68 protein-coding genes, 2 pseudogenes and 1 riboswitch (2 of these 71 cut by a window edge) are annotated in these 56,702 nt (G+C 38.0%); of the genes and pseudogenes, 11 read left to right on the plus strand and 59 right to left on the minus strand.

The window, feature by feature from the left end; translation table 11 throughout:
- Positions 1–66, plus strand: partial view of a DUF2627 domain-containing protein gene (locus tag QNH24_RS16025; RefSeq protein WP_283868557.1) — the final stretch only. It extends 171 nt beyond the left edge of the window; 66 of the gene's 237 nt are visible here — the last part of the coding sequence; the start codon falls outside the window, past its left edge; it ends in the stop codon at positions 64–66.
- Positions 67–111: 45 nt separating this feature from the next.
- Here the strand turns inward: QNH24_RS16025 and QNH24_RS16030 are convergent, their stop codons facing one another.
- From QNH24_RS16030 to QNH24_RS16125, 20 genes and pseudogenes are all read right to left on the minus strand, one after another.
- Positions 112–840 (minus strand): glycerophosphodiester phosphodiesterase, encoded by a 729-nt coding sequence (locus tag QNH24_RS16030; RefSeq protein WP_283868558.1) that lies wholly within the window; start codon positions 838–840, stop codon positions 112–114.
- Complete coding sequence (locus QNH24_RS16035; RefSeq protein WP_283868559.1) at positions 833–2,404, minus strand: flagellar assembly protein A; 1,572 nt, start codon at positions 2,402–2,404, stop codon at positions 833–835. Before QNH24_RS16035 ends, QNH24_RS16030 begins: the two co-directional genes overlap by 8 nt.
- Before the next feature lie 436 nt (positions 2,405–2,840).
- A pseudogene (locus tag QNH24_RS16040) lies at positions 2,841–2,996 on the minus strand (sporulation initiation factor Spo0A C-terminal domain-containing protein); the annotation flags it as partial.
- A gap of 118 nt (positions 2,997–3,114) precedes the next feature.
- Complete coding sequence (locus QNH24_RS16045) at positions 3,115–3,363, minus strand: hypothetical protein (RefSeq protein ID WP_283868560.1); 249 nt, start codon at positions 3,361–3,363, stop codon at positions 3,115–3,117.
- A 351-nt stretch (positions 3,364–3,714) separates the two neighbouring features.
- Complete coding sequence (locus QNH24_RS16050; RefSeq protein WP_283868561.1) at positions 3,715–4,299, minus strand: tyrosine-type recombinase/integrase; 585 nt, start codon at positions 4,297–4,299, stop codon at positions 3,715–3,717.
- 378 nt (positions 4,300–4,677) lie between these two features.
- Entirely contained in the window at positions 4,678–5,115 is a 438-nt protein-coding gene (locus QNH24_RS16055; protein WP_283868562.1) for a phBC6A51 family helix-turn-helix protein, read from the minus strand.
- A complete protein-coding gene (locus QNH24_RS16060; RefSeq protein ID WP_283868563.1) occupies positions 5,097–5,612 on the minus strand; it encodes a hypothetical protein in 516 nt (171 codons plus the stop codon). The genes QNH24_RS16055 and QNH24_RS16060 overlap by 19 nt, the downstream gene beginning before the upstream one ends.
- Positions 5,613–5,683: 71 nt before the next feature.
- A complete protein-coding gene (locus tag QNH24_RS16065; RefSeq protein WP_283934542.1) occupies positions 5,684–7,882 on the minus strand; it encodes a phage tail protein in 2,199 nt (732 codons plus the stop codon).
- Between the two features lie 22 nt (positions 7,883–7,904).
- Positions 7,905–8,225, minus strand: coding sequence for a hypothetical protein (locus QNH24_RS16070; protein WP_283868565.1), 321 nt, complete (start codon positions 8,223–8,225; stop codon positions 7,905–7,907).
- Positions 8,226–8,312: 87 nt separating this feature from the next.
- Positions 8,313–8,501: a hypothetical protein gene (locus tag QNH24_RS16075; protein ID WP_283868566.1), complete on the minus strand. Its 189-nt coding sequence runs from the start codon at positions 8,499–8,501 to the stop codon at positions 8,313–8,315.
- 2 nt (positions 8,502–8,503) lie between these two features.
- Positions 8,504–8,752: a hypothetical protein gene (locus QNH24_RS16080; protein WP_283868567.1), complete on the minus strand. Its 249-nt coding sequence runs from the start codon at positions 8,750–8,752 to the stop codon at positions 8,504–8,506.
- A 2-nt stretch (positions 8,753–8,754) separates the two neighbouring features.
- Positions 8,755–9,435: a hypothetical protein gene (locus QNH24_RS16085; RefSeq protein ID WP_283868568.1), complete on the minus strand. Its 681-nt coding sequence runs from the start codon at positions 9,433–9,435 to the stop codon at positions 8,755–8,757.
- A 112-nt stretch (positions 9,436–9,547) separates the two neighbouring features.
- Complete coding sequence (locus tag QNH24_RS16090; protein WP_283868569.1) at positions 9,548–9,850, minus strand: hypothetical protein; 303 nt, start codon at positions 9,848–9,850, stop codon at positions 9,548–9,550.
- Positions 9,851–10,024 (minus strand): hypothetical protein, encoded by a 174-nt coding sequence (locus QNH24_RS16095; RefSeq protein ID WP_283868570.1) that lies wholly within the window; start codon positions 10,022–10,024, stop codon positions 9,851–9,853. It lies immediately after the preceding gene.
- The gene (locus tag QNH24_RS16100) at positions 10,024–10,176 is read right to left on the minus strand and encodes a hypothetical protein (RefSeq protein ID WP_283868571.1); all 153 of its coding nucleotides are present in this window, start codon (positions 10,174–10,176) and stop codon (positions 10,024–10,026) included. The genes QNH24_RS16095 and QNH24_RS16100 overlap by 1 nt, the downstream gene beginning before the upstream one ends.
- Entirely contained in the window at positions 10,166–10,705 is a 540-nt protein-coding gene (locus QNH24_RS16105) for a hypothetical protein (protein WP_283868572.1), read from the minus strand. Before QNH24_RS16105 ends, QNH24_RS16100 begins: the two co-directional genes overlap by 11 nt.
- 4 nt (positions 10,706–10,709) lie before the next feature.
- Positions 10,710–10,928 (minus strand): helix-turn-helix domain-containing protein, encoded by a 219-nt coding sequence (locus QNH24_RS16110; protein WP_216485988.1) that lies wholly within the window; start codon positions 10,926–10,928, stop codon positions 10,710–10,712.
- 105 nt (positions 10,929–11,033) lie between these two features.
- The gene (locus QNH24_RS16115) at positions 11,034–11,774 is read right to left on the minus strand and encodes a hypothetical protein (RefSeq protein WP_283868573.1); all 741 of its coding nucleotides are present in this window, start codon (positions 11,772–11,774) and stop codon (positions 11,034–11,036) included.
- A gap of 46 nt (positions 11,775–11,820) precedes the next feature.
- Entirely contained in the window at positions 11,821–13,023 is a 1,203-nt protein-coding gene (locus QNH24_RS16120) for a DEAD/DEAH box helicase family protein (RefSeq protein ID WP_283868574.1), read from the minus strand.
- 700 nt (positions 13,024–13,723) lie between these two features.
- Positions 13,724–14,560, minus strand: a complete 837-nt coding sequence (locus QNH24_RS16125; protein ID WP_283868576.1) for a ParB/RepB/Spo0J family partition protein — start codon at positions 14,558–14,560, stop codon at positions 13,724–13,726.
- 232 nt (positions 14,561–14,792) lie between these two features.
- Here QNH24_RS16125 and QNH24_RS16130 point away from each other — a divergent pair, with 232 nt between their 5' ends.
- Entirely contained in the window at positions 14,793–15,266 is a 474-nt protein-coding gene (locus QNH24_RS16130; RefSeq protein ID WP_283868577.1) for a hypothetical protein, read from the plus strand.
- 6 nt (positions 15,267–15,272) lie between these two features.
- A complete protein-coding gene (locus tag QNH24_RS16135; RefSeq protein WP_283868578.1) occupies positions 15,273–15,404 on the plus strand; it encodes a hypothetical protein in 132 nt (43 codons plus the stop codon).
- A 7-nt stretch (positions 15,405–15,411) separates the two neighbouring features.
- On the opposite strand, the gene QNH24_RS16140 is transcribed toward QNH24_RS16135, so the two are convergent.
- Entirely contained in the window at positions 15,412–15,663 is a 252-nt protein-coding gene (locus tag QNH24_RS16140) for a hypothetical protein (RefSeq protein ID WP_283868579.1), read from the minus strand.
- Between the two features lie 133 nt (positions 15,664–15,796).
- On the opposite strand from QNH24_RS16140, the gene QNH24_RS16145 reads away from it, so the two are divergent.
- The gene (locus QNH24_RS16145; protein ID WP_283868580.1) at positions 15,797–16,027 is read left to right on the plus strand and encodes an LLM class flavin-dependent oxidoreductase; all 231 of its coding nucleotides are present in this window, start codon (positions 15,797–15,799) and stop codon (positions 16,025–16,027) included.
- A gap of 303 nt (positions 16,028–16,330) precedes the next feature.
- Positions 16,331–16,510, minus strand: a riboswitch (cobalamin riboswitch).
- A 170-nt stretch (positions 16,511–16,680) separates the two neighbouring features.
- On the opposite strand, the gene QNH24_RS16150 is transcribed toward QNH24_RS16145, so the two are convergent.
- From QNH24_RS16150 to nusB, 14 genes are all read right to left on the minus strand, one after another.
- Positions 16,681–17,112: a DUF4259 domain-containing protein gene (locus QNH24_RS16150; RefSeq protein ID WP_283868581.1), complete on the minus strand. Its 432-nt coding sequence runs from the start codon at positions 17,110–17,112 to the stop codon at positions 16,681–16,683.
- 681 nt (positions 17,113–17,793) lie between these two features.
- Positions 17,794–18,765: a tyrosine-type recombinase/integrase gene (locus QNH24_RS16155; protein ID WP_283868582.1), complete on the minus strand. Its 972-nt coding sequence runs from the start codon at positions 18,763–18,765 to the stop codon at positions 17,794–17,796.
- 138 nt (positions 18,766–18,903) lie between these two features.
- Entirely contained in the window at positions 18,904–19,695 is a 792-nt protein-coding gene (gene spo0A / locus QNH24_RS16160) for a sporulation transcription factor Spo0A (protein ID WP_079561794.1), read from the minus strand.
- Positions 19,696–20,044: 349 nt separating this feature from the next.
- Positions 20,045–20,992, minus strand: a complete 948-nt coding sequence (locus QNH24_RS16165; protein ID WP_283868583.1) for a SpoIVB peptidase S55 domain-containing protein — start codon at positions 20,990–20,992, stop codon at positions 20,045–20,047.
- Between the two features lie 121 nt (positions 20,993–21,113).
- Positions 21,114–22,805, minus strand: a complete 1,692-nt coding sequence (gene recN, locus QNH24_RS16170) for a DNA repair protein RecN (protein ID WP_283868584.1) — start codon at positions 22,803–22,805, stop codon at positions 21,114–21,116.
- A 36-nt stretch (positions 22,806–22,841) separates the two neighbouring features.
- Positions 22,842–23,291, minus strand: a complete 450-nt coding sequence (gene ahrC / locus QNH24_RS16175; protein ID WP_283868585.1) for a transcriptional regulator AhrC/ArgR — start codon at positions 23,289–23,291, stop codon at positions 22,842–22,844.
- A gap of 100 nt (positions 23,292–23,391) precedes the next feature.
- Positions 23,392–24,210: a TlyA family RNA methyltransferase gene (locus QNH24_RS16180; protein ID WP_283868586.1), complete on the minus strand. Its 819-nt coding sequence runs from the start codon at positions 24,208–24,210 to the stop codon at positions 23,392–23,394.
- On the minus strand, positions 24,210–26,111 hold the full coding sequence (gene dxs / locus QNH24_RS16185; RefSeq protein WP_283868587.1) for a 1-deoxy-D-xylulose-5-phosphate synthase: 1,902 nt from the start codon (positions 26,109–26,111) through the stop codon (positions 24,210–24,212). Before dxs ends, QNH24_RS16180 begins: the two co-directional genes overlap by 1 nt.
- A gap of 282 nt (positions 26,112–26,393) precedes the next feature.
- Positions 26,394–27,275, minus strand: a complete 882-nt coding sequence (locus QNH24_RS16190; protein WP_283868588.1) for a polyprenyl synthetase family protein — start codon at positions 27,273–27,275, stop codon at positions 26,394–26,396.
- A 3-nt stretch (positions 27,276–27,278) separates the two neighbouring features.
- Positions 27,279–27,512 carry an exodeoxyribonuclease VII small subunit gene (xseB, locus tag QNH24_RS16195; protein ID WP_053597070.1) on the minus strand — a complete coding sequence of 78 codons (234 nt, stop codon included), beginning with the start codon at positions 27,510–27,512 and terminating at the stop codon, positions 27,279–27,281.
- Positions 27,513–27,514: 2 nt separating this feature from the next.
- Positions 27,515–28,867 (minus strand): exodeoxyribonuclease VII large subunit, encoded by a 1,353-nt coding sequence (gene xseA, locus QNH24_RS16200; protein WP_283868589.1) that lies wholly within the window; start codon positions 28,865–28,867, stop codon positions 27,515–27,517.
- Positions 28,868–30,005: 1,138 nt separating this feature from the next.
- On the minus strand, positions 30,006–30,821 hold the full coding sequence (locus tag QNH24_RS16205; RefSeq protein ID WP_283868590.1) for an undecaprenyl-diphosphate phosphatase: 816 nt from the start codon (positions 30,819–30,821) through the stop codon (positions 30,006–30,008).
- Positions 30,822–30,982: 161 nt separating this feature from the next.
- On the minus strand, positions 30,983–31,849 hold the full coding sequence (folD, locus tag QNH24_RS16210) for a bifunctional methylenetetrahydrofolate dehydrogenase/methenyltetrahydrofolate cyclohydrolase FolD (protein ID WP_054771648.1): 867 nt from the start codon (positions 31,847–31,849) through the stop codon (positions 30,983–30,985).
- Between the two features lie 33 nt (positions 31,850–31,882).
- Complete coding sequence (gene nusB / locus QNH24_RS16215) at positions 31,883–32,263, minus strand: transcription antitermination factor NusB (protein ID WP_054771647.1); 381 nt, start codon at positions 32,261–32,263, stop codon at positions 31,883–31,885.
- A 239-nt stretch (positions 32,264–32,502) separates the two neighbouring features.
- On the opposite strand from nusB, the gene QNH24_RS16220 reads away from it, so the two are divergent.
- The 3 genes from QNH24_RS16220 to QNH24_RS16230 all read left to right on the plus strand — a co-directional run bounded on the left by QNH24_RS16220 (position 32,503) and on the right by QNH24_RS16230 (position 34,884).
- The gene (locus QNH24_RS16220; protein WP_283868591.1) at positions 32,503–32,670 is read left to right on the plus strand and encodes a DUF2197 domain-containing protein; all 168 of its coding nucleotides are present in this window, start codon (positions 32,503–32,505) and stop codon (positions 32,668–32,670) included.
- A gap of 16 nt (positions 32,671–32,686) precedes the next feature.
- The gene (locus tag QNH24_RS16225; RefSeq protein WP_283868592.1) at positions 32,687–33,544 is read left to right on the plus strand and encodes a MerR family transcriptional regulator; all 858 of its coding nucleotides are present in this window, start codon (positions 32,687–32,689) and stop codon (positions 33,542–33,544) included.
- Positions 33,545–33,714: 170 nt separating this feature from the next.
- Positions 33,715–34,884 carry an MFS transporter gene (locus QNH24_RS16230; RefSeq protein WP_283868593.1) on the plus strand — a complete coding sequence of 390 codons (1,170 nt, stop codon included), beginning with the start codon at positions 33,715–33,717 and terminating at the stop codon, positions 34,882–34,884.
- A 63-nt stretch (positions 34,885–34,947) separates the two neighbouring features.
- On the opposite strand, the gene QNH24_RS16235 is transcribed toward QNH24_RS16230, so the two are convergent.
- Positions 34,948–35,358 carry an Asp23/Gls24 family envelope stress response protein gene (locus QNH24_RS16235; protein ID WP_283868594.1) on the minus strand — a complete coding sequence of 137 codons (411 nt, stop codon included), beginning with the start codon at positions 35,356–35,358 and terminating at the stop codon, positions 34,948–34,950.
- 402 nt (positions 35,359–35,760) lie between these two features.
- Here QNH24_RS16235 and QNH24_RS16240 point away from each other — a divergent pair, with 402 nt between their 5' ends.
- Both QNH24_RS16240 and QNH24_RS16245 read left to right on the plus strand, forming a co-directional pair.
- Positions 35,761–37,965: a hypothetical protein gene (locus QNH24_RS16240; RefSeq protein ID WP_283868595.1), complete on the plus strand. Its 2,205-nt coding sequence runs from the start codon at positions 35,761–35,763 to the stop codon at positions 37,963–37,965.
- Positions 37,966–37,976: 11 nt separating this feature from the next.
- Positions 37,977–38,594: a hypothetical protein gene (locus tag QNH24_RS16245; RefSeq protein WP_283868596.1), complete on the plus strand. Its 618-nt coding sequence runs from the start codon at positions 37,977–37,979 to the stop codon at positions 38,592–38,594.
- 351 nt (positions 38,595–38,945) lie between these two features.
- Here QNH24_RS16245 and QNH24_RS16250 read toward each other — a convergent pair whose 3' ends face one another.
- Positions 38,946–39,200, minus strand: coding sequence for a hypothetical protein (locus QNH24_RS16250; protein ID WP_283868597.1), 255 nt, complete (start codon positions 39,198–39,200; stop codon positions 38,946–38,948).
- Positions 39,201–39,966: 766 nt separating this feature from the next.
- Between QNH24_RS16250 and QNH24_RS16255 the strand changes: the two genes are divergently transcribed.
- Entirely contained in the window at positions 39,967–40,182 is a 216-nt protein-coding gene (locus QNH24_RS16255) for a lipoprotein (RefSeq protein ID WP_283868598.1), read from the plus strand.
- Between the two features lie 384 nt (positions 40,183–40,566).
- Here QNH24_RS16255 and QNH24_RS16260 read toward each other — a convergent pair whose 3' ends face one another.
- The 17 genes and pseudogenes from QNH24_RS16260 to QNH24_RS16335 form a co-directional block, all read right to left on the minus strand.
- Positions 40,567–40,767 carry a hypothetical protein gene (locus tag QNH24_RS16260; protein WP_283868599.1) on the minus strand — a complete coding sequence of 67 codons (201 nt, stop codon included), beginning with the start codon at positions 40,765–40,767 and terminating at the stop codon, positions 40,567–40,569.
- A gap of 92 nt (positions 40,768–40,859) precedes the next feature.
- On the minus strand, positions 40,860–41,156 hold the full coding sequence (locus QNH24_RS26320; RefSeq protein ID WP_353051157.1) for an ABC transporter permease: 297 nt from the start codon (positions 41,154–41,156) through the stop codon (positions 40,860–40,862).
- 144 nt (positions 41,157–41,300) lie between these two features.
- Positions 41,301–41,435, minus strand: a pseudogene (locus QNH24_RS16265) (helix-turn-helix domain-containing protein); the annotation flags it as partial.
- 165 nt (positions 41,436–41,600) lie between these two features.
- Positions 41,601–43,109: a transglycosylase SLT domain-containing protein gene (locus tag QNH24_RS16270; RefSeq protein ID WP_283868601.1), complete on the minus strand. Its 1,509-nt coding sequence runs from the start codon at positions 43,107–43,109 to the stop codon at positions 41,601–41,603.
- 347 nt (positions 43,110–43,456) lie between these two features.
- The gene (locus tag QNH24_RS16275; protein WP_283868602.1) at positions 43,457–43,594 is read right to left on the minus strand and encodes a hypothetical protein; all 138 of its coding nucleotides are present in this window, start codon (positions 43,592–43,594) and stop codon (positions 43,457–43,459) included.
- 91 nt (positions 43,595–43,685) lie between these two features.
- On the minus strand, positions 43,686–45,053 hold the full coding sequence (accC, locus tag QNH24_RS16280) for an acetyl-CoA carboxylase biotin carboxylase subunit (RefSeq protein ID WP_283868603.1): 1,368 nt from the start codon (positions 45,051–45,053) through the stop codon (positions 43,686–43,688).
- A gap of 12 nt (positions 45,054–45,065) precedes the next feature.
- Positions 45,066–45,566, minus strand: coding sequence for an acetyl-CoA carboxylase biotin carboxyl carrier protein (gene accB / locus QNH24_RS16285; RefSeq protein ID WP_283868604.1), 501 nt, complete (start codon positions 45,564–45,566; stop codon positions 45,066–45,068).
- A 200-nt stretch (positions 45,567–45,766) separates the two neighbouring features.
- Complete coding sequence (locus QNH24_RS16290; RefSeq protein ID WP_283868605.1) at positions 45,767–46,324, minus strand: SpoIIIAH-like family protein; 558 nt, start codon at positions 46,322–46,324, stop codon at positions 45,767–45,769.
- A complete protein-coding gene (locus QNH24_RS16295) occupies positions 46,325–46,744 on the minus strand; it encodes a hypothetical protein (RefSeq protein WP_054771636.1) in 420 nt (139 codons plus the stop codon). It lies immediately after the preceding gene.
- A gap of 207 nt (positions 46,745–46,951) precedes the next feature.
- Positions 46,952–47,863, minus strand: coding sequence for a stage III sporulation protein AE (locus tag QNH24_RS16300; RefSeq protein ID WP_283868606.1), 912 nt, complete (start codon positions 47,861–47,863; stop codon positions 46,952–46,954).
- A gap of 12 nt (positions 47,864–47,875) precedes the next feature.
- The gene (locus QNH24_RS16305) at positions 47,876–48,253 is read right to left on the minus strand and encodes a hypothetical protein (protein ID WP_283868607.1); all 378 of its coding nucleotides are present in this window, start codon (positions 48,251–48,253) and stop codon (positions 47,876–47,878) included.
- 6 nt (positions 48,254–48,259) lie between these two features.
- Positions 48,260–48,469, minus strand: coding sequence for a hypothetical protein (locus QNH24_RS16310; protein WP_012295089.1), 210 nt, complete (start codon positions 48,467–48,469; stop codon positions 48,260–48,262).
- Between the two features lie 115 nt (positions 48,470–48,584).
- Entirely contained in the window at positions 48,585–49,592 is a 1,008-nt protein-coding gene (locus tag QNH24_RS16315) for an NAD(P)H-dependent flavin oxidoreductase (RefSeq protein WP_283868608.1), read from the minus strand.
- 202 nt (positions 49,593–49,794) lie between these two features.
- Entirely contained in the window at positions 49,795–50,352 is a 558-nt protein-coding gene (gene efp / locus QNH24_RS16320) for an elongation factor P (protein ID WP_283868609.1), read from the minus strand.
- A 17-nt stretch (positions 50,353–50,369) separates the two neighbouring features.
- Positions 50,370–51,431 carry a M24 family metallopeptidase gene (locus QNH24_RS16325; protein WP_283868610.1) on the minus strand — a complete coding sequence of 354 codons (1,062 nt, stop codon included), beginning with the start codon at positions 51,429–51,431 and terminating at the stop codon, positions 50,370–50,372.
- 2 nt (positions 51,432–51,433) lie between these two features.
- On the minus strand, positions 51,434–51,868 hold the full coding sequence (gene aroQ, locus QNH24_RS16330) for a type II 3-dehydroquinate dehydratase (RefSeq protein WP_054771001.1): 435 nt from the start codon (positions 51,866–51,868) through the stop codon (positions 51,434–51,436).
- Between the two features lie 66 nt (positions 51,869–51,934).
- Positions 51,935–52,354 (minus strand): hypothetical protein, encoded by a 420-nt coding sequence (locus QNH24_RS16335; RefSeq protein ID WP_054771000.1) that lies wholly within the window; start codon positions 52,352–52,354, stop codon positions 51,935–51,937.
- A gap of 171 nt (positions 52,355–52,525) precedes the next feature.
- On the opposite strand from QNH24_RS16335, the gene QNH24_RS16340 reads away from it, so the two are divergent.
- A complete protein-coding gene (locus QNH24_RS16340; protein WP_283868611.1) occupies positions 52,526–53,458 on the plus strand; it encodes a DUF1385 domain-containing protein in 933 nt (310 codons plus the stop codon).
- Positions 53,459–53,514: 56 nt separating this feature from the next.
- On the opposite strand, the gene QNH24_RS16345 is transcribed toward QNH24_RS16340, so the two are convergent.
- The 5 genes from QNH24_RS16345 to QNH24_RS16365 form a co-directional block, all read right to left on the minus strand.
- Complete coding sequence (locus QNH24_RS16345; RefSeq protein ID WP_283868612.1) at positions 53,515–54,240, minus strand: ABC transporter permease; 726 nt, start codon at positions 54,238–54,240, stop codon at positions 53,515–53,517.
- Positions 54,237–54,962 carry an ABC transporter ATP-binding protein gene (locus tag QNH24_RS16350; RefSeq protein WP_283868613.1) on the minus strand — a complete coding sequence of 242 codons (726 nt, stop codon included), beginning with the start codon at positions 54,960–54,962 and terminating at the stop codon, positions 54,237–54,239. The genes QNH24_RS16345 and QNH24_RS16350 overlap by 4 nt, the downstream gene beginning before the upstream one ends.
- A complete protein-coding gene (locus QNH24_RS16355; protein ID WP_283868614.1) occupies positions 54,952–55,419 on the minus strand; it encodes a DUF3021 domain-containing protein in 468 nt (155 codons plus the stop codon). The genes QNH24_RS16350 and QNH24_RS16355 overlap by 11 nt, the downstream gene beginning before the upstream one ends.
- A gap of 9 nt (positions 55,420–55,428) precedes the next feature.
- Positions 55,429–55,875, minus strand: coding sequence for a LytTR family DNA-binding domain-containing protein (locus tag QNH24_RS16360; RefSeq protein WP_283872870.1), 447 nt, complete (start codon positions 55,873–55,875; stop codon positions 55,429–55,431).
- A 253-nt stretch (positions 55,876–56,128) separates the two neighbouring features.
- Positions 56,129–56,702: the 3' portion of an alpha/beta hydrolase fold domain-containing protein gene (locus tag QNH24_RS16365; protein WP_283868615.1), read on the minus strand. 353 nt of this gene lie beyond the right edge of the window; the window shows 574 of its 927 coding nt (coding positions 354–927); its start codon lies off the right edge, out of view — the gene reads right to left on this strand; the stop codon is at positions 56,129–56,131.

Below are 56,702 nucleotides of genomic sequence, written 5' to 3' on the forward strand. Positions count from 1 at the left end.
GCAGGCTTTTTACTCCACCGCGATCGAAAAAATGGAAAAGTTGCTCCGCGCTTTCAAAAAAAATAAAAATAGCTATCCATCTAAGTCATTTGACTTACTGGATAGCTATTTTTATTGACGGTGCTGCTTCGCAATTACTTTATCAGGATAATCAGTAATCCAACCAATTACTGATGGATGTGGGTTTGTCAAAAAAGCCTCATTACCATCAATCGCATAAAAACGACATGCTTTATCACTTGCTACACATGCCTCTAAAAATCTTGGTTTATAATACCTTTTATGCATATGCACGCTGTCAATCGCTTTATAATCACTGAGCAAATCCCATTTTAATTTTTTAGTTGCAATAAGGGCTGTTTCAACATCAGATCTATATTGCTTCACGATTTCTAACAGCTCATAGTGAAACGATGAAAAATGACTGCCAACAGGCAAAATAAGTTTATGAAGCATTTGAATAAGTGCATTTTTATTATCAAGGATGGTTGATTTTAATTCAATATTAAGGGGTAGCTGATGGGAATTTGCCCATGCTAAAACGGCATCTAATGTTGGAATTTTGTACGAAGAAAAAAAACGTCTCCAGGGCTTTCCAAGCTTAAAGCTAAGAAGCTCCTCTACTGTACACTCATTCACAAGCTTATTGATGCCAACTAATCTTGATAGTTGTGGATCATGATAGACAACTGGAATTCCTTCCTTTGACAATTGGATATCCAATTCAATGCCATCTGCACCTAGCTCCAATGCCTTCTCAAAAGCCCTGAAGCTATTTTCAAGTGCATAAGCTGACGCTCCTCGATGTGCAAACACAGGAATGGACGATTGGCTAGACATTTAACTCACCAAATTCAAGGAGAAATTTACCATTGGTCATTTTACTTAATAGGGATGATTTTTTGCCAATCTGAATATATGTGCCTGGATGCGCTTCTTTTGTCACAGTAATTTCCTCTTTACCTGCATGGCGCATTTCATCCATCATTAGTTTCACCTCACGGTCAATTGTCACTGCTTCGGCCTTCAATTTCGTTAAGACCTGCTTCGTTTCCTCAAATGTAGCCACTTGCTCCTTCGTCATTTGATTAAGGATTGGTAATAAGCTTTTAATTTTTCCCTCTTGTATTGAAATATCTGATTGTAGTTGCTTTAAGTGCGTTGCCTTCTCTTGCATAAGCGAATAGCTTTCTCTTTTATTGACACTTTCAATGATTAAATCCGTTCGACGCTCTAAACGGTTTCCAGATATAGCCGTGACAATTGTATTTTTCGCTACTGCGCGACCCCCAATAATTTTACCTTTTCGTTCGTCCACAAAGATAGAATGTGCAGTGAGCTGTGATCCTAATGCATAAAAGCCTATATGAATACTATCAGCTGCGACTAAATTTGCTTCATTAACATGCTTGACGAAAATATTGCCGCCTGCCTCCACCAATGTTGAACCAAGCCCAAAAATGCCACCGCGAATATAGACATCACCCTCAATAGATTTTATAAGCTTGGCGCCACTTACACCTTCGGCACCCTCAATTGAAATGTCTCCAGTAGCAATAACCGTATAGCCAGAAGTGACCGTTCCTTTTATACTTAATGAGCCATTAAATTCAAGGTTTCCTGTTTCAACACCAACATCACCATGAATAGGCAAATGTCGATTTACACCAATCATGCCCTTGACATCATCTAATACGCCTGCAATTTTGGAGCGGATAACAATTTTCCCATTCTCCTCCACTTCATAGGCAGATTTTTTATCGTATTTAATGGGAAAATCACGACCTGGTGCAGCAGCAATCGTATCACCTAGCACATTTTTCCCTGCTTTCCCTAAAGTTGCAGGTATTTTTTCGCCAAGCCATGACCCTTCAGAAATTTCAGAGATAAAGTTCATATCATAATAATCAGCTTTTCCATCTTCGCGAATCACTGGCTTTCTCTCTGGTTTAGGTAAGTATGTAATTTGTGCATCTGTTCCTGCTACAGGTGGCGTTCCTTGAGCAATTAAAAATGCTTTTCCTGGTTCAATTTTCGAAATATCAAAATCCAAAATTCCATTTACAATTCCTTCATCTTCAAGCGTTTCTAAAATTTGTTGCGACAATTTTTCTTTATTTTTTTGAATATAATCATGTGTTTCATAGATAAATATAGAGGCAGACATTTTATCTCGTGCAATTTCCGCTTCCACATTCGGAAGCCAACGTCCGATTTCAACAGGATTTATACTTTCAGTCGCTAATACATTTTTTAATATTGAAAAATTAGACAACTTTAGGCGGGGATGACTGCGTAAAATACTATCAAATTCTTTTAATGGAAAACCAGCGCTGAAAGTTACCATATATACTTTGCCATTTTCTTCTGATATTTCGAAGTTATCATTCCGAACTAGAATCAAGCTACCTCCTCCTTCCCTCTATCTGTAAGTATATACAATCTATTTACATTTGTTTAGAGACAATTGTCACTACTCAGAAAGAAAATACCCATACTTTATCAGTAAGACATTCTACCATATTTTATATTTTTCCTATCATTTTTAGCTGTTATTTACTACTAAAAGGAAATATTTAACTTAATGTATGCTATTCAGTTATCATAATTGTATAAAATAACTGCAAGTAATCATGTTATTTACTAAATCATTCATTAATTTATCATATAGATACTGTTTTTGTCACAAATTATACAAAAATGCATTAGGCCTTCCTAACTAAATTAAAAAAATACGCCTCATAAACAGCTTGAAGACTGCTTACATAGGCGCTTTGAATTTATATATAGGTTATAAATAATGGCTACTGGTCATTCTCCTTTAACATATGATTGTTTTTTTAGCTCGCCATCATATCAATGCGAATCTTATCCGCAATCATGGCGATAAATTCACTATTTGTCGGCTTCGATTTTAAGTGATGAACGGTATAGCCAAACATTGACGAAATCGATTCATAATTTCCTCGATTCCACGCTACCTCAATGGCATGGCGTTTTAGATAACTTTTATATAGCGAAAGTTTACCGGTCATTCTACCGGAAGCCTTCTCAGTTTTACACGACTCATATTTACCGATTATTTTACGCTAACACTCTACGGTTGTAAACCAATTACTTACGATTTAAATACTCATATTTACCTAACGCCTTGAATAATGCAACTATACCCTTTTTTACTCTTCCTGTTGCCTCAATAGTTCGTAACATTATCATATAAGCTGCGGATTCATCGAAAGAAAATATAGTGACACCATCGTTCCCAAACGCAAACCCTTCATCAATAAGTCTAATTTCCTGTAAATGTTCGTAAATCCTAGAAATAGAATAACCCGAAAATGAGGACATTTCTTTTACATCCATCTTCAATTTAACTCCTTTGATCTATTACCGGTAAATATTATTTTTTGCGCTGAAAAAAACTATACATTTCCCGTGGATAAATTGCAACCCCTAATTTCCACTCAAACCCTTGATATGACTGCGTTAGAAGTGCGTCACTCATGTTTTGAATATAACCATAAATCCTATTGCGTCAGTTTTTCGTTAAAACTTATTTATATAGGAAGAAACACGATTTAAATTTTTACCCTGAGGAATAAAAAATATTACGGAGAAGTCGCAAGGAGCAGATGAGCAGATTCCAGCGAACGGGCTTTGGGGACAAAAAAAGAACGACCAACAAACGAATTGAATCGCTGTTGATCGCGTTTATTAAAAGAATGAAACGTTTTTAATGCTTTGTTTAATTCGTTCGTCAGTCATTCCGATGTAACGAAGCGTTGTCTTTTGCGAACTATGATTAAAGATTTCCATTAGCGTTGCTATGTCGTTAGTGGCGTTGTAATAAGTGTACCCGAATGTTTTGCGCATAGTGTGAGAACCAACCGAATGATTGCCGATTTGATCGCCAGCATCAGTTATAATGCGGTAAGCTTGCGTCGTGCTGATATGTCCGTCGCCCTTGCGTGATGGGAATATGTACGTTGTTCCTGGCTGCAATGTATCGATATAGTCTGCGATAGCTACCATTAGCTGATCGAGGTGGACAGTGCGTTCCTTCTTCGTCTTACCTTCCCGTATCTTAAACGATGACTTACCCTTTACTTGTTCGACTCTAAGCGCAACTAAGTCTCCGCAGCGTAAGCCGGTAGATATGCCGAGCTTGAATAGTAGCTGATTGCGAAGTCCGTATTCCTTCGACATGCCTAAAGCTTCTAACATCTCGCTTATTTCTTCTTTCGATTTTAACGGCTGCACATCGATTAACATGCCTTTTTTCTCGTTATGATTAGCCATAATTCCGCCCCTTTTGAATGTATCCTTTTATTCGTTATATCTAAAATAGCATACATTCGTTAGATACGCAATTATTAAACGGCTATTTAACAACGTTTTATATGTATCCTTTTCATTAAAAGCATACATTCGTAAGGTTGCCGACTGCCTACCTTTTGCATTAATGATATAGTGCGTCGAAACCGCGTCATATCGAACCGTGGAGATTTCAGACACCCATGCACGTCAGCCCTGTGTGCCCGATGATTTCGGTATAAAACGGCATTATTACGATTTAAGAACCGCGTCAACTTTACGTCATCTATCCGATAATAGACATAAAAAAAGACGGACACACCCGAAGGCATACCCGATATTTGTTGCGTTAGTTTTGCGTCATTACATTGATTGGCGTAGTCGTTCAATATCCGCCTTGACCTTGTCGACATCCAATGTATCAGCAAGCGACTGTTCATGCGTTACTACTTCTCGCTTATCAACTAATTTACCGTTGATCTTATAGAATAGTTCTAGCGCTTTAATCGCTGCCATTCCGTTGTTACTCGTTCCTTGAATCAGGCGGACTAACTGTGCGTCAGCCAGTGAACGGTAGCTATCCAATTTTGTATCGCTAATAGCAGCCATATACTGAACAAACGCCGGCTCTTTACGCCACTCATACAAAGTACGAATCCCGATTCCTAGTTCGCCAGCGATTGATTCATACGTTGCCTTCTCGCCTTTTGGCGCATATTCTCGTTCTAATAATAATTCCGCCGCTGTCATTTTAGCAGGCGTTAGCTTCGCCTTTAATCCGTCTAGTGTAAGTTTTGCCATTGTTTAATCTCCTCCATTTTCTGCGTTAAATATGCGTCATAATCTCCGGTGTAGTCTAAGCGCTCCATCTCATTCCAATAAGGTTCATACTTATCGGCTACGACACTTGTAATATGGTTTGCGGCAAATAGCGGTGATCCTTTTTGTCCTGTAGCTTGACCTGTTATTTGACGTAAATAGTATTCCATCATCAAGCAATCGACACTAAGACTAATATCGACACAATGTTTAGCCACATCTAACGCCTCAATCCATCCGTTTAACTTTTCAGTTGCCTCTAACACAAGCCATTCGTTTGTCTGTAATAAAATTTCCGCATACGACAACAAGAACGCTTTCACATCTTTTTCATATCGCTGATACACCTCGTATGCGAAGTAATCACTAACCTTTTTCAAATCTAATACACAATATCCACGCTCAATATCTGCAGCATTCTTTTCTTCTTCAAAGCGTTTCAAGTCTGCGCGGATACGCTCAATATCAATCGTTGTCATTTCATCACTCCTTGTTCGTTTTATTAGAAAAGGCAAGCACCGCTATAAAATCCGATACCTGCCTCGTTGTTTTATGACGTCACCCCTCGTTTCTCTAGTATTTTCGCTACAAGTGCGTCAGCAATACGATTTATATCGGCATCTTCACGCACTGTGATTTGATCCGCAAGTTTTGCTATTGAAATGCTGCCCGAACCGTTTCCTTCCGAATATTCTCGATTCTCTCGCGCAGTTAAAACGCGTTCACCTTTGTGGAGACGCGCTGAATATCCGTCATAGGGTACGGAATCTAGTCCACTATAATGAGATTTCTTACCGCCTTTTTTATCGTCGCCAGCACCGATTATATTTCCGACGAAGTTTACGCCCGCGCTGATTCCGTTACTAATCCAGCTCGGCAGCTTAGCGCTAGAGATAAATCCGATAAAGTCTTTTACATGTCCGTATGCAGTCGAAACCCATCCGCTTAATGATTCGAACCACCCTTGTACGACTGATAGAGCGTCTGAGAAAGCATCGAACGCATTCTTAACGCCAGTTAGGATGAAGTCTACTAACGGAGATAAAACGTTATCCCAAGCCCATTTAATTATCGTAGATAAAGCCTCCCAAGCAATTCCTAAAGCCGTAAGAATTGGTTTTGCGATTGCCCATAACGTCGAGAATAACTGTACTAGGAACGAGATTGCCGGAGCGATTACGTTGTTGAAAACAATCATCGCAATATCTCCGATGACCTGTAGGATATTCCAGAATCCACTTAGGTATGGCTCGATAATCGTCCATACATTCGAAATGATGTCGGCGATAGTGGAAAACGCTTGGGAGAACGTTTCTTTCAGTCGCCCAAAAACGCCTTTGAGTTGACTAAATTTTTCGGTAGCATACGTTCTAAATTCTTCGAACTTCGTTTTAATTGTTTCGAACGAACCTTCTCCGAAAATTTTATCAAAAACTCCGCCAACGCCACCTGTCTTAAAGGCCTCTGTCAGTTCCGCCATTTTCGACTTGATTCCGTCTACTACAGAATTAACTTGTTTGGCAATATCCGGTGGGAATAGCGCATTTATCAACCCACTTGTACCTCCGCCCTTAAATGCGGACCATAGCTCTTTTACTTTGCTGACGATACCGTCGATAGCTCCACGGAAGGTTTCGCTATTGTCATAAAGCGCTTTGAATCCGATTGCTGCTGCGGCTATTCCTGCAGCAATTAACGAGACTGGATTTGCCAACGCAGAAATTGTTCCTACTACAGCTAACGCAGCTACAAACGTACCAATCGCTCCTGCTACGTAAGCTATTTGTGTTCGCCATTTCACGAAAATATCGTATAAAGCAATCGCTTTGTCTGTAGCTTTAGCAAGCATCCCTCCCAATTTATTACTGATAGATGTCGTATCAAGACCGTCAAACATTTTATTTAGTCGCCTTAAAAATTCTCCTAGCTTTGTATTACTTTCCATTCCCATGTTTCTGAAGAACGTTTGTGACTTCTCTTCGAGTTGAGACCACAATCCTTTTGTCGTATTTCCCATCTTATTAACCATTTCATCTGTAACGCCCATTTTGGTTAATAATTTATCCAAACCGGCCATCTTAGCAGACATGCCGTCCATTTTAGTGATTTTTTGCAATTCCTTTTTATCTAGTCCGACTGCCTCGTACATTGAAACGTAGTCACCTTGCATAAGCTCTTTTGTTGAGAAAGCCGCCTGTTGAGTGTCTACGCCTGAAAGCGCCTGTATACGTTCAACTAGTCCCCAAACTTGTTTTAATTCATCAAGGTTCTTACTGATTCCTATGAATGCTTTTGAGTTTGTCATCATATCCGTACTGTTCAATACCGGACTATCAATTGCAGCCTTCTCAACCATTTGAAGGTACTTTTTTGCTTGCTTATCATCGCCAAACATACCGCTAATGGCCATCGCATTTTGCTCGTAGTTTGCTGCAGCCCCAATTGTCAAATTTAGCAATTTAGCAGCACCGTTCGCTCCTACGTATGCGCCAGCTAGCCCTATTAATGCGGATTGCATCCCACGTAACGACGCACTAAGTCCGTTTGCACCTACGCGCAATGAAGTAACTCGAGTTGCAAATCCACCCATACGATTTGATGCCGAAGAAACTGCACCACCAAAACGGTTGGTTGCCGATTGCGCTCTCGACATACTATCGCCAGTTGTTCTGCTTGCACGGTTCATTTGCTCCATCATCTGAGTGATTCGTCTAAGACGCGATGTGCCTTGATCACGTACACGAAACACGGCTGTCAAATTTACGGCCATATCAGAAGCCCCCAATACGCTCGGAGACTTTTATGATCTCCGCAAAAACATCGTCACTTTGTCTAAGAGCCTGTTTTCTAAATTTCTCTTTATTTGTCCTTAAAAATTTAACTACTAATTCAATTGATTCTTTAACATCGCTCGATAGCTTAGTTAGTTCAGGATCAACAACTCCATTAAGTTGGAATTTTAATGATTCAAGTTCTCTCATCCTATCTTTGTGACCACCGTTTGCTCTGAAAAAGTTAGGTGGCAACGAGTTAATTGCGAGTAAGCCCGCATCTTTTATGATTGCTAGTTGTTGTTCGGCAGTTAATTCCATCCCTTATATCCCCCTAGTGGTTTTATGAATAGAAAAAGACACAACGTCGATTAAAACGTCATGCCTTTTGCGTTAATATTGCGGTATTCAGTTTGTCGTTGATTCTTTTTCTTCATTTGCTTCAACTTGTCGTTTAATTTGTGCATATAGAACTCGATCACTATCTAAACCTGATACGCGAGCCATTTGCATTGCTGCAGAAATGTCTTCACGAGTAACTGTTTCAGCCTCTAAAAGTTTTGTTAGTTCTGTACGCACGATATTGTAATTTGTCATAATTATCTACCTACCTTTTCCGTTTGTTCCACTGACTGTTGTGCGGCTCGTTTAACGTTTGCGTATAAAACACGCGAACTCAACGAACCAATTGCACTTGCGACTTGTAATGCTATTGCTACGTCCTGTTGCTGAATTGCGCCGTCTTGCAATTTCTGCTTTAAGCCATATTCTAAAGCGCGGAAATTAGTGCCTTCATCCTTCGTTTGTTGTACCATCAATGCTTCTACTTGTTCGTTATATTTGCTCATAATTATTTACCCACCTTCTCCGTAGTTGTCGGTACTACGTCAATATACTTGTAATCTCTTGGCTTATTGCCAAATGTGTATTGTGACACTTGCTCTAGTAGTTTACGAACTCCGCTTATAGTTCCAGTTGCACCAAAAACTTGAGCGCTGTCTGTCGGATGAATTTGCGTCATGATATAGCGTGTTTTTCCTGCTTGATGATTAGCAGTTACTAAGTCAGTTATTTCACGATAAATATCGTTATATGCGCTACTGTACTCCTTATGATCATCGATACATGAAAGAATAAGGTCCCGAGCAAGTTGTAATTTCGGGTTAACTTTGTCCTCGAACTCCGCTCGAATTCCGTCAGCATATTCGGGCTTGTATTTTTCAACGACTTCAACAGACGAAATTATAGTTTCAGGCATCGCTTGATGCACTAACGTTAAATCACGCTCACGTCGTGTAACAACCTCTTTTTGTAGCGCAATATCATCGTCAATCTTAACAAGTTGAGCAGTTGCATCCGTCCCATGCTTAACGCTTTCCGTAAACGTTTGCTCATACTGTGTCTGTAATTCTCTTAAACGTGAGCGTGCACTTTCTGCATCTTTTTGGTACTGTAAGAGTTTAGCTGCTCGTTCAGCACCTTCTCTTTTGAATTCTCGTAATAGTTGATATTCCTGTACTTTAATTGGCATGTGTTTTGATCCCCTTTGTTTTTAGTATTTGAATAACTTTTTCTAACTTGTCTATGAACCATAATCGCCATTTTGGAATAATTGGCGCTGGCTGTTCGTCTTGCTTGTCCAACTAGAATAATTCGACTAACATTTCCTCGTTACGAGTAATCTGCTCGCGCGTTCCTTCGACTTCTCTGCGATAAATCACAGGGCAATTAGCGCTTATTAAGTCTCGATACAACTCTTGGCTATCCGTCTGCAGTTCGCTAATTTCAAACGCATATAAATCGTCTAGCAAGTCGACTACATCATCATAAGGCTTTGAGATTTCACCAATTAAATTGGATATGCCTCGTTCATCCGTTTGGTAAATTAACAGTGAAATGAACGGAACATCTCGCAAATTGACGATTGAAAGTAAGGCGAAACGCATTTAATCACCGCCTTTTAACAGTTGCTCAATTACATACGTTGCTGCCTCAGATTGCGCAAAATATCGAGCATCCAGCGTAGCCACATCTTTGGGCAAGAATATCCGATGCTGGCGTTCTCCCTCGTCGATGTAAACGCAATGTTCTCCGTTGTCATTACTGTAATAAATCTGCATTAGTAAAACACCACCCCGTTGATAATTTTTGGTCTTGGCTCGCGCTGACCGATGATTTCAATTCCGTTTTTGTTAAACTGTTTCTTCCGTCGTTTCGGCTTTGCTCGCTTACCTTCGCCATGATAATTAGATGAATACTTTTTATGCTCCATATCGTTTCATTTCCTCGCTTTCTTCTTTAAAACCTCGTTTCCAGGCTTCGATTTCATGTCCGTTTGGCTCCCGCCTCAATAATCGACTTGCGAATTGTTTAACGAATTCGTTCCACAACTCATCTGTGAAACTAGCTGACCGTTGGTAATAGTCATAGATGTGTAATTGTCCTTTTGAAGTATTACAGCTACGACAGCAAACAACCACGTTATCATCGATATTGTGGCCGAGATATACGTGGTCAAGCGTCGCTTGTTTCGCATGTTCCTTTTCCCGCGTTAGTTCGTCACCACAGTAACAGCATTTATCTGCAGTTAATACAGCGTTAATAGTCACATCTGTATAAAACACAGTGCTACTATGACGATACTGATGTTTACGAAATCGCTCCCGTAAGTAGGCTCCATTTTCATAGCGAGCTTTACTACGACATGCCTTGCATTGGTACTCTCGTCCTTGTGGCGCTTTTGGACGTCTGGTAAATTCGGTTAGATTCTTAACTTCTTTGCAAGTGCGACATTTGCGCATCATTTCACACCATCTCCATTTTCAATTCAATTAAAAAACGCTCAAACTCGATTGTTCGTGGGAACTCGCGAGTGAGCGCTACTTTTAGCCGTGTCGACGGATGTTTTCTTTTATTTTCTACTTCCGAAATTAATGCTTGTGTATAGCCAAGCCGAGCTGCAATTTCCTTTTGTGTCAGCCCGTGAAAAAGCCTAGTAAATCGTAGGTACTCTGAAAAGTCCATGATTATCAATCCTTTCATTTTTTATACGTTTTTATAACTAATGGGTAAATAAAATAGCCGACTTTTCCGTATCGGCTTCCTCATATATAGCCGAGTTGGTCGTACCTAAATTTTATACCTACCTAACGCTGCCATTTGAGCGCGGACACGTTCTTGTTGTAGCTTTTTAGCGCCATAACGTGCTAGCAATTCCGCCTCAATTTTCTCACGACTTTGTTTTATTACAGTTACTTTTCCACATCCTACATGACCGCCTAACTTGACGTGAATATTACGAGGTGCATTATATCCATCATAATCAATACGCTCCGGCGTTTTACGCTTACCTCCGATTTCCGCCTTACGTTTTTGTTGCGCTACATATTGCTCGAAGTCGTCTCCGAACGAATATACTTTTCGTTTGCGGTCGTATTCAAACATGTGCCAATCAGAGCTCCAAAACGGGTACTCAAATGATTCTCCCTTATATGACGATGCGTAGTGTAAATCTAACCACGTCAGACGGCGCACCTTACCGACCTTACGTACTTCTCGTCTCCATGCTTTTAACACAATATCCTTTCCACTGGCGCACTGTTTACAGCATGTTATCGAACTATTGTTTTTAGTTATATCTCGGTAGTAATATCCGCAGTGCGCGCAACGACGTACTTTTGGGTCGTCTACGCCTTCAAAATGGCCATCGATTAATGCTGATGCAATCTCTAAAGCGTCATGGTACTCGACGTTTGGCGGAAAGTATTTACGAGCTAACTCAATTGCTCCTGTTCCCGGTAGAACCTTTAAGAATGTATGTTTTAGTACATCGCCTTTTTTCAATGTGATACTCGTATTTACAGTTGTCATATTTTCATTTCCCCTTTGCAGAATAGTTTTTTGAAGAGTTTTATCATTAGATTTCGTATCGTGCCCATTTTTCGAGTAGTTCTCGCATACGCCTAGCAGGCATATATAGATTGATAGATTCGCCGTTGCGGATGCGTGAGCGCCAAACCCATTGAAGCAAGTCTGATACTGCTAGCTTATCCTCACTAACAGTTATGTCGTGATCTTGAAAGAATGATTTCTCGATAGGATGCATGTAACGGTTGTAGCAGTACATTAATGTTGAACGGTCTGCATATTCGTTAGACGCGCGGGCATTACACGCTAGAAAACCCTTTGTATAACCCTTACCTTTTAAATCCGTTTGGTAACTTTTAATAGTCGTCCATAAAACTTCGTCAGTCTTTGCTTTGATGATATTTCGGACATATGACTGCATACTAGAACGGATTGCAGCCATTTCTCCGTCGCTCCGACGGCTCAACCAACCTTTAGAAAACGCGGTCGGAACACTGCCATGATCGTTGTGCGGTCCGTCATAAAGACTAATTAATGAACGAAGATGCTCGCGTCCTTCCTGGCGCTTGTCATACTCGATTAATTGACCGTCTTTGACTGCTTTTAAATCGTAAGGAATCGAATACAATTCGAAATAATATTTCATTAATTGCGCCTCAAATAGATATGTCAAAACGTATACACTAGTAAAAGTTTCGAAGATTGAAGGCGGAAACGCATAAATTAAGTATTTGTCACGGTGATAAAAAAGCGTTCCTGCTTGTGCTAGTAGCTTGATACGGTCGAATACTCCGTACTCATATTCAACCTCGCTCGCAGTCCAAACGACTTTGTTGTTCTCCATTTTTACCAAGCCTTTTTCGAGTAGGAGTCGCATATCGGACGGTGAAACGCCTGCCTTATCTATCACGCTTATAACCTCGTCCAAAATCAACGTGTAGTTATTCTCACGCAACAAGTAACGCAATTCATCGTCTGCCATTTCAAAAAGGCTATGCGTTGCTACGATGTCTCTACCGTCCTCAATCAATCGCTTTAGGCTCGTTAATTTACTACCACCTTCTACGTTATTCGTTGGTTGAACAAATTCGCGACCTGTTACCGAACTAATCACACGATCGACCTCTGCTAAGAACGGCGTGACATAAATGAAACGCTCCAACGGACTTGCACCGTTAATGTAGTCAATAGCATAAGTCGTCTTTCCTGCTCCCATCACCGAATCAATTACCGTTACGTTTTTCATCTCCATTTGAAAACCTCCGATTTGTAGAATTATTGTTGTAGACGACGACCCCACCGCCTCAATGCTTAAGCACTTTTACACATCACTCCTTTAAGGGCAAAAATGAAATACATGAATAATTAACGATAAAACCGAAATTACAAGAATATAAAATACATAGAATTAGCGTTAAGCACTTTTATATTGATATAAGTGGTTATCAACAGATATCATTTTTGCGGTTAGCAAAAATAGAAGTATGAGCGTTAGCGAATGCTTCTTAAAGAACTAACCTCTACGGCTCATTTCATTCGCCTATCGTTGCCAGTAAACTGTCATCGATGATAAGCACTTTTTATATACCTCTCTTTAAGGACGACACCTCACAAACGTTGATATGACACGGTTTCTAACGGTCAATAAGCACTTCTTATTTCGGATAAGTGTTTCGGGTGAGGTCGTCGAGAACTTTTAGCGAGAATTTCATCGATAAGATGTGATCGCTCAAATATAAAGACAAGTTTTCCCCGTCTATGTCGACTCGGCTCCATTTTGATTAAGGCCTGTCCTGCATCGATGATTTCCTGTGCTACTTGGCGAGAATGGATTACGATAAATTTTTCGATTTTCACTTGCATTGCTGTTCATCCTCCTGTATAATGACATTATAAATAGATATCTGATAAAATAGGTTAAGTCTGCATATAAACAGACATACCAACTTTTATTATATCGTCAGCACTTGCGTAATGTAAAGTGCTTTTTTGCATTTTTTTAAAATTATTTCCTCGACTTCTTTTAGCTTGCCTGTGTTATTAAGAACGGTTGCTGTTGCGCTTAGTGCGGCTTTGCGTAAACTGACTGCCGTATTATGTGGCGATGTCATCGGCAAGGATTCGTCAAACTGTGCTTGTCCTAACTCGCCTTTAGATATATTTTTAACGATTTGGGACGAACGCTCGTCTAATTCCTCTTGTCGTTCTTCTTCTGTTGTTGGTGGAGCTTCGTCTAGTTTCATTTGCGCATGTGCTTTTCCGATTGAATATGAGCCGTCGAATACTTTGTCATATAAGTCGGGACGGTTGCGCTTTACTGAAATTAAATTCCCCATAGAACCTTTGCTAATTGAAGCTTGTTCGGCTAACATTTTATGTGTATCTAACTTTTCACATTTTTGGGAAAGGTCTGTTCGTTTACCTTGCCCACTACGAAACTCGTATTCATGCAAATTTAACACCAAGCAAGCGCGTTGCCCCTTCGTCAATGCATCTCGCAATAGTTTAGTGGCCGTTATATATGACGCTATTTCATTTTCGGGAATATCCACAAAAACGACGTTCACATTTTCGATTCCTAATTCTTTAGCAGCTTTTAGGCGATGCCTACCGTCGATAACCTTAAATCCTTTTGTTGCGAATAATGGTTGCAAAATTCCGTTCCTTTTAATTTCAGTTAGAAACTTCGCCCAATCTTTCGTTTTCATGTCCGGTGAAAATTGCGATTGCAGACTGTGCTCAGACAATTGCGATACTGATACCTCGACAACTTCGTTTACTTGCGTCATTCCGTTCATTCTCCCTTCGTTTTAGACGTTTTCTACATCAGATGATAAATACGTCGACTTGCGATTTAAAACCGTTTCTAGCCACGTTTATAAAGGCGAAATGAAGGCGCTATGCTTCGTGTGTCTCCTTAAGTAAAACCGTTCCAAAAAAAATTGTTATTATTTAACTGTTGCTGTTTGGTATAATAAATGAAAAATTTGTTAGAGGTGACAGAGCACGGATACTTTACTATTGTTTTATAAAATTCAAAATCATAATGTTAAGGCTGTCGATTATATTGATTGGGCCTTTAACATGTTGGAAAGTAATTGTTCATCCTTTTCTATAAATATCTTATCTTCACTTAGAGAACCACTTAATATTTTTGAGGTAGAGGATTACTTTAGTAGAGCACTAAATGAGATAGAGTTGCAAGAACCCTCTTATGAAGAGTGTGCTAAATATTACATTCTACATTTATCTAAAAAAATACTACAAGATGGAACTAATGTTTTTGATATAGTCTATGATATAAATACGGTTGCTCGAGAAATTAATTACCCAGATGACCTTGATGAATGGCTCTACATAAGTGACATGATAGATGAATTTCATTATGGTGGAAATGACTCTAATTTAACAAAGGAAGAAGTAATTGCGGTCATTATGAATGAAGCAAAGAATCAGTTGAAAAATAATAGGAAAACTAGGTGTTGGCGCACCTAGTTTTCTATGACCATTGTTGGCGCAATGATTCTTCATATTCATTTGCTAAAGCCAGTTGGCGCTGACCCTAGCGTATTTATTGCCCGTAATGTTGGCGCAATACGAACGGCTCAACTCGTTGGCGCGAGTATGATTTAGTTTAAGCCTATACTTTCGGTGCTTGAGCAAGAATCGTTAGCAATTCGATAGGTTCGCATGTGTCCAATTCAAAAAAGATAGATTGTGCTTCTTCGTTCCACTTAAATAAAATCTCATTATCGCCAATGTACAATATTGCGTCATCTTCATATCCTGGCTGTTTAAAAACTTCTAGATATACACCGTCAATAATCTGAGTTCTTTCAACTATATAAGAATATCCTGGCTCAACTTCGAAAATTTGCATTTGAGTAATCATGGTATAACCTCCCGTTGTTTTTACTTATTAGTGTAAATTTAAACGAATACGTTTAATATGTCAACGGTTTTAAACGAAAAAGTTTAAAAGTATTTACAAACGTGTTATTGTAGAGTAAAAAGGGGTGTTTTATATGAATATTAAAAACGAAATTAAGAGCTATTTAGCAGCTACTGGCATTACTATGACTGAACTTGTTGAGAGATTAAACAAAGATTTACCAGAGAACAAAAAGACGTCAGTACAAAACTTGTCTAATAAACTTAGTCGTGGATCCTTACGCTATGATGAGGCGCAACAAATAGCTATTGCAATTGGGAAGCATATAGAATGGGTAGACAACAAAAAAGACGACGGCCAATAACGGCTATCGTCTTTTCTTATTTTCACTATCGTATAAACTATGCACTTCTCGCTCTAATTTGCTTCAAGTTTTTTAATTATTTATTATCTTTCAGACAAATCTTTAGTATCTCAAAAATAATCATACAAACACAAGTTACAACACTGATAATTAATGTAGCTAGTTCCACTGTATTATCACCTACCAATTATGAAAGTTTAAGAATAAAACCTCCAATAAAATCAGCAAGCTAGACTTCGAGCACAAAGAAAAAACGAAAAAAAATAAACCTCGAAACTAGCTAAACACTAAAAGTCTTTATTAGAGAAAATTAGTGTTTAGGCAGGTCTCCTGGCTTAGCTTCTTCCGCTGATTACCTTCCCGTACTCAAAGTACAGTGGATATTAATCATTGTCAGCTTTACAGTTGCGGGGACAGCGTCGGAATAGTACCGAACTTCCCTTTTAAACTACATATAGTAGTACCAAAACATCAAATAAGTTATTTTATTCTATATATAGAATAACGTTTTATGAAAAATAAGTCAATTATTAATAGGATTTTTATTGATAAATTTAAAGCTTCCTAGAAAAAGCACATGCCGACTAATTGGCTGCGCTCTTTTTATTTTGTTCAGGGATAGAGAGAAATGTTATAGGGGTTGGGGGGTTTTGCTATCCAAGGCTGTGAAGCCGTGCCCCCAACTTGGCAATTAGCTGCTGCACATGTGCCCGCCATTCGTCCCAGCTTGACGATTCTCGCCACAGCTCAGCCAGATCTCCCTCACAGTCTCCCTCAATATCAGCCCAAATCACGTTCAAATGCTTCAGCAAAGACCCAAGCGCGGCTCGATCTGCTGTGAACGCCCGTACTTGTGTCAAGGAGTGCTCGTCCTCATGATCGTAGTCCAGGCTGCCATTCTCCTGGAACTCGATATACAGCTCTGCGAGGGCAATTACTGTTTCGTCATAAAGGAAATCGTCTTTTTGAAACTTCGCCATCAATTCGCCCAAATCCAACGTGTCACGAGGAAGCAAGTCCTCGATCGCTGTCAGTATATCCAACCCTTCATCGCTTTCCAATGCTTTGATTCCCCATGCTCCCATTCGGCTTCCTCCCTGTTTGCGTCTTTCTTTTTTCATTGTAAGGTGAGTATCCAATGCTTGTCAAACAGACTGATATCTAACCCAATGGGTATAAGGCTTTTAATAGTTTTACGCTTGACAACCGTACCCACTTGCTAGCAGAATGGCTGCTTGCTCCAGGAAATCGGCGCAGAAGTCGTTACCTACTATCGCAAGAAACGTTAGAAACGAATCAAGCGACAATAAGTAACGACCGCATTTGCTAGCGTCAGGTGACGTCCGAGGTTATCTCGTATGCTCCTGTTAAATCGGGATATCTCTATCCGCATATTCCCGACGTTTTACTGTCCATGTCGATCACAGAATATGCTTACCGGCACCGTAATGCCCCAGTAAACCTAACCACGCCTTTAATGGCCGCGCTCGCCAATTCGTCGCAACCGTAACAGGAAACGGCTTGTGTTGCGATATATTCCGTAGTTTGCGTTGTGACGGACAGCACTGACCAGGTTAGATTATCGACGAATTAGTGGGCTACCTCGTCGCTACTGCTAAAAAAGGGTGCATTTAACAGGAGTTGCATCATCGAATTTTTTTCGATATAATGAACCCTAAGTAAACGCAATTGCTGGCAGGCAATTTTTAGCGTAGATATTAAGTTGTAAAGTCGTTAGTGCGCGAACACTAGCGGCTTTTTTCTGTCTAAATATCTAAATTTTCAAGTGGACTATGCTGTCGATACTTCTTCATCACTTCCTTATCAGCGAAATCCAAATAAATTTGAGCAGTAATATCAACGTTGGCATGTCCCAGCAAACGAGATAACGTTGCTAAATCACCGCCATTAACTAAGTAACGTTTCGCAAAATTATTACGAAGCAGATGAGGCGTTACTTGTAAACCAACGTCTTTACTCCGCAGTCTAAATGAACGTTCTACTCCCTCAATTCGTAATTTGGATCCTCTATTCGTTGGAAAAACATAAGCACTATCTGAATAACGATCCTTGTACGATAACCATGATCTAAGGTGTTTGCGCGTCTTTTCCGAGTAATAAACGAATCGTTGCTTGCTGTTCTTAGTCTTACGTAGTAACAACGCATTCCCTCGCAAATCTATATCAGATACAACAACTTCCAACAATTCTCCTATCCTTGCTCCAGTATCAAAGATTAATCGAGCTATTACCCAATCACGGTATTGATCGAATTTCGTAACATCGAAAGAACGGAAAAACTGTTTTAATTCATTATCTTCTAGCATTACCTTGATTTTTCGCTCCGGTTTGACATTCTTTAAATCCTTCAAAGGATTGCTGCGGATAAGTTGTTCCGAATATAAGTGCGAATAAAATGCTTTTATGTTACGTACATAATTCGCAATTGTCGTTTTGCTTACTGGCTTGCCAAAATCGCCTCGTCGTTCTGGGTAGTTTACAGGCGTTTCTGCAGCACTTATTTCGAACTTTCCTCTTTCTTCGATAGAACGAATATAAGCGCGTATATGCTCTACCTTTACGCTTTTAACGTCATCTATTTCAAAGTTATCCAAAAGATACCTTGCGAATAGTTTAAGCGTTTGCTCATACGATTTTAGCGTTTTAGGCGAAAGGCCTTTTGCGGAACAATCCAACATATAACGGTCAATTTCGATTAAAAACGGACTTATAGACATAAAAAATACGCCCCCTCAAACAGTCGGCATAAACTGTCTAAAAAGGCGTTATAATTTTCGCTATATAAGCGTTATCTAATTTTGATTTACCGGTCATTCTCCGCTAAGCCAATCGCTACAAACCTTGATATATCAGGTTTAGCTCGCCATCATATCAATGCGAATCTTATCCGCAATCATGGCGATAAATTCACTATTTGTCGGCTTCGATTTTAAGTGATGAACGGTATAGCCAAACATTGACGAAATCGATTCATAATTTCCTCGATTCCACGCTACCTCAATGGCATGGCGAATAGCACGTTCTACACGTGAAGGAGTTGTATTGAATTTTTTAGCGATTTCTGGATATAGGATTTTCGTCACAGAGCCTAATAACTCGATATCCTCAAACACCATTTGAATAGCTTCTCGTAAATAGGAGTACCCTTTAATATGTGCAGGGACACCAATTTCTTTAATGATGGCTGTAATCGTGCTATCTAATTGATGTTGATTTAATTTTTGTGGCGCTGTAGGTTGTAAAACACTTGTCTTTTTAGGAAGTGTTGCTTTTTGTCCAGCGCAATGAAGAATCTTTTGCACCAATTGATCAAATTCAAATGGCTTTAGCATGAAATACGAAGCACCTAAATCAACCGCTTGTTTCATGACATCCTCTTGGCCAAATGCAGTCAGCATGATTACTTGAATCGATGACATTTGTTCATTTTGATACATGGATTCTAAAACTGCTAAACCATCAAGATGAGGCATAATTATATCTAGGAGTAAAATATCTGGTGTAAATTCCTCAAGCATTTGTAAGCAAACTTTTCCATTTGAAGCAGTTGCAATAATTTCTATTTCGGGATGCCCTTGAAAATACTGCTCCATTGTTTTTAATAACTCACGATTATCGTCTGCAATCGCTACCTTTACCTTTGTCATTTCAATTCCTCCTTCTGGACTGTGCTTTGAATCACTTCAAAGCGTAACTACCCCTTATGCCATTTTTGGCACACTGTGGAATTTTCGACATTTTTGTTTTAAAAACCTTTTCTATTTCCAAAAATGAGTATGTAGTCCGATACTTTCTTTTTTAATCGACAAGTTATGATAAATACCTGCAAAATGTCGAACGCTTATCTTCTTTATTTTAGTGAAAAAATCGAGATAAAACTACAGTTTTTTTTTAGTATCGCTAATCCCTTCATGAAAAAACGAAATCCTTGATGATTCCCATATAAAAACACAAATTTTCATGAAAAAATGGAGCTACCCAAAGGCAGCCCCACTATTAGGATGACTTTCTTAACATTTCCGCTACAGTAATAGCAGCTCCCTTTTTTGGCTCCTCCACAAACATATGTGTAACAGCACCTACAAAACGACCGTTTTGGATGATTGGGCTACCACTCATTCCCTGTAAAATACCACCTGTTTTTTCAATGAGCTTTTCATCGGAAATGATAAATTCAAGACGTTCATTTTCAATTTTTATTATTTCGATTGAAAAAGTTTCCACCTTACTGCCCTCTATCGCCGTGTAGATTTCAGCCTTTCCCGTTTTTATATCCTTTTCATGCATAATTTCAATTGCTTTTGGCAAACTTTGTGGATAGCCGTCTTCCCAACGACCAAAAATTCCATAAACGGTATTTTTATCGATGCTCCCTAATCGTTCCTGATGTTTTTCAATGGAGGAAATTTTATAGCCGGGTTGACCAGGTATACTTTTACGAATTTGTTGAATCGAAGCTAAGAAGATGGAGCCAGCTCGAAAAACAGGGGCTTCTTGTAAAGTTGAATCGACAATTTGATGGCCTAATGCACCGTAATTTTTTGTCTCTGGATCAATGTACGTCAATGTTCCTACTCCATCTGTTTCATCTTTTAAAAAGGAAATAACATGTGTTGCTTCTTGCTCCTGTAACTCAAGGGTTACTTCTTTTCCTTCACTTTTCATCGTCCATTTCTGCTGCCCTTGCGTTGCAACAGCCTGTTTGGCATCTGCCAGCGTTTTTACAGGTATTTCATTTATTTTTTCAATCACAGCGCCTCCTTTCATCCACTGATTGGAAGCTAATAGCACATCATGTGCTACAAATACATGAGATAGCTGAAGTTGAATTCCAATTGCTTCGCCCATCGGAATTAGCTTTTTTGCGGCAAATGCCTGAACTGGCATGAAAAATAAAACGATGAGCATAGGCAAAATGACAAATTGACGCCAACGACGATACATACGACACCTCCTTTTCATATTTGTCTTTTTACTATGTGTTGTTGTGGCATTCTTATAAGCGGTAAATATTTGTGCAAATTGAAAAAACCCAGAAACATTAAAAATGTCTCTGGATGAAAGGTTATTTCATTTGTTTTTTTCGGGCATTTGCCATTTTTAATAGCTCTGTTGCATGCTGTAAAGTTAAGTCAGTAATTTCTGCACCAGACATCATCCGACTTACTTCTTCAATGCGAGCTTTTGTATCAATTTCAAGCAATGAAGTAAATGTTCGATCATGGTTCACTTCTTTTTTGATAAAATAATGATGATCAGCCATCGCAGCGACTTGTGGTAAATGTGAAATACATAAAACCTGAGAGTTGATAGAGATTGCAGCAATTTTTTCAGCAATTGCCTGTGCAACTCGACCACTTACACCGGTATCTACCTCGTCAAAAATAATTGAGGTGATGCCGTTTGAAGATGAGAAAATGGTCTTTAACGCAAGCATCATACGTGACAATTCACCACCAGATGCAATTTTAGGTAATGATTTTGGCGGCTCGCCCACATTCGTGGAAATATAAAAAATAACCTGGTCTTTCCCGTTGGCATCAAAAAATGATAATTCATCAAAATTAACAATAAATTTTGCTTTTTCCATATGTAATTCACGTAGTTCAGCCATAATAGCCTCACTTAAATGATGTGCAGCATTTTTTCGAATAGCAGTTAATTGTACAGCCAGCTCTTGTAGTGCTGATTCCATTTCTAGTACTTTTCGCTCTTTAACCTGTAAAATTTCATCGCGATTTAAGAGTTCATTCAGCTCAGTTTTAATTTTATCGTAATACGCTAAAATCTCTTCAATTGTTGAGCCATATTTACGCTTTAAATTTTGGAATAGTGCTAAACGCTGCTCGACTTCATTTAATCGGGCTGGGTCAAACTCTAATTCATCTAATACATTTTTAACCTGGTGTGCAGCATCCTGTAATGCATAGAATGCTGTGGTTACAGCTTCCGAGGCTTCTTTAAACTGATCGTCAACTTTTGCAGCATCCTCTAATGCCCCCATTGCATTGCCTATCCAGTCAAGACCTTTCGATTCCCCTTGAATTGCTTCATAGGCTTCATTAGAACGCTCAAAAATCTTATTGAAATTCATCAAACGGCGACGTTCGTCAAGAAGCTCATCTTCCTCACCTAACCTTAATTTGGCATCCTCTAGCTCTCTCATTTGGAACTGATATAAATCAATACGTTGCGCCATTAACTGCTCATCAATTGAAATGGAAGCCAATTCTCTTTTTAGCGATCGATATTCTTCATACTGAGAACTGTATACTTCCTGTATCGGAGCAAGTTGTTCCTCTGCAAAGTGGTCCAGCAAATAAATGTGCTGTTTTTCGTCCATCAGTTCCTGATTTTCATGTTGACCATGAATATCGATTAAGCTAGCGCCAATATCACGGAGTACAGATAATGGCACCAGTTTTCCGTTTACTCGACAAATACTTTTGCCAGTATCATGTAAATCACGGCGTAAAATAATGGTATCTTCTTCAATCTCAATGCCTGCTTCTTCAAGCTTTTTATGCACAGGATGCAAAGAACTGGAGATTTGAAATAAACCTCCTAATTCAGCCTTTCTTGCTCCATGACGAATGAATTCGGAGTTTCCTCTACCGCCTGCAAGTAAATGGACGGCATCAATGATAATTGATTTTCCAGCACCTGTTTCTCCTGTTAATACAGTTAAACCATTTGAAAAGCTAACTGTCAAATCCTCTATAATGGCAAAGTTTCGAATACTAAGCTCTTTTAACACAAAAATGTCACCTCTGTATCAAATTCCAATACTAAATTATAGCATTTCTAATAAGCGATTTTTTGTATTTTCACGCTCATTTTCATCACGGCAAATAATTAAGATTGTATCATCACCAGAAATCGTACCTAAAATCTCAGGCCAATCTAAATGGTCAAGCAGTGAAGCAATAGCATTTGCATTACCAGGAAGAGCCTTCATGACTAAAAAATGCGATGCACCATCAATGCTAACAAACGCATCTGCCAATGCACGATGTAATTTTTGCATAGGATTGAAACGTTGATCAGCGGGCAAGCTATATTTATAGCGTCCATCCTGCAATGGAACTTTAACAAGATGAAGTTCCTTTATATCACGTGATACCGTTGCTTGGGTCACATTATAGCCAGCATCTTTTAAAAAATCGACTAAATCATCTTGTGTTTCTATTTCATGATTGGCAATAATATCCCGAATTCGTATATGTCTTTGTCCTTTATTCATTGTGGTCACCTCTTATAAATAATTATATATATGTATATTCACACTACCATTTTCAGCATAAAAGTACAAGAAAAAACACGGCTCAGGTAGCGAGCACGTGTTATTTAAGGGAGTTATGCGCTTCTTCAACGAGTGTATCAAAAGCTGTATAAGCAGGAATTTGTTCATCTCCTACAGGATTCACTAAATGGAATAAAAATTCAATATTTCCCTCGCCCCCTGTAATAGGAGAAAACGAAGCATCCTTGACAATAAAGCCGACCTCTGTCGCCATTGCTGCCGTCTTTTCTAATACCTCTAAATGAACTTTTTTATCTCTAACGATGCCTTTTTTACCAACCTTGTCTTTCCCAGCTTCAAACTGAGGCTTCACCAATGCCATCACATCGCCTCCAGGCATCAACAGGGTTTTTAAGACAGGTAGAATAAGTGCTAATGAAATAAAGCTAACATCAATGGTTGCAAAATCTGGCAAGCCCTCTGTTAAATTTGCTGCAGTCGTATAACGGAAATTTGTTTTTTCCATCACTGTGACACGTTCATCAGAGCGAATCTTCCAGGCTAGTTGGTTGGAACCCACATCTAATGCATAGCAATGTCTTGCACCATGCTGTAATGCACAATCTGTAAAGCCTCCTGTAGAGGAGCCAATATCAAGCATTAGCTTCCCCTCTACAGACATATCAAATATTTGTAGTGCCTTTTCAAGCTTCAAGCCACCACGACTAACATATTTTAAATCAGAGCCTTTTACTTGTAATGGGGCATCAATGGCTATTTTTTCTCCCGCCTTATCAATACGAATTTCATTTGAAAAAACGAGACCTGCCATAATGGAACGCTTTGCTTTTTCACGGGTTTCACTTAGCCCACGTTCTACAAGTAAAATATCTACACGTTCTTTCGGTTGTTTTGTCATTATTTATTCAACCCTACTTGCTGTTTTTGTTGAAGTAACACTTGCATACGTGCCACTGTATCCTCAGTTGTCATGTGAATTTCAGCGAGTAGCTGATCTACATTGCCATGCTCTATAAATTGGTCAGGGATTCCCATTCGATCGATTAGGGCATTTAAATAACCATGGTCATGTGCAAATTCAAGCACACCACTACCAAAGCCACCTTGTAATACTGCTTCTTCAATCGTCAAAATAGGTTTCTTGCTTGATAATATACGATGCAACATATCCTCATCCATCGGTTTAATGAAGCGGGCATTCACTACTTCGATATCAACGCCCTGCTGAGCAAGCAAGTGCGCTGCTTCCATTGCCATTGGAATGGTTGTACCAAACGTTAAAATTGTTGCATCTTTCCCCTCTCGCAACACTTCCCAGCTTCCTATTGGTAAAGTCATTAGCTCATCATCCAATGGAACGCCAATCCCATTTCCTCGAGGATAACGTAGGGCGATTGGACCACCATCATAGTCTAAAGCAGTCTTTACCATATGCTGGCCTTCATTTTCATCCTTTGGCATCATGATTGTCATATTTGGTATATGGCGAAGGAAGGCGATATCAAATACACCTTGATGTGTTTCACCATCTGCACCAACTAAACCTGCACGGTCAATTCCAATAAAGACATTTAGATTAGGGCGCGCAATATCATGCAGTACTTGATCGTAGGCACGTTGTAGGAATGTCGAATATATCGCTAAAAATGGTTTCATTTTCTGTGTTGCTAAACCTGCTGCCATTGTCGCTGCATGCTGTTCAGCAATTCCTACATCAAAGAAACGCTTTGGAAAATCCTTCTGAATACCTTGTAGTTTTGAGCCAACAGGCATAGCAGGCGTGATGGTAACTATTCGTTTATCCTCATGTGCAATTTTACGTACTGTCTCTGCAATTAAGCTGCTCCAAGCTGGACCTTTCGTTTCTGATTTTACAAAGGCACCGTTTTCAATTTTGTACGGACCCGTTCCATGCCAATTGCCAATTGTATCATCTTCAGCGGGTTTATAGCCTTTCCCTTTCTTTGTTATAACATGAACAAGTACAGGACCTTTTACTTTTTTAGCATAAGATAAAGTCATCTCAAGCGCATCAAAATCATGTCCATCAATTGGTCCTAAATATTTAAAACCTAGCTCCTCAAAGAATACACCTGACACCACTAAATACTTTAAGCTATCCTTTACGCGCTCAGCCGTTGAAGCAAGTTTACCGCCTAATACAGGGATTTTGTTGATAAGAGATTCAAGCTCTTCTTTCGCCTTTGAATATTCCTTCGCTGTACGTAGACGTCCAAGTACATTGTGTAAAGCGCCGACGTTTGGGGCAATGGACATTTCATTATCGTTTAAAATAACAATCATATTTGTTTTCGCATGACCAATATGATTTAATGCCTCAAGTGCCATACCGCCTGTTAAAGCACCATCACCAATAATAGGAACGACGAAATTCTTCTCATTTTTAATATCACGTGCTGCAGCCATACCCATAGCTGCTGACAAAGATGTCGAGCTATGCCCTGTTTCCCACTCATCATGTTCACTCTCCACAAGCTTCGGAAAACCACAAAGCCCTTTGAACTGACGCAGTGTGTCAAATTGACACGCACGACCTGTCAAAATTTTATGCACGTAAGCTTGGTGGCCAACATCCCATAAAAACTTATCCTTTGGACTGTCAAACATTTTATGAAGCATAATTGTTAGCTCCACAACACCTAGGTTCGGTCCAATATGACCACCTGTGACAGAACATTTTTCAATTAAGAAGGTACGAATTTCTTGCGCAAGATGCTCAAGGTCCCTCTTGTCTAAGTTTTTTAAAAAGGATGGACTAGTTATTTTATTTAAATCCACCTTTCTCACACACCTTTTCAATAAAATATTCACCGTATTTGTGTTTCCACCATTATAACAGTGTTATCAATATGCTAAAAGTACGAACACTTATTGTTTGCACATTCGACAAACATCCTCAACTATTCTAGCATATTCCTCGCTCTTACTGCTTTGTTTATCTTTACAAAAAACATCTGTTGGCCCAAAGCCCCTGGAGGATGTCCCGGATTTTGAAGAGGAGCTTTTTGAGCGAGCTCAAAAAAATCCGGACGCCAATTACGCTGGGGCGTAATTGATCTTTTAGTTTTTACGATGAACAATATAGGCTGCAAACTCACGTAGTAAACCAGCATCGACTTGTAATTGATCAAGTGCATGAATGGCAAGCTGGTAATGCTCAGCTAACTTATCCTTCGCTCCATTCAGTGATAATAGGGCGGGATATGTGCTTTTATCACTCGCTACATCCTTACCTGCTGTTTTACCTAGCTCCTCCGTTGTGCCCTCAATATCTAAAATATCGTCTTGAATTTGGAACGCAAGACCAATATGATGTGCATATTCCTTTAGGGTTGCTCGTTCCTCGGAAGACACATTAGCTAATACCGCTCCCGCTTCAATGCTAAATCGTAATAAAGCACCTGTTTTATTGATATGAACATGCTCAAGCTCTGCTAAATTTAACTGGCGTTGCTCTCCTTCCATATCTAGTACCTGACCACCAACCATACCTTCTGCACCGGCTGCTATACTTAAAAGGTTAACCAATTCAATGCGTTTTTCAGCGGATACATTCATGCGTGCTAATATTCCAAATGCAAGCGTATTTAATGCATCTCCAGCAAGTGTCGCTAGTGCTTCTCCATAAACTTTATGATTAGTAGGTTTCCCTCTACGGAAATCATCATTATCCATGCTTGGTAAATCATCGTGGATTAATGAATACGTATGGATAATTTCTATAACTGATCCTACAGTTAATCCATTGTTTAAATCCTTGTTAAATAGCTCAAGTACGGCTAACACGAAAAGTGGACGAATTCGTTTTCCTCCAGCCTTTAGCGAATATAGCATTGATTCTTTTAAATCATCTGGTGCATCAATCTTCTCAACAAGTGCAAACATTTCAGCTTCAACTTGTGGTATGTTGCTTTCAATAAAATGCTTTAATTGCTCATTCATTTCTTAATTCTCTCCCTTTAATGGATCAAATGCAGTCGTTTCACCTGTCTCTTGGACAATAGATATAAGCTGCTCCTCAGCATGTTGCAGCTTACTATGGCAAAATTGTGATAGCTCCATTCCTTGCTTATATAAATCAATAGCGTTTTCCAATGGCACATCACCTTGCTCTAGCTGACGGACAATTTCCTCAAGTGCTGTCATTGCTTCCGCAAAAGTCTGTTGTTTCTCTGCCACAACTATTCCCCCTCATTCTTTGGCAAGATTTTTGTCACTTCGGCGATAACCTCTCCATCATGGAAGGTTAGGGTTAATTGATCCTGCTGTTTGACTTCAGCGGACGATTTAATCATTTGTTCATCCTTATACGCCACTGTAAAGCCCCTTGTTAAAATCGCAAGTGGATTCAATGCTTCTAAAGTTCGAACGGTTGCCTCAAATTGATGTTTTTGCTTCGTCACAAATTGTGAGGAGGCACGTGTTAATTGTTGAATTCGTGTTTCTAGCTCACGTTGATAGAAAGTGAGTGCCTTTTTTGGTGAATGTTGCTCGATAGCACTATGTAGTTGCTGAAGCAGTGCACTCTTTTTCATCAAATCTACCTGCATGGCTTTTTGTAAGTCTGATTCGAGCTGAGCTAGTTTTTCAGTAAACGGACGATATAGTCTTTCTGGCATTGACAATGGATAAGACTGTTGGAGCTTATTTAGACGTTGTCGCTCAGCCATAAGTTGCGCCCTCACCATTTGATGAAGCTGTGATTTTTGAGTCAGTACTCGCTGAAATAAATCCTGTTGATCAGGTACAGCTATTTCAGCAGCAGCTGTTGGTGTAGGAGCACGCAAATCTGCCACAAAATCCGCAATTGTCGTATCTGTTTCATGACCAACAGCACTAATAATGGGTATGCGGCTACTAAAAATAGCACGAGCTACAATCTCCTCATTAAATGCCCATAAATCTTCTATTGATCCTCCACCTCGTCCAACGATGAGAACATCACATGAAGCATCGAAATTTGCTTGCTCAATATTTTGAACGATATTTGGTGCAGCTTGTCCCCCTTGAACAAGCGTCGGATAAATCAATATTTCAGCAAGTGGATAACGTCGTTTTAGCGTTGTACAAATATCGCGAATCGCTGCCCCCGTTGTAGATGTCAAGACACCGATTCTCTCAGGAAATCTTGGAATAGGCTGCTTCCATTCAGTTTTAAAAAGACCTTCTTTTTGTAATTGCTCTTTTAATTGGTTAAAGGCAACAAACAAGCTACCAACCCCATCAGGCTGCATCTCCTGTACATATAGCTGATAGGTTCCATAGCCCTCGTAAACGTTTACATCACCACGGATAAATACTTGCATTCCTTCCTTGGGTTCGAACGCTAATTTAGTGGCTGCTGTTTTAAACATTGTTGCGGCAATTCGTGCACCATCATCTTTTAAAGTAAAATAGATATGTCCAGATTGATGAATTTTAACGTTCGATAGCTCCCCCTTAACATATACCTCACGTAAATGTGGATCGGCATCAAATTTTCGTTTAATATATTTTGTTAATGCTTTTACCGTTAAATAAGAAGCAGATGACATGTTTTCGGCTCCTTTACTAAAATCAAGTTTTTCACAAAACTACAACTATCATAACATTTTTTAAAGTCGTTGACGTGCCAAAATGCAGTTTCGCTAGAAAAAATGACTGTCTTTCATCCTATGGAAGAAATTACTATAGTAAAACTGTTTATTAGCAAACTATCGATAGTATATTCAAAGGATAAATAGTATGCGTTTTAGGCTACTCGCCCCCAAGAAAGCGAGTAGCCTTATACTCCAATCAGCAATAGTGTAATACGTTAATTAAATGTAAAAGCTTGTCACTCACTATGATTTAAAATAGATATAAGGGAGCGCTACAATGTTGATTTAAATTTTTTGCATATAAATCACTTTATTGACTTACATAAAATTTTTTTCATCAGCATAAAAGCCTTCCAACAAATAACTGTTAGAAGGCTTTATATTAATAAAATATTAATACATAGTGTTGAAAAACTAAATGGTCAAAGGATTCTTTGTGAACACTACTTAGTCAAATGAAGGTGATTTCCGTTCCAGGCTACTCGCTTTCCTGTGGGCGAGCGACGAGCCGCTTCCTGCGCTGACGCTCCGTGCAGGGTCTCGTCTGTCTCGCTATCCCACGGGAGTCGAGTAGCCTTGCACTCCAATCAGCAATAGTGTAGAACTTTAAATATTTTCTTCCCTTAAAAGTAAAATAAAAACATGTTACTCACCATCATTAAATAGATAGAATAGTGGTACAATTCTATAGCTGTTAACCTACATTCTATGCATAAAACTACTTTTTCATTTTACATAAAAAGCCACTTATTACTGTCGCTCTGCATTCACATAGAAAAATGTTATCAAAGCTCCATTTTTGCACAATATAGTGATGGCTAAGACTTCAAATTTATCACTATTAATTTGTGTGAAATGCCAGAAGAAAATACTATGAGCAGTGGTTGATTGGAGTGTAGACTGAGTGACTCCTCTGGGATTCAGCGTCACAGATGAGACCCTGGAGCGAGCAGCGCGAGTGAAGCGGCTCATCGGACGCCCCCAGGAAAGCACTCAGTAGGAACGGAGATCAACCCCTCGTTTTGAAAAAGGACTATACTTTTAATTTGTCACCTTGATTTCATTGACATAATAGTATTTCAACAACATGATATTAATAAAATATTAATAAGAGCGTACCTACAAGAAAACAATAATAAGTAAAGTAACTAAGCTTACCACTTTTCATAATACCCATAAACCAGCGCATTGCAAAATATGTCATCAATAATGTAGCAATAAATGTTGCTGCATATGGGATGGCTAATGTACCTTTATTGGGTTCATTTAAAAAATCTGTTATTCCAAGCACAACACCACCAAGGCTTATTGGAATATAAAGCATAAAGGAAAAGCGTAGGGCTGTATCCTGCTTCATTCCCACAGCAATAGCTGAAATAATCGTTGCTCCTGAACGACTAATGCCCGGTGTGAGTGCGACAGCTTGACCTAAGCCAACAATGATAGCATCTTTTACAGTCAAATCTGCATCCTTTTTTGTACCTCGCATATTGCGAATAAGCCAAAGGGCGATACCTGTTACAAACAGCATAATTGCAATTGTTGTCATGCTAACATTATCTGCAATAAAATCACTAAGTAACACACCTAAAACGCCTGCCGGAATCGTGCCAATTACGATATAAACGGCAAAACGAAAATCTGCCTTATAGCGCTTATCACCCGTTTTAAGATAAAGGAAAAAGTGTGAAATGAGCCGGACAATATCCTCACGATAGATGTAAACAATGGCCAGCAATGAAGCTGTATTTGTTAAAATAGCAAAAGTAAAGCCTTGCTCACCTAAACCAAGTATTTCACTTGCAATCATGACATGACCGCTCGACGACACTGGTATTGGCTCCGTGAAGCCTTGTACAAGTCCAATAATAATATGCTTGATAATCAGTATAATATCTAGGTTTTCCATAAAAACCTCCTTTTTAGTATGTATGTCTCAAACAGTATATTAGACGGTAAAAGCATGGCAAAAGTTCTCAAAATAAGCATAAATATAAATTAGGCTTATCAGCATAAGTAAAAACCATCTCAAAAATTTCGAGATGGTTTTAAATAATTAAATTATGCTCATTATAGTTTAACTTTATTTGCAAGCTTATTTTCAGCTGCTTGTACTGTGTTGAATAGTAACATTGTAATCGTCATTGGTCCCACACCGCCTGGTACAGGTGTAATATGTGATGCAATGCCATCGATTTCATTAAAGTTTACATCCCCACAAAGCTTGTTATTTTCGTCGCGATTAATACCAACATCAATCACAACAGCGCCTTCCTTTACATGCTCCTTCGTAATAAAGTTGGCACGTCCAACGGCAGCAATTAAAATATCTGCTTGCTTTGTGAATGAAGGTAAATCCGGTGTTTTTGAATGCGTATAAGTAACTGTTGCATCCTTTTGTAGCAAAAGTTGTCCCATCGGTTTACCAACGATATGACTACGACCAACGATGACAGCGTGTTTTCCTGCAATTTCGATTCCTGAATACTCAAGAAGCTTCATCACCCCGAATGGTGTGCATGGTAAAAATGTTTCTTGGCCAAGCATCATTTTCCCAACACTTACTGGTGAGAATCCATCAACGTCTTTATCCACAGCTATTGTGGCAATAACAGTATCCTCATCAATATGCTTTGGAAGTGGTAATTGTACTAAAATACCGTGAATATCTTCACGAGTATTTAAGCGTTCAATTTGTGCTAATAATTCTTCCTGTGTCGTTTCTTCAGGGAGCTTTATTAGCTCTGAAAACATACCCATTTCTTCACATGATTTTTGCTTATTTCTCACATATGTGGCAGAAGCTTGATTGTCCCCTACTAAAACAACCGCTAAGCCTGGCGTCAAACCTTGCTCTTTTAAGCTTACCACACGTTCTGCTATTGATTGACGAATAGCTTGACCAATTTCTTTACCATTAATAATTGCACTTGACATAAAACTTCGTTACTCCTTCCAATTCAACACATTTTATTGTTCTGTAAATTTAGAAAGTACGCCATTGACAAATTTTGACGATCCTTCATCGCCAAATGTTTTGCATAGCTCAATTGCTTCATTCAGTACTACTCTTTTTGGTGTTTCAGGCATGTATAAAAGCTCATATACAGCTAAGCGTAAAACTGTTCTCTCAATTTTGGGCAGACGGGCAAGTGACCACTTTTCAAGATGCTTCTCTAAAGTAGCATCAATTTCCTCCAAATGTTCAGCTGTTCCAGTAACAATCTTTTCATAGAAGACATTCGTTGGCTGACCTTTAATATGCTCCATGGCTTCTTCAATTGTTACGTCAGTATTGTCCAGCTGAAACAAAACTTGCAACGCTTTTTCGCGTGCCTCATGTCGTTTCATGTAAAGCTCTCCTTCTTAAGTGGCATTAAGGTTTATAATAGCATAAATTTGAACGAGAAACACGAATTCCAGCAAGTTTTCAATAATCTGAAACCTTTTTCAAGCAACTTTCTGCTTGTTTTAATGCATCTCAATGAAAAGTAAGGTACATGTAGAAAATGACCATCCATATTTCTTGTTCATTTAATAAGAATGTTATAATAAAGATACTTCTATTTCATCTTTGGAGGTGTCTTATTATGCATTATGAAGTGAAGTGTACAAGCTGTAAAATATCATTCAAATTATACGAAGGTGAGGAACAATACAAACAATTGAAGGAACGTAAATCCCGCTTATTTTACTGTGAGGATTGCAAGCATAAAATACGCTTTGATGCCATTCGAAACTTCTTTAGCTCTTACTAGTGGAGGCAATTCATTTATGAAAGAACATTATTATACAATTGGTGAGGTTGCTAAGCTCTCTAACTTATCTGTACAGACCTTGCGCTACTATGACCAAATTGATTTATTTAAACCTGCTCATATCGATACCCATACCAATTATCGTTATTATAAAGATAATCAGATTTTTTACTTAGATATTATTAAGTCGCTTAAATATATTGGCATTTCCCTTGAGGATATAAAAAGGGCGCTTGGCTTAACTTCGGAAGAATTGCTCGTTTTTTTAGAACAGCAGGAGCAGCGTATTGAACAAAAAATCGCGCGCTTAAATGAAGTGAAGTACACTTTGCTTAAAACAAAAAAACAAATGCAAGAACAAATCGATATTCCAATTTTCGGAGATGTTTATGTTCAGGTAGAAGAGGAAATGCCTATTTTACAAGTTACTACTACTGAGTTAACACCTACATCTAGCACGAATACGTATTATGCAACACTTACGAAAATAATTGAACGTGAAGGAAGTGTCTTAAATAGTCGCTATGGTTGTATTTTTCCGCTAGCACGCTATACAGATGTTCATTCTATTATTTATGACGCTATCTTTACACCGCTTTTAACGGAACGAACATTTTCTAAGCTTTCTCCAAATATCAAGCAAACAATAAAGCCAGCCGGTAAATATGTATGTATTGCCTTTATCTATCATCCTGATACATACTTTTCATATTATGAAAAACTAAGAGCTTACGTAGAGGCACAACAAGAAGCCTATGAATCAATCGTCTATGAGCTTTATATGCCTGCTTCCTTCACCTTTGAGTATGAGAAGAAATTCATCGTTGAATTAAAGGTTAGACAAAAAATTAATTGTGTAAAAAATTTAGTGTGAGCACCTGCATAACAACTCCCTCCTACTACCACACTTACCCAAAGTGAAATTGAAAAAAAGTAAACAAATCTTTTGACCCTATAGTTACTATAGGGTTTATTGTATTACTCATGGAAATATTCTAGTAGACTTTGTTCTCATGTATTGTGAAAGATTAAAGGAGAAAAAATATGGATAAGAAACAAATTTTAACGTTAACAATTTTATTATCGAATCTATTCATTGCCTTTTTAGGCATTGGTTTAGTTATTCCAGTGCTACCTACTATTATGAATGAGTTACATATTTCAGGCTCAGTTGTAGGTTACATGGTGGCAGCCTTTGCCATTACGCAACTTATTGTCTCACCTATTGCCGGTAAGCTAGTGGATAATATAGGCCGTAAAGTAATGATTGTGGTAGGTCTTTTTATTTTTGGGCTTTCCGAGCTATTGTTTGGGATTGGTCGCACGATAGAAATTCTCTTTATCTCACGTATGCTAGGGGGCGTGAGTGCTGCCTTCATCATGCCAGCAGTAACAGCCTATATCGCTGACATTACTACATTATCACAGCGTTCAAAAGCACTAGGCTATATGAGTGCGGCTATAAGTACAGGCTTTATCATTGGTCCAGGAATTGGTGGATTTTTAGCTGAGTTCGGTACGCGTATACCGTTTTATGCTGCTGGTATACTTGGTTTTGTAGCGGCAATTCTGTCATTGATTTTGTTAAAAGAACCGACACGTTCTTTAGACGACCAAGAAGCTGCACCATCTATTTTAGGCAGTGTAAGACGAGTAATTAGTCCGCTGTATTTCATACCATTTGTGCTAATTTTCGTGCTTTCCTTTGGTCTAGCGGCATTTGAATCGCTCTTTAGTTTATTTGTAGATCATAAATTTTCATTTACACCTTCAGATATCGCAATTATCATTACTGGGAGCGGGATAGTTGGTGCCCTTGCACAACTATTATTATTCGATTGGCTGACGAAAAAAATGGGTGAAATTAATGTTATTCGTTATTCACTCATCCTCTCTGCTGCTCTTACTTTTGCGATGACCGTTGTAAGTCATTATTTTGCAATCTTATTTGTAACATTCTTCATTTTCGTAGGCTTTGATTTAATACGTCCTGCCGCTACCTCTTATTTATCCAAAATTGCCGGAAACGAGCAAGGTTTTGTGGGTGGTATGAACTCCATGTTCACAAGCCTTGGAAATATATTTGGACCCATTTTAGGTGGCATCTTGTTTGATATTAATTTAAACTACCCCTACTATTTTGCAACAATCGTATTAACCCTTGGCGTTATCCTTGCTTTATTTTGGAGAAAGCCAAAGCATATTGAGCTATAATGTATTGCTAAAACATTTCCTATTTAAAAGAAAAGGGCTGCCACTCTCGGCAACCCTTTTTTGCTATTCGTGTACAGCAACCTCTTCTTTTTCAAAGTGAATGCCAGTAATGTGTACATTCACCTCTGCTGTTTCAAGTGCAGTCATATTAAAAATTGCCTGACGAATTTGACTTTGTACTTCCTTTGCTACCTTTGGAATAGCATGGCCATATTTCACAGAACAAAATACATCAATGGCAATTTCACCTGTTTCCGTCACACCCGATTTAATGCCTTTATTGTGCACTTTTTTACCGAAGCGCTCAACAACACCCGTTGCAATATTACCACGAGTTGAAGCAATGCCTTCAACCTCATTTACTGCGATTCCAGCCACAACTTCGATTACTTCCGCTGCTACTTCAATTTTCCCAAGTTCTTCTTTTCCAGAAGGTGTTGGTTGTACGAAAGATTGTCCTACTTTCTCAGCCATACAAATATCATCCTTTCCCTAACACATCACAAACCAATGCTGTTCTTACGCTTATTATACTATAAAAAGGAAGGTTTGGCTGTCGAAAGCCGCTTTAGCCGATAAATTAAAAATGTTGGGCGATAAAACTTAATTTTTTTCGATAACTATAAAAATTCTATCGATAACATCAAATTACTTCTCTATAAAATAAAAAGAAAGACATCTTTGAGTATTTCTTCACTTTAAAAGTAGGAAGTCTATAAATGCAGACGGAAAAACCACCTAAATACCAATCCCTAATAATGAAGAATTTTAACTAATAAAGATTTTTTTAGGTAGGATGTTATATCGAAGAGGCTCACCTCATATAGTGGTTTGGTGAAAGCTTTGCTATCACAATTAAGTATAGGGGGAAGTACAGTGGAAAATGAACAAAATAGGTTATTGACAGCAACAGATTTACAAGATGGGGACAATACTCAAAGCTTTGCAGACAAGCTATATGAACAGATTACTTCCGTTATTGGTGGCAGTAATGCAAATCAATTTTTTTGTATGAGCCTTCCCGGGACGTTAATTAGTGCCTCGCAGTATGCCTATGACATTGACAATAACGAGCCGAAGCCTGCCTTTGTTAGAGCCAATGAATCAAAGCTTGTCAATAAATTATTTGATGCCTGTCAGATGACAGCCTCTGATAATGGGCGTCACTTATCAACCCAGTATAAAACCGCACTGGATATGCTTACGCCTAAATTAAATAGTAAGCTTTTTGAGGCAAAAAACAAACTGCGAGAAGTACTAATGACGCCATATCCTTATAATTTTGGTGATGGCAAGCAGGATGTACTTACGCTTGAACAAGTATTCTACCGATTGTATAGCGATTATGTAGAGGCAAAGCAAGCATGGGCTGAAAAGCAGGTGGCAAAGAAAAATGAGCTTGCGAAAAAGTACCCAGAGCAGACAGCCGAAGATTACAAGCAACGTAATAATGAATTTTTAGATTGGTATGAAATAACAGCAGAGGCAGAAGTACTTGGAGTAGAGGAAAAACTCGGTAAAGTATTGAGTGTCTTTTCCCCAGGTGATATGGAAATTATTAATGGTATTTTAGATAGTGGTGTAGGGCGTGAGATTGCTGAGGCTCGTTCTACAATTGCCAATGTAGGAAAGATGAATCCTGATGGTGGACATGTTTATCCTGTACAGCTTTATCCAGAGAATTGGTTTACATTATTGAATACCTCCTTTACATCTGTTGACTTACTTGAAAGTCCTGCAGCATTAGCACAGCAGTTGGCCCTATTAGTAGCTCAACGTAGCAATATTACAAGTAATATTAACTCATTTTTAGCAATTATCCCAGATGAAACAGAGGTACAAGCATTAAAAGAGGCTTATGAAAAAAGTGATACAGCGTTTAAAGCGTCTCTTGAAGCATTGCAGAAAACGTATGCTAATACAACACTTGATATGTTAAAAACATTGGTCGATATAATGGCTTCCCAAGGATTACAGGAAGTCACAACCGTCTTACCTTCAACAGTTATGCGCATTTTTGGCGTTGAAAATGACAAAGTAAAAGATCTGCTTGACAAACTTAGTGCTAACTTTAAGGACTGTTTAACTGCACAAAATGATTTAATTGACAAGGCACAAAAGGCAACAAGCGCTGCGATGCAATATTTCGAAAAGAACAATAAGCTTCAATTCAAATCCATGCTTTCTCCATTACAGCAGCAGCTTGACAATACAAATCAAGATATTGAGGCATTAAAAGAGAAAATAAGACTTGCCACTGTTTTACAATCTTCCAAGGAGGCCAATAAGCAAGAGGATGAAAATGAAGTTGCACCAAATCATGTACCAGAAAACTTTACACAAATTATTCTCACATCAAGCTTAAAAGAAGCGAATCAAGCTTCCTCTTCCTATGCTTCAGCCTCTTCCTCTAACTACGGTGTATCCTTTTTCTTTGGAGGCTATTCCAGTAGCTCTAGTCATAAGGAAGCAATCAGTAATGCATTCGCTAGTAGCTCAGAGATGTCGATCCAAATTGGCCTATCTGTGGCAAAGGTACAAATTGGACGAGAATGGTTTAATCCTGGAGTCTTTTTATTGACAGAGGATATGTATAATACATCAAGCAAATCCATTGCGCCATCGAAAGATTATCAAGATTTTTCAAAGGATCGCTTTAAGGAAATGAATCAATGTGTTTTCCCATGCTTCCCTACGGCATTTGTTATTGCGCGAGATGTCACTATTAAATTTACTTCTGCAACCGCAATATCAAATTCATTTGCACAAAGTGTTGAGGATCATTCAGCAAGTGGCGGAGGCTTCTTTATTTTCGGTGGAAGCAGGTCTTCTTCCTCATCCTCAGCCCAAAGTAATTCCAGTGTGCAATCCTCTGCTAATAGCGTAACGGTGCGCTTTACGAACCCACAAATTTTAGGCTATTATCTTGAAGCAACACCAGCAGATAAAAGTGTCAGCATTAACAATACAGAGGCAAGCAGTAATACTGATTTCATCTCTATTTTTGAGTTCGTCACGAAATTCCAAGAAATGTTAGATGATTACAATAAAAAATATAATAAACAGACTTTAAACTTATAGGAGGAATGAGAATGTTTGCTAATATGCCAACGACAGTAGATGGTGCTAAATTGCAATTAACACAGGAGCAGGAAGCGAAATTCCGAGTAGTTTATCGTAAAACACAGGATGAGCAAGGAGCTTATTTTGCTGATTTATGGAACCCAGAGATCGACTATACAGATGAATTTATCATTGTCCCTTTAAGATCGGTATATGATGGTGTAACAGATCCTCTTGCTATCGGCACAAAGTTTGCTAATGTGGAGGGTAGTACAGATGATCCGAAGCATGGAGAGAAATCTTGGATTCAATTGCTGCTAAAGTATTTGCCAGCAGGTGATGTGGATTCTTGCTGTGCGGAGCATAATAAAATTTATGTAGGAGATTCACAAGATGAAAGTGATGATAAAACAAAGAAATTTTCCTGTGGTGGCACATTAGTAGGCGGTCATGTGATTTTACAAGCAACCAACTCAAGTACAGTTGATGAAGGTAGTAATGTACACCTATTACCGATTTGTAATTCGCATAATACATTTCGCTATTCAGGTAGGACTGGTGCAGGCTACTATATGAAATTAGCGCGCCAAATGAAAGCAGTAAAATTAAAATCGTATTTTCAACTATCTGCATTAGTAGAGGAATAATCATAATGTTTGGATACGGCTGATACAAAGGCGTATCCAATAATAAAAAGTGAATTATAACATAAAAGACCTCCTAGCTACTAAAGGTTAGGAGGTTTGACAGTTAAGAATGCTAACTTACTTTTTTTCTGCTACAACCAATACTGTATTTTTTTCAAGGAACTTATATTACTTAATTTCCAATGCATTAACCTTACAAATAGAGCCATCTCAGAACGCTATTGGATACTCCCCTCTCCTCCCTTCCATAATTGACAGTCGCCAAAGGAATCGAAGAAATTCTCATAATAAAATGGAATGCGACATGTTCCCTTCCTACTATATTTTTTGTTTTGCACTTCTACTTTTAATCTACATTTTTATGAAATTAGCCATTACCCCTCTTTTCCTTTTTTCCAAAAACCAAAAGACTACTGTCAACATTAATAAAAATACAGGAATCAAACCAATATACTTCCAAGCATTGTTTGCTCCAAAAAAATAATAGGAGGCAACTGGCATCGATGAAATTGTACTTATAAGCATATAAACCCACGAAAGCTTAACTACTCCTAGAACGAAGGCAAAAATTACGATAACAAAGGAAACGCTCCAAAGTATTAGCATTCACATCCTCCTTTCACTATTTAACGTAAGCTAAATGGAAAAAACCCCTATAATTTTACACAAAATATTTCATTATTTGTTCCGAAATCTCATCCTGAGCACATTTTCTTGATCACCTGTTATGCTTGCCTAAAAAACACTAAATAATGGGGCATTTATTGGCTACTGTAATTGTGAATCTCAACGTTTATATATTACCACTTAGACTTTATAATGTTACAATTATTTGTAGATAAAATTTTCAGCTAGTAAGGAAAAAGGCAGTTCTTTAAATGGAGATAGGGAGAAAATTTATGAAGATTATATTATTTAAATTATTTATAGTAGTAACGTTTATCTATTGTTGTGGATATATTATATTCGATTTCCCTTCCGATACATTTGTTATGCGTGCGGTTAAAGGTGTAATGTCGATGGTTTTTTCTTGTAGTCTACTGTTCTTTTTAATTAAAATTCTTGATAAGAAACAGAAAAAAGAGCTGAAAGAATAATGATTTTGGCTAATTATTTCCTTTTCTAAATCAAAACCTTAGCCATCACATGCCATTTTAGAGTTTGTGCATGAAAACACAAAGTCCTTTTGTTTATGCTCTATAATTTTACAGGAACATTCCGAAAGCTTCATATAAAGCGCTATAGCAACTGTTAGTAACGGTGAATCTCATTCATTTCATTTTTACCCTTATTTTACCAATATATAATTTTCTATGTTACAATCTTATTGGTGACATTTTCAGTTAGATGAGGGGAGGCAGATGAAAATACATTGAAAAAAATTTTTTTAGTGTTTTTGTCAGTAATTTTATTAACATCATGTAATTCATCAACGTTAAGTATTAGTGAAATTGAGATTGTTCCAGATAAAGTGCAAAAGGTAATTGATGATAAATATACGCTTCAAAAAATCAATGTAGTAGATAAGAATATTTCCTATATCGTTTTTCGCTCAAAAGGAAAAGTTACAACAGATCTTGAAGCGTAAGGTGACACATTAATAGTAAAATTAGATGTTACGAATCAACAAGATAATGCAATAACACAGCATGTCTATAAATTAACGTTAGACCCTGATATTGATACCATTGATATTCACATCAATGGTAAATCTACAACTATTGATAATTTAATAGGGATATAAGATGGTAAAAAAGATATTAATTTACAAAGGCTTCATGATAGGACTTGTGCATATGATTTGACTCATTTACACAAGCCCTTCGTTTTGCTCTCTTCAGTAACAGTGATCACAGGTAATTCACTTGACTGAAAAGGGCTTCATATTTCATTTTATTAATTCGGTAATAATTATTAATATACAAATTCCCTCGGCGGATTGATGAGATAAGCTTTTCCAATCTTTCCATTTCTAATTATATAAATCACTGGTAATCATCTTTTTCACAGTTACGATTGTAAAACTTAATCCTACTAAGCCTAATAAAATAGCTACAATTGGAAGTGATATTAATCCTGCTGTTTGCCCTTGTGAGTTTGAGACAGTTGCTGTAATAATAATTGCTGTGACAATTGTAGCTATTATTGAATTTCTCCATATACCGACAGTCAAAGGAATCATTCCCCAAAAAATTGCGGAAAGAATTATCATCATTTGAATAGCCAAATTTTCGAAATGATAAGTTATATAGGACATTTGTTTACTTAATAAAAAATACTTATATGTTGAAAGATGCTAGATAATATGTAGAAAGCAAACATACTTCCAAAGATTACAGCAATTTTTGCATAGATAAGTTTTGCCCGATCAATTGGATATCTAAAAAGTAAAGCGATTGTCCTATTCTGGTATTCTTCAATTATAATTTTTGCGATTAGAACTCCCTGCCAAATGATAAAAACAGCCCTTAACAGCATACCGGCAACTGCAATTGTGCTAAGTTTTATTTCGGGAAAGCAACACTTTACTAGATTTTGTTGTACCAGCCAGAATAAGTCCAGTTGCTACAACAGTATTAGTCGTCACGCTAATTTTTCGTATAGATTCTGAGCGTGCACATTTCAAGGCTGTTTCCGCTACTCCTACGCTCCCTTCTAATAATTTTTCACATAAATGAATGGTTGTATTAAGCATTATTTTCCGGTGTGGTATTTTATTTCTCTGGAAATCGTAGAAGGTTGACGATTTAAGAGTTTCGCTATTTTACGAATCGGATAATCAAGTTCTAGGTATGTTTCTATTTTTACACGTTCTGATATGGTAAGATGGGTATAGCTCATAACGATTCCTCCGTTTGAATGTTTGTGTGGTAACTACATTCTACACGAGGTCGTTATGGGCTTCCTTTATATTGACTTCTGGGTGTTGCACTTAATATTACAATCCGTCAACATAAAAAAGAAAAGATGACTTTTATAGTCACCTTTTCACTTGTAAGTAGCAATTTAGTTATTGAATTTTTGTTCGTAACGGTGGAAGAATGCCACTGTGTGCGCTCTTGCTAGAGAATCATTTGGTTTAAACTCTTCATTTGTTTTAGTAGTTGTTAAACCATTATCACGAAGGAATTTAATAGCTTCTGACTGAGATACAGTCTTACCATAATGCATTGAAGCTAAGATACGAGCGAAGTTACCCCGTGTGATATCCTTACCTGCAATGGCTTGTTTGGATGCTGTGTTTGCACCTAGAACTGGTAGAGAGTATTTTGTAGCCAGTTGGTAGTTTTTGTCTCCATACCATGAAGTATTAGCTATCGTTGAAGCTAGTTCTGATGGTTTGAAGTAACGAAATAGGATAGATAACATTTGGTTTTCCGTTAAGTTATTGTACGGTTTAAGTAAGTTTTCGTACTTACCTGTTGATGGGTTTTTCACGTTTGGGTCTCCACTGATGATACCGATGTTGACTGCCCACTTAAAATCCTCAGCCCAGTATTGGTTTGCATTGTAATCAGCAAACTTTGATACATCAACGTTACCCGTTGTTGGCGGTGTTACCGGAGGTGTTGGCGTTGAAGCTGAGTAGTTTAAATAACTTGATGCTACATACCCCTCTGTCCCGTCACTTCTTTTCACAGGATACCAAACAAAATGGTTTTTCTTCGTTGATACTTTTTCATATTCAAAAGGACCCGTAATGGTAACAATTTCGCCTTCACGTAAAGTACTAAAAGGACTATCCATAGAAGGTCTTGTCCTAAATTTTACATTAGTAGTTGTTGCACTAACTTTTTGATTTGTTTCAAAAAAATACTTTGATTTTGTTAATGGTAAATCAAAAGGATAGTTCATCGCTGAAAATTTAATATTTTCCCTGCTGTTAGAGTCATATTGAAAATGTTCGCGTAAAAAAGGAAGTTCTGTTAAGTGTATTAATTCCATTTTATCAATAATTTGCAGAATTCTTTCTTGATAGGCATTTGCATTTCTTTCACCAGTTGCTTGGACAATTGGACTATTTACTGGCTTAGTACCGTTATAAGCCATGATAGCGAAGTACCAATGTTCCAGTACATCTCTTTCCCCACCGTTGATGCTAGGTAAATCCTTCCGCTTAAACATATCATCTAGAGTCTTTACACCAGCTTGAATATTATAGACAATATCGCTTTTTAGTCTATCTTGATTGTAGCCAGCTTGATTTGTAATTTGCATAATGCCAATTCCATTATCAGCTGTCACAATCGCTTCACCATTACTACCGAAATGACGCCAATTTCCACTTTCACCTTCTGCTATTGCCTTCACAATTTCAGGAGGAACATCATAACTCAGTGCTGTTTCGGTTAACAAACAGTTCATTGTGGAATAATCAGGGTTTTTTTTCGATGCCGAATCATACTCACATGTATTTTCAATATTATTAGCTAATACATTTTTATCTATATTTATAGATAGAGAGATGGCACCAATGGCAATAACACTAATCAATGGTTTCAATATCTTTTTCATATCTGATTATTACACTTCCTTTCATATTTTCTAAAGTTAAAAGATTCCATATATATGTTATCATAAACCCAATATTTGAGATAGGGGTAATAGTCAATGTTTCTATCATTTAACAGGATTGAGTGATAAATGATAGCTCTAACATATATTGTTTAATTTTAATTCGGTGAAAAGGTTGTAGATAGTTGTTGGATTTTTACTTTTTTGTGAAATAGGTAAGCTTCCTAAAGTCCATTGTAACAAGCCCCAGCCAAATCCACCACTGTTGTTTCTATCGACGTTCATTTGCTTCAAAATCTTGCACTATATATAATAGAGGTTAAATAGACCTACTACTCTATTATTCCCTAATGAGCGCTAATGCGATTGCCTTTTAATCGAACAGAATTAACATCTACCACAATGGATGGCGCTATAATAAGTGGCTCGTCATGCTCATTCTTAGCCAAATCAAATATCCCTGTTCTATGCATATTTTTGGACATAAAAAAACCTCCAACCTAAATAAATTTAGTTAGAGGTAAAAAATTTCGGATATTCCTATTTGTTTTATTCCAAGTTTTATTCCCTAAACGCTTACTTCGCTTTTTCAGCTACACCCAATACATCATTCTCTTCAAGGAACTTCGTATTGAATTGTGCTGATTTGAAGACGTCGTTGTTCATTAGTGCTTGGTGGAATGGAATTGTTGTATTGATCCCAGGACCAGATACTTCAAATTCGCTTAGCGCACGGTTCATTTTTGCAATTGCTTCTTCACGTGTGTTCGCATGAACAATTAATTTTGCCACCATTGAATCATAATAAGGTGGGATTGTGTAGCCTGCATATACTGCAGAGTCAATACGTACACCATAGCCACCTGGCGTTACATACGTATCGACAGTACCAGCTGAAGGCATGAAGTTTTTATAAGCATTTTCTGCATTAATACGGCATTCAATTGCCCAACCACTTAATTTTATATCATCTTGCGTGAAAGGAAGTTTTTCACCAGATGCGATTTTTAGTTGTTGTTGTACAAGATCTACACCAGAAATCATTTCTGTTACTGGGTGCTCAACTTGAATACGAGTATTCATTTCCATAAAGTAGAATTTATCTTCTTGGTAGTCATAAATAAACTCGATTGTTCCAGCGCCTTCATAGTTACAAGCTTGTGCTGCTTTAACAGCAGCTGCTCCCATTTCAGCACGACGTTCAGAAGATAGAGCTGGAGATGGAGCTTCCTCTACTAATTTCTGCATACGACGTTGAACTGTACAGTCACGTTCACCTAAGTGTACAACATTCCCATGGCCATCTGCTAATACTTGGATTTCACAGTGACGGAAGTACTCGATGAATTTTTCTAAATATACGCCAGGGTTACCGAATGCTGCAGCAGCCTCTTTTTGCGTAATTTCGATGCCTTTTACAAGATCTTCTTCTGTACGAGCTACACGGATTCCTTTACCGCCACCACCAGCAGTTGCTTTGATGATCACTGGGTAACCGATTTTTGCAGCCCATTCTTTACCTGTTTCGATATCCGGAACAATACCAGTACCTGGAACAAGTGGAACACCTGCTGCCTCCATCGTAGTTCGAGCAACGTCTTTAATACCCATAATTTTAATGGAATCAGATGAAGGACCAATAAATTTAATGCCAGCATTTTCACAGGCTTCAGCAAAGTCAGCGTTTTCAGATACAAAGCCGTATCCTGGGTGAATACCATCAGCACCCGTTTTTTCTGCTACGCTCAGTAAAGCTGGGAAGCTAAGATAAGAATCTTTGGATAGCTTTGGCCCGATGCAATATGCTTCGTCTGCTAATTTCACATGTAATGCGTCTGCGTCTGCTTCAGAGTATACGGCAACAGATTGAATGCCTAACTCTTTACAAGCACGAATGATACGCACAGCGATTTCGCCGCGGTTTGCAATTAAAACTTTTTTCATGGTTTGCACTCCTTACTCAGCTTTTACAAGGAATAATGGTTGTCCGTATTCTACTAATTCGCCATCTTTAACAAGTACTTCAACGATTTCCCCTTGAACTTCTGCTTCAATTTCGTTGAATAGCTTCATAGCTTCTACGATACAAACGATTGTTTCGTTACCTACTTTGTCACCCACTTTAACATAAGCTGGTGAGTCTGGGTTTGGAGCTTGATAGAAAGTACCAACCATTGGTGATACAACTTTATGTAACGATGGGTCGTTAGCTGTTGTTGCTGATGCAGCTGGTGCTTCTTCAGCTTTTGCTGGAGCTGCTGGTGCTACAGGTGCTGCTGGTGCAGATTGTTGTACAACAGGGGCTACTACTTCTTTTTTCGGTGCTACAGTTTCAGTAACAACAACACCATTCTTTTTTAACTTAACTTTTGCGCCATCTACTTCATACACGAACTCGTCGATTGAAGAAGAATCTACTAATTTAATGATTTCACGAATTTCTTGAATTTTGAACATTTCTAACTCTCCTTATGAAATAAAATCTACTACAAGCACTATTTTATATTTTTTTCGAACAATTTGAAATAGTTTAATGAAAATTAAGTAAATATGAACAAAATAAAAGGCTTTCCTTTACTAAACGAAAGCCTTTTCATTGCACTGATATATAACAAGGACCTATAAATAAACAGAATATTCCTTTTTTTCTTTATCTTTTAATAGTTATTAGCATTGAATTTCACTTGTACATCATTTGCGCCTTCCCACTCCGTTTTTACTAAATAAATGATTTCATTTGCTTGAGATTTTGACAGCTCCTCCGCCATAACTGTAACAGATACTTTGTCACCGTCCGCTTTGACAAACGCATCAGAGTAGCCTAAAGATTTAATTAACATTTCTAGCATTGCTTCTGCCGATTCTTGTTTAATAAGACTATCAATGTCATTAAAGGCTTTATTTTTTTCGTCTGCAGTGGCTTCTTGAGAAGCAATTTTCTGTGTTAATTGTTGACGAAGCTGACTTCTTTCATCACTCACTTGCATGCGCATTTCTTCAAACAAATGGCTCGGCGAGGAGACTTCCTGTGTCATGCCCTCTTTCGTAGCCTCTTGATCTGTTACACCTGAAACGGCAGTTTGCTGTAAAGTATCATCAGTAAAAATAGTTAGTCCATTAAATTGTTTTGCTGGATCAACCAAATAATACACTGAAATTACTGCTACTAGACTTAATAATGTCATAAACCAAACTGTTCTTCTACGTACGCGCATTTACTTTTCCTCCTTATTTTCCATTGGAACAATAATTATTCGATGTATCGGTAACTGCATCACTTGACTGACAACCGCACGAATCTCATTTTTCACAAAGATATCTTTGGCACCTTCTGAAACAATGAGCAGGCCTGTTACTTCTTTCGTGCTTTGCTCAGTCCCTCGAAAATATTGGCTAAATAGTTTATTTTCGTCCTTCTCATCAGTCATCTCTCCGTAATAAAGATATACTTTAACCTCCCCAACACCTTGCATTGCCTTCAGTGTCTGTTCCAGTTTTTCTTCATTGGTTGACGGTGTTACTTGATTATTTGTGGAACTCGTTTGATACATTGGTAAAACGATGAAAATTCCTACGGAGGCGGCAATAAGCATTAAAATCATAAATGACGTTGTTTTTTTTCGTGCCTTTTCCACATCACTTGTACATTGCCTCCTTTCATCTTCTCTTTTTCAAGTGTATGTACGCTTGTTTCTTCCTATGAATTGATAAATGGAATCTTTAATAGCAATTGCAAAAATACTAACGTAATCACCAGTTTTGTCAGTGAAATTATTTCTTTATCATCTGTCAAAAAGACAAATATCTGACATACAAAGAGCAATGCCAATAAAAGAATCAATCTATCTCCCCCCAGCCATAACTTGTACAAAAACGATGAGGAAAAAACAAGAAAACATAAATGAAAAAGCAATTAAAAATGATACTGCACATAATGTAAATAGAGATTTACTAACGTGATCTAGTAATCTGCATATATCATCAAAAGCAATCGGCTCTAAAATAGCTGCCAGTAGCTTTAACGAGTAAGCACTGATAACAAGCTGTACCGTTGGAATAAAGGACACAGTAATAACGGCTATAAAGGCACTAATACTACTAATTGAAGAGGAAAATTGTGTCATATGCTGGAACATTGAAAAACTATCAACGATAAAAGAACCTACCACTGGAATATTTTCTTCAATTAATTTTTTAACAGGCTCTGCAACTGCTGCATTCACACTAAATGCCGCTACGCCACTTGCCGACATTAAAATAATGTAGCAAATGACAGATGCAGAGACGATGCTCATAATGGTAAAACGGATTAATTCAGCAATTCTTGTAAAGGAAATTTCTTTCACTATGACACTACACACATCAAATACAATGGCAAATAACACACCTGGTATCAGCCACTTACTACTAACTATTGTTAGGACTTGTACAAAAAAGAGTAAGAACGGCTGCCAGGAAGCAATTGCCGTAATACTACTTGATAACAGAAAACTTGAAGTAAGGATAGGATAAAATGCTGTAAATATGTGGGCAAGTCCCTGTGCTATTTCATCAATTAGTTGAAATGATTTCACTACGACAGGTCCTATTGTTGCGAGCACAATCAGAAAGAATAGTATTCTTGTCCCTTTTTCAAATGTAGGTAATAGCATATTCACGATTAAAATTATGATGACATAGCCACATAGTGTGAGCGTCATCTTCAGCAAGAGAAAAAATGGATCAATTAAAAATGACAGTATCTGCTCCTGCATGACCTTCGCCCCTTAGTTTAGCCGTTGTAAAATAGCAGACACCTCCTGTAAAACAGCCAAAAATTCTTTAAACCAATACAATAAAATGACAATCTTAACCCCATCAATAACAATGTTTCCGAGTACTTTATAATTTTGCTCTACAAGTAACATCGACACCCATTGCCCCACATAAAAAAGACTGGCACTTATGACAATCGCTTTTGCATATGGCAAAATAGCTAACGTCTCTAGCAGCTGCTTGATGAACGGCAATAAGAGCGTCGAAAACAACATACCGAACAATAAAAATGAAAACATTACACTTATTAGCGCATGGAGTGGCTGTATGACTTCTTTTATAAGTAATAATAAAAGCAGCATGACAACAGCAACGATGACAATTTCCATCTACACTTACCCTGAAGAGGTCAGCCATTGAAAGAATGTAAGGATTTCGTTAAAAAATAGACGTAAAAATCTCAACAATTCCGCTGTCATGTATAGATAAGCAATGAAAAAGAGGAAAAACGAAAATTCCTTTTTCCCTGTTTGGTCAAAGAAAACATGAAGAAGCGCAACTACTAGTCCCACTCCAGCGACTCTTAATACGTCTTGCAATTCCATACATACGCCCCCTCGTGTACAGCAATATATGTTGCAATCAATAAAAAAAGACCTCTATACATTTGTATAGAGATCTACTATTTAAAGACGAGTCGTATGAAAAAATAACATACAATTATAGTAATTTTTCAATAATGCTTTTCACAGTGCCTGTTTGTTTTACTAAATAGCATTTTTCCCCCATCCACATGGATAGATATTCAGGATTCCCCTGTTCCGCACTTTCTTTACGAATCGTAGTCGTTAATTGATTTTGCAAAGGATAGGGAGCTACTGGTGCATCTTTCATTCGTTCCGTAAAATCATTCGCTAAGCCTCTTGCTGGTTTTCCTGTAAATGCACGAGTAATTGTCGTTTGCTGTGCTTTTGATTGGAGTACAGCATTTTTATAGAGCGGTGAAATTTCACACTCATCTGCCACTAATAAAGCCGTGCCAATTTGAACAGCCTGTGCACCACTGGCTAAAGCTATTTCTACATCTTCTTTCGAGACAATTCCCCCTGCAGCTATAATAGGAATAGAAATCTGTCCAACTACTTGCTGCAATAAGTCAGGTAATGTAATTAATTGCATAGGCTCAGTGAAGGAACCACGATGACCTCCAGCTTCACCACTTTGAAGAACTACAGCATGCATCCCCTCCTGTTCCACACGCTTTGCCTCTTCTAATGTAGTGGCTGTACCGATAACAAATACCTTATTATCCTTTAAGCGTTGAATAACATCTGCAGAAGGTATGCCAAATGTAAAGGAACAAACAGCGACATTTTCATCAAGAACGGCTTGTACTTGTCCTTCAAATACTTCCTTGGACATAACACTCTGTACAGGTGAAAGGCCTAATTCATCATAAAATGGTTGTAATGCCATCCGAGCTTTTTGAAGGACTTCGATATCAATACGTGGATCTTCCTGCACAAATAAATTGACAGCAAAGGGTTTCTTTGTAAGCTTTTTTACTTCCTGGATAAAGTTTTTTGTTTGCTCTCCATCTAAATAACCCGCTCCTATTGAGCCTAAAATACCTTCCTCCGCACAGGCAGCAACAAATTTGGGTGATGTTACACCTGCCATCGGTGCTTGAATTATTGGATAAGGTATCCCTAATGTTGTTTGTAGCATAGCACTCACTCCTTACGTTTATTGTAACATTTCTTCCATGTATAACCATCAATCGGATGATAGAAACAATTGCTAGGCTAGTAAAAAAACATACAATGCCTCTATCGAATGGCACAAAAAGCAGTTTTTTTTGCTTTATATGTATAAAAAACAAATAAAAACCTACTCTGACGTTTAGAAAAGAGTAGGTTTTTTAAAGGCATTACGCACGAGAAACGTATGAGCCCTCTTCTGTATTGATAATTAACTTATCACCTTGGTTAACAAAGAATGGCACTTGTACAATAAGCCCTGTTTCAAGTGTAGCAGGTTTTGTACCACCTGAAGCTGTATCACCTTTGATACCAGGCTCTGTTTCTGTTACTTCTAGCTCTACTGTGTTTGGTAACTCAACACCTAGCATTTCACCTTGGTATGATTGGATATAAACTTCCATATTTTCTCTAAGGAATTTTAATTCATATTCAATAGCAGCTGAAGCTAGTTCAGTTTGCTCGTATGATTCTAAGTCCATAAACACATGCTCGTCACCTTGTGCATAAAGATATTGCATTTTACGGTTGTCAATTTGTGCCTTTTCAACTTTCTCACCAGCACGGAATGTTTTTTCATTCACTGAACCGTTACGCAGATTACGTAATTTAGAACGAACAAACGCAGCACCTTTACCTGGTTTAACGTGTTGGAAATCTAACACGCGATATAATTGGCCATCTACAATAATTGTAAGACCTGTACGAAAATCGTTTACTGAAATCATTTGTGTTCCTCCAAATTTTATAAAATAATAAGCTCTTTTGACGAATGTGTTAGCAGCTCATTACCAGTCTCTGTGATTAAGATATCATCCTCAATACGAACACCACCGATACCTGGTAAATAAACTCCTGGTTCAATCGTGACGGCCATCCCTGGCTCTAACACCGTATCTGAACGCATTGATAAGCCAGGACCTTCATGTACTTCAAGACCAATTCCATGTCCTAATGAATGACCAAATGCCTCACCATAGCCTTTTTCTTTAAGGTAATCACGTGCAATCGCATCTGCTTGGATGCCTGTTAGACCAGGACCTACCTTTTTAAGTGCTAATAGCTGGGAAGCAAGGACTGCATTATACATATCCACTAATTTTTCAGAGGGCTCGCCAACTGCCACAGTACGTGTAATATCCGAAATATAGCCATTGTATAGTGCGCCATAGTCTAATGTGACAAAGTCGCCTTTCTCAATCACTTTATTCGTTGCAACGCCGTGTGGTAGTGCTGAACGAAGACCAGATGCAACAATAGTATCAAATGAGGACTGGGTTGCTCCTTGTTTACGCATGAAAAATTCTAATTCATTCGAAACCTCAAGCTCTGTTTTACCAGGCTTGATAAAGTCTAAAATATGTGTAAATGCGTGATCAGCAATTTCACACGCAACCTTAATAATATTAATCTCTTGTTCCGTCTTAATCAAGCGAATTTTTTCAATTAGCCCAGAAATCGGCACTAAATCAGCTTGAATCTTACTTTTATACAGTTCATATGTGCCAAAGCTGACAGTATCTTTCTCAAAGCCCAGTAATTTAATACCCATGTTTGTTACTTGCGTTGCAATTTCTTCAATAATCGTTGCCTCGTGCTGTACGATTCGAAAATCCTGTACTTGTGCAGCCGCTTGCTCTGTATAACGGAAATCTGTGATAAATACAGCATCATTTTGAGACACAATCGCTACGCCCGCTGTACCTGTAAAACCAGTCATATAACGACGGTTGTACCCGTTTGTAATTAAAATGCCATCGATGTTTTGTTCTTGAAGTGCCTTACGTAGCTTTTGCAATTTCAACATAATCAATTCTCCCTCTCAATAAATGTGCGTAGTGCCAGTTCATAGCCTTTCGTACCTAGTCCACAGATTTGGCCAAGGCATGCCGGAGCAAGATAGGAATGATGACGGAAAGCCTCACGTTTGTGGATATTTGAAATATGTACTTCGATAACTGGCACAGTGATTCCAGCAATGGCGTCATGTAACGCGATGCTTGTATGGGTATATGCACCGGGATTAAAGATAATACCATCATATTTTTCGTCCTCTGCTTCATGTACCCAATCGATTAGTACCCCTTCATGATTGGATTGACGAAATTCAACTGTAGCACCTAAAGAAGCCGCAAGATTTTGAACATTTTCTCTAACATCTTCTAATGTTTCATGTCCATAAATATGTGGCTCTCGTTTACCCAATCGATTTAAGTTTGGTCCATTCAAACATAATAACTTCACGCATCTTCGCCTCTTTCTATGTACTTGCCATTTATTTTATCATACACGACGTATACAGCAACTATTTCATTTTTGAGCTGTATGTTCTTTCTGATGAAAATTCGCTGTTTCAAGCAAGAAACGTAGGAGACAAATAACGACCACCATAAAGGGAATCGATAATTTTTTAAAGGAGGAAAGCTGCAAAGGCAAATCAAGAACAACCCACTCTAATGTAATCGTCACAAATAAACCAAGTAAAAATGAAGATAAAACAGCTGGAATAATATAGACATATCTCAACACAATAAATAATAAAAAGCCTATGATGAATAAACATAAAATAAGAAAACTCCAATGAAAGAGTTTTGAGCTTTCTTGAAAAAGCCCCAATTTCTTATAAAAACCTACTGGACTCCATTTAATAAGATGAAAGTAATGTAAGCCCTTTAAGCACAATGCTAAAACAAGGGCACTGACAAGGGAAGTTATACTAGCTATTTTCAAATAAAATCCTCCTAATTAGTATACTTGATTGATTTTTAAATTGTTCATTATTTCCTTAACTGTACGAATAGTGTAGCCATATAGAAATTTTACTATGCGTAACTCTAGAGGTTTTTCATTAAATTTAGTACAATGGTACAGTTGAAATATATATAGAGAGTGGTGTTAGCCTTGAGCAATTCACCTGTATACGGGGGACAAGCACAATTAGAAGGTGTAATGTTCGGAGGAAAGGAACATACGATTACAGCCATTCGCCGTAACGATGATTCCATTGATTATTATCATTATAAAAAAGTTCAAAATCCTATTTTACAAAAGTTAAAAAAGGTTCCATTTGTACGCGGTGTTGTGGCGTTGATTGAATCGGCCGGACTAGGCTCACGTCATATGCAATTTTCGGGGGATCGTTACGATGTTACACCTGGTGAAGAAGAGGAGCATAAAGAGGAAGGCTCTAAGCTGCAAATGATTTTAGGCGTTGCCGTTGTTGGTATACTTTCCTTTTTGTTTGGAAAATTCGCCTTCACATTAATTCCTGTATTTATAGCGGACTTTTTCTCAAAATGGATTGAGGGGAAAACTGGACAAATTCTACTTGAAAGTGGCATAAAGCTACTTTTACTATTAACCTATTTATATTTTATATCGTTAACTCCTATTATTAAACGAGTATTCCAATACCATGGTGCAGAACATAAGGTGATAAATTGCTATGAAGCTGGTATGGAGATAACAGTGAAAAATGTACAAGCTCAATCACGCTTACATTATCGTTGTGGTAGTAGTTTTATGCTATTCACTGTCTTTGTCGGCATGTTTTTATATTTCTTCGTGCCCACTGATCCACTATGGTTACGCATCGTGGACCGTATTTTATTAATTCCTGTTGTACTTGGTGTTTCTTTCGAAGTACTACAAGCTACAAATGCATGCCGTAACCTCCCAGTGTTACGCTTCCTTGGCTATCCTGGCTTATGGCTTCAATTACTAACAACTCGTGAACCAAAGGACGATCAAGTGGAAGTAGCGATTGCTTCCTTTAATATGCTGCTGCAAGTGGAAAAACAGCCAGAAATTGCAGCTACACTAAATCACGACTAAAAATAAAGGGCAGTTCAAACTAGAAATAGTTCTAGCTTGAATGCCCTTTTTATCGATTAGCCACGCATCTTACGTTTAAATAGGAGGATAGCGATTGCAAATATGACGATTGTGTAACCAATGACAATAACAAGTGGGATGAAAGCATCTGTATAGCTTGTGCTTTGAATTGCACGTGCTGCACTCACAGTATGAACAAATGGTAAAAATTGTGCAATTGCTTGAAAAGTACCACCAATCATATCAGGCTCGAACCAAGTTCCGCTAAACCATGTAGATACATTTACAAATATGGCAAAGATACCGCCAACCTGCTTATCCGTAAAAATTGTCCCAAACAATAAGCCTAAGCCAATATACAGTAAGGAGATAATCATAAGTCCCCCTACCATCCATAGAATAGAGCTATCCAGTGACAGCCCTAAAAACATGGCAGCAAGCAAACACAATATAATTTGTAAAAATGCAATGGATAACAAAGGCAGAACATAGCCTAGAATATAATCTCCTGCTGACATAGGAGAGGCAAAGATGCGCATTAAAAAGGAGGAGCTTCTATCCTTCCCAAGTAGCATTCCTGAAAAAAGAGTAAGAAAGGAAAAACTAAAAACAATAACACCTGGAGTTAGATTACTAATTTCATAGAAGGCAAATGGCATATTTTTTTGCATAACTGAAAATAAGCCCATAAGCAGAATCGGTAAGCCTAAGCCAATTAACAGTGTTACTGGATCACGAACAATTTCCTTATGATTTCTTGCCGCAAACACATTAGCCCTCAACATAAGCCCTCCTCTGTGTATGCTAAAAATATTTCTTCCAAGGATGATTGTTTTGTTTCATGCATCAATTGTTGAATTGTGCCAAGCGCACATAGCCTGCCATGATGCATAATCCCTACACGATCTGCAAGCACCTCGACCTCTTCTAAATAATGAGTTGTTAAAACAATCGTTACCTTTCCCTTTAATCCGCTTAGTATTTTCCATAAATCACGGCGCGCACGTACATCCAGCCCCAATGTAGGTTCATCGAGAAAAAGTATTTTAGGATTTGACATCATAGCCATTGCAATGCTTAATCGACGCTTAAATCCACCTGATAGGGTTTTGGCCTTGTCGTTCTGACGTTGTGAGAGGGCAAACAACTCCATATTTGCGTTCGCCCGTTCCCTTGCCTGTGTTTTGGAGCAACCATAAATTCGACCTAAAAATAGTAAATTTTCAATTACTGTTAAATTGGGTGCAACTGCTGATTCCTGTGGAGAAATATTCATAATCTTTTTTGCCGCAACCTGATGGTGAACGATGCTTTTTCCATCCAACAGAGCATCACCATCTGTTGGCAACAAAAGTCCGCAAAGCATTTTAATTGTGGACGTTTTGCCTGCTGCATTTTGACCAAGAAGTGCAAAAAACTCACCCTGCTTTATGCTGAATGATAGCTGATCCACTACTACTTTTTCGCGGTAACATTTGGTTAGTTCCTTTATTTCAATTGTCATGCAACTCACCTTCCTTTTTTAACATCGCATTGATCTGTCCAATATCACGCTTTGAAAATTTATATTGCAATAGCCATGTCATAACATATGTTCCTAAAAAACTTGCGAGTAAGGAGAACATATTTGCCATCGTTTTCGGCATCCATAACGTCATGACAATTGGTATCCAAACAATTGCCGTTACAGCAAAATGCACGATATATTGCTTTAACATCCCCCATCTGGCTATTTCAAAAAGTAATGCAGCTAAAGCAAATGTTATCCCAATCAAACCTGTTAGCAAAATCTGAGCGATAATAGCCATTGCTTCACTTGGGAAAAATGCTTGAAATTCTGGAACAACCCAAGCATAGCCCTCTTGTTCGATCCCCATTGCTACAAAAAATTGTACTAATAGTCCAAGGGTAACACCGATTACAAATCCTCCTACAATACGTATCAGTATGTCTTTATGCACATTTTCACCTCATAATCCTAACTGCTTTTTAATTTTTGTGACGTAGCGCCTTGATGCATATGTGTTGATATTTCCTACTAGTTCAACCCCAATTGTTCCTGTTCTGCTAATATCCATGCGTTTAATCATATGGCGATTGACAATTTCAGCATTTGAGATTCGTACAAATATCTGCATATTTAGCCTTTCCTCCAGCTCATACAAACGTAAGCGTACTGTATAGATTCCCTTTAATGTTTGAACGAAGACCTTTTTCTGTTCCGTATAAATGCGGACGATATCCTGACAATTGATAACCTCAACCCCTCTATCTGATAACACCGATAATGTATGGATTCCAGCTGAAGCAATACAATGCATAAGATGCTCAATTTCATCTGTCATCTCTGCTGTATGAATGGTAACCTTTGGCTCTATACATTTAGGGTCAACGGAAACTTCTACCTTCAATATCATCACAGTCCTTTCTACCGCCTTCACTATAAATTTTTCCTTTAACAATGTAAATAAATTTTCGACGATTGGTCATTTTCCGAGGATAACTGGCTCGAAAACAAAAAAAGTTCCTAATCTTTTTTGATATTTTCTTAAAAAATCTATCTAAAAAAGCGTGTTTTGAATTAATCAAAACACGCTTTTTCTATACTCAACTATTATCTAAAGCTCTTTTTAATTGAATAACGAACTTAAAATGATCCTATTTCAACATTTAATTCCCAATAATATTAATAATTTTCTGTTGAGCATCTACGGCTTCAGGGATAGGCATAGCTACAAACACATGATTCATTTTAGGATAAACAAAGGTAGTGATGTCAATGCCTTGTTCCGTTAGTTGTTCATCAAATTTTATGGCATCTGGATATAAGCTTTCGTGTGTTCCAATAAAATGAGTAATTTTCCCAAGCCCTTTAAAGTCACCGTAAATTGGACTAATTAACGGGTCCTTTAAATGTTTATCAGCTGCCCAAATCTTTGTAATAACTTCCATGCCCATACTCGCTAGCATCGGGTCCTTTTCCTCATATTCAGGTAAAAGAGGATTTTCTAAACCCATATCAACACATGCTGATAGTAAAATAATATCTTTTGGTTGTGGTAGATTATTTCTCTTCAAAAGTTGGACCAGTCCAAGTGCTATATTTCCGCCTGCCGAATCTCCTATGATGGTCAATTGATGGAAGCCTTCAATAGTTCCAAGAATTTCTTTATATAGGTTTAGGATCTTTGGGTAGGTATCTTTATAGCTAAAATGTGGTACTTTAGGATAAATGGGCGCAATA

The organism is Lysinibacillus pakistanensis (assembly GCF_030123245.1).
Lineage (GTDB): Bacteria > Bacillota > Bacilli > Bacillales_A > Planococcaceae > Lysinibacillus > Lysinibacillus pakistanensis.

Excerpts from the sequence above, each read along its gene's own strand:
- QNH24_RS16110 (WP_216485988.1), bottom strand. The coding sequence starts at position 10,928 with ATGGACTTTTCAGAGTACCTACGATTTACTAGGCTTTTTCACGGGCTG.
- efp (WP_283868609.1), bottom strand. The coding sequence starts at position 50,352 with ATGATTTCAGTAAACGATTTTCGTACAGGTCTTACAATTATTGTAGAT.
- QNH24_RS16350 (WP_283868613.1), bottom strand. The coding sequence starts at position 54,962 with ATGACAATTGAAATAAAGGAACTAACCAAATGTTACCGCGAAAAAGTA.
- QNH24_RS16150 (WP_283868581.1), bottom strand. The coding sequence starts at position 17,112 with ATGGGAGCATGGGGAATCAAAGCATTGGAAAGCGATGAAGGGTTGGAT.
- QNH24_RS16230 (WP_283868593.1), top strand. The coding sequence starts at position 33,715 with ATGGATAAGAAACAAATTTTAACGTTAACAATTTTATTATCGAATCTA.
- QNH24_RS16220 (WP_283868591.1), top strand. The coding sequence starts at position 32,503 with ATGCATTATGAAGTGAAGTGTACAAGCTGTAAAATATCATTCAAATTA.
- QNH24_RS16120 (WP_283868574.1), bottom strand. The coding sequence starts at position 13,023 with ATGGAGATGAAAAACGTAACGGTAATTGATTCGGTGATGGGAGCAGGA.
- nusB (WP_054771647.1), bottom strand. The coding sequence starts at position 32,263 with ATGAAACGACATGAGGCACGCGAAAAAGCGTTGCAAGTTTTGTTTCAG.
- QNH24_RS16165 (WP_283868583.1), bottom strand. The coding sequence starts at position 20,992 with ATGTATCGTCGTTGGCGTCAATTTGTCATTTTGCCTATGCTCATCGTT.
- QNH24_RS16095 (WP_283868570.1), bottom strand. The coding sequence starts at position 10,024 with ATGCAGATTTATTACAGTAATGACAACGGAGAACATTGCGTTTACATC.
- QNH24_RS16080 (WP_283868567.1), bottom strand. The coding sequence starts at position 8,752 with ATGAGCAAATATAACGAACAAGTAGAAGCATTGATGGTACAACAAACG.
- ahrC (WP_283868585.1), bottom strand. The coding sequence starts at position 23,291 with ATGAATAAAGGACAAAGACATATACGAATTCGGGATATTATTGCCAAT.
- QNH24_RS16060 (WP_283868563.1), bottom strand. The coding sequence starts at position 5,612 with ATGACAACGATTGATATTGAGCGTATCCGCGCAGACTTGAAACGCTTT.
- QNH24_RS16275 (WP_283868602.1), bottom strand. The coding sequence starts at position 43,594 with ATGTCCAAAAATATGCATAGAACAGGGATATTTGATTTGGCTAAGAAT.
- spo0A (WP_079561794.1), bottom strand. The coding sequence starts at position 19,695 with ATGACAAAGGTAAAGGTAGCGATTGCAGACGATAATCGTGAGTTATTA.
- QNH24_RS16305 (WP_283868607.1), bottom strand. The coding sequence starts at position 48,253 with ATGGAAATTGTCATCGTTGCTGTTGTCATGCTGCTTTTATTATTACTT.
- QNH24_RS16115 (WP_283868573.1), bottom strand. The coding sequence starts at position 11,774 with ATGACAACTGTAAATACGAGTATCACATTGAAAAAAGGCGATGTACTA.
- QNH24_RS16325 (WP_283868610.1), bottom strand. The coding sequence starts at position 51,431 with ATGTTGAAATTGCAAAAGCTACGTAAGGCACTTCAAGAACAAAACATC.
- QNH24_RS16245 (WP_283868596.1), top strand. The coding sequence starts at position 37,977 with ATGTTTGCTAATATGCCAACGACAGTAGATGGTGCTAAATTGCAATTA.
- QNH24_RS16205 (WP_283868590.1), bottom strand. The coding sequence starts at position 30,821 with ATGGAAAACCTAGATATTATACTGATTATCAAGCATATTATTATTGGA.
- QNH24_RS16300 (WP_283868606.1), bottom strand. The coding sequence starts at position 47,863 with ATGCAGGAGCAGATACTGTCATTTTTAATTGATCCATTTTTTCTCTTG.
- QNH24_RS16075 (WP_283868566.1), bottom strand. The coding sequence starts at position 8,501 with ATGACAAATTACAATATCGTGCGTACAGAACTAACAAAACTTTTAGAG.
- QNH24_RS16085 (WP_283868568.1), bottom strand. The coding sequence starts at position 9,435 with ATGCCAATTAAAGTACAGGAATATCAACTATTACGAGAATTCAAAAGA.
- QNH24_RS16290 (WP_283868605.1), bottom strand. The coding sequence starts at position 46,324 with ATGCGCGTACGTAGAAGAACAGTTTGGTTTATGACATTATTAAGTCTA.
- accB (WP_283868604.1), bottom strand. The coding sequence starts at position 45,566 with ATGTTCAAAATTCAAGAAATTCGTGAAATCATTAAATTAGTAGATTCT.
- QNH24_RS16270 (WP_283868601.1), bottom strand. The coding sequence starts at position 43,109 with ATGAAAAAGATATTGAAACCATTGATTAGTGTTATTGCCATTGGTGCC.
- folD (WP_054771648.1), bottom strand. The coding sequence starts at position 31,849 with ATGTCAAGTGCAATTATTAATGGTAAAGAAATTGGTCAAGCTATTCGT.
- QNH24_RS16315 (WP_283868608.1), bottom strand. The coding sequence starts at position 49,592 with ATGCTACAAACAACATTAGGGATACCTTATCCAATAATTCAAGCACCG.
- QNH24_RS16045 (WP_283868560.1), bottom strand. The coding sequence starts at position 3,363 with ATGGATGTAAAAGAAATGTCCTCATTTTCGGGTTATTCTATTTCTAGG.
- QNH24_RS16090 (WP_283868569.1), bottom strand. The coding sequence starts at position 9,850 with ATGCGTTTCGCCTTACTTTCAATCGTCAATTTGCGAGATGTTCCGTTC.
- xseA (WP_283868589.1), bottom strand. The coding sequence starts at position 28,867 with ATGTCATCTGCTTCTTATTTAACGGTAAAAGCATTAACAAAATATATT.
- QNH24_RS16225 (WP_283868592.1), top strand. The coding sequence starts at position 32,687 with ATGAAAGAACATTATTATACAATTGGTGAGGTTGCTAAGCTCTCTAAC.
- QNH24_RS16125 (WP_283868576.1), bottom strand. The coding sequence starts at position 14,560 with ATGACGCAAGTAAACGAAGTTGTCGAGGTATCAGTATCGCAATTGTCT.
- QNH24_RS16100 (WP_283868571.1), bottom strand. The coding sequence starts at position 10,176 with ATGGAGCATAAAAAGTATTCATCTAATTATCATGGCGAAGGTAAGCGA.
- QNH24_RS16050 (WP_283868561.1), bottom strand. The coding sequence starts at position 4,299 with ATGGCTAATCATAACGAGAAAAAAGGCATGTTAATCGATGTGCAGCCG.
- QNH24_RS16030 (WP_283868558.1), bottom strand. The coding sequence starts at position 840 with ATGTCTAGCCAATCGTCCATTCCTGTGTTTGCACATCGAGGAGCGTCA.
- QNH24_RS16135 (WP_283868578.1), top strand. The coding sequence starts at position 15,273 with ATGACCATTGTTGGCGCAATGATTCTTCATATTCATTTGCTAAAGCCA.
- QNH24_RS16155 (WP_283868582.1), bottom strand. The coding sequence starts at position 18,765 with ATGTCTATAAGTCCGTTTTTAATCGAAATTGACCGTTATATGTTGGAT.
- QNH24_RS16140 (WP_283868579.1), bottom strand. The coding sequence starts at position 15,663 with ATGATTACTCAAATGCAAATTTTCGAAGTTGAGCCAGGATATTCTTAT.
- accC (WP_283868603.1), bottom strand. The coding sequence starts at position 45,053 with ATGAAAAAAGTTTTAATTGCAAACCGCGGCGAAATCGCTGTGCGTATC.
- QNH24_RS16055 (WP_283868562.1), bottom strand. The coding sequence starts at position 5,115 with ATGGCAAAACTTACACTAGACGGATTAAAGGCGAAGCTAACGCCTGCT.
- QNH24_RS16105 (WP_283868572.1), bottom strand. The coding sequence starts at position 10,705 with ATGCGCAAATGTCGCACTTGCAAAGAAGTTAAGAATCTAACCGAATTT.
- QNH24_RS16250 (WP_283868597.1), bottom strand. The coding sequence starts at position 39,200 with ATGCTAATACTTTGGAGCGTTTCCTTTGTTATCGTAATTTTTGCCTTC.
- QNH24_RS16190 (WP_283868588.1), bottom strand. The coding sequence starts at position 27,275 with ATGAATGAGCAATTAAAGCATTTTATTGAAAGCAACATACCACAAGTT.
- QNH24_RS16070 (WP_283868565.1), bottom strand. The coding sequence starts at position 8,225 with ATGGAATTAACTGCCGAACAACAACTAGCAATCATAAAAGATGCGGGC.
- QNH24_RS16310 (WP_012295089.1), bottom strand. The coding sequence starts at position 48,469 with ATGGAATTGCAAGACGTATTAAGAGTCGCTGGAGTGGGACTAGTAGTT.
- QNH24_RS16360 (WP_283872870.1), bottom strand. The coding sequence starts at position 55,875 with ATGATATTGAAGGTAGAAGTTTCCGTTGACCCTAAATGTATAGAGCCA.
- QNH24_RS16145 (WP_283868580.1), top strand. The coding sequence starts at position 15,797 with ATGAATATTAAAAACGAAATTAAGAGCTATTTAGCAGCTACTGGCATT.
- QNH24_RS16180 (WP_283868586.1), bottom strand. The coding sequence starts at position 24,210 with ATGACAAAACAACCGAAAGAACGTGTAGATATTTTACTTGTAGAACGT.
- QNH24_RS16235 (WP_283868594.1), bottom strand. The coding sequence starts at position 35,358 with ATGGCTGAGAAAGTAGGACAATCTTTCGTACAACCAACACCTTCTGGA.